The organism is Thiobacillus sp. (genome assembly GCA_024235835.1).
GTDB lineage: Bacteria > Pseudomonadota > Gammaproteobacteria > Burkholderiales > Thiobacillaceae > PFJX01.
In genome coordinates, this window is sequence record JACKLQ010000003.1 from 57,672 (window position 1) to 115,342 (window position 57,671).

The 57,671-nt window shown below is 62.8% G+C and carries 45 protein-coding genes and 3 tRNA genes (2 of these 48 cut by a window edge); 11 read left to right on the plus strand and 37 right to left on the minus strand.

Going from position 1 to position 57,671, the window contains the following annotated elements:
- From H6935_14270 to H6935_14295, 6 genes are all read left to right on the plus strand, one after another.
- On the plus strand, nucleotides 1-1,120 hold the 3' portion of the coding sequence (locus H6935_14270) for a proline--tRNA ligase (GenBank protein MCP5279502.1). It extends 611 nt beyond the left edge of the window; only the last 1,120 of its 1,731 coding nucleotides appear in the window; the start codon falls outside the window, past its left edge; it ends in the stop codon at nucleotides 1,118-1,120.
- Nucleotides 1,102-1,752, plus strand: a complete 651-nt coding sequence (locus tag H6935_14275) for a lytic transglycosylase domain-containing protein (protein MCP5279503.1) — start codon at nucleotides 1,102-1,104, stop codon at nucleotides 1,750-1,752. The genes H6935_14270 and H6935_14275 overlap by 19 nt, the downstream gene beginning before the upstream one ends.
- 270 nt (nucleotides 1,753-2,022) lie before the next feature.
- A complete protein-coding gene (locus tag H6935_14280) occupies nucleotides 2,023-3,159 on the plus strand; it encodes a calcium-binding protein (protein ID MCP5279504.1) in 1,137 nt (378 codons plus the stop codon).
- A gap of 52 nt (nucleotides 3,160-3,211) precedes the next feature.
- On the plus strand, nucleotides 3,212-4,444 hold the full coding sequence (locus tag H6935_14285) for a glycosyltransferase (protein ID MCP5279505.1): 1,233 nt from the start codon (nucleotides 3,212-3,214) through the stop codon (nucleotides 4,442-4,444).
- Nucleotides 4,437-6,134, plus strand: coding sequence for a type I secretion system permease/ATPase (locus H6935_14290; protein MCP5279506.1), 1,698 nt, complete (start codon nucleotides 4,437-4,439; stop codon nucleotides 6,132-6,134). Before H6935_14285 ends, H6935_14290 begins: the two co-directional genes overlap by 8 nt.
- Entirely contained in the window at nucleotides 6,134-7,432 is a 1,299-nt protein-coding gene (locus H6935_14295; GenBank protein MCP5279507.1) for an HlyD family type I secretion periplasmic adaptor subunit, read from the plus strand. The genes H6935_14290 and H6935_14295 overlap by 1 nt, the downstream gene beginning before the upstream one ends.
- A 47-nt stretch (nucleotides 7,433-7,479) precedes the next feature.
- Here H6935_14295 and H6935_14300 read toward each other — a convergent pair whose 3' ends face one another.
- From H6935_14300 to H6935_14320, 5 genes are all read right to left on the minus strand, one after another.
- The gene (locus tag H6935_14300; protein ID MCP5279508.1) at nucleotides 7,480-8,340 is read right to left on the minus strand and encodes a calcium-binding protein; all 861 of its coding nucleotides are present in this window, start codon (nucleotides 8,338-8,340) and stop codon (nucleotides 7,480-7,482) included.
- Between the two features lie 29 nt (nucleotides 8,341-8,369).
- Nucleotides 8,370-9,230 (minus strand): FAD:protein FMN transferase, encoded by an 861-nt coding sequence (locus H6935_14305; GenBank protein MCP5279509.1) that lies wholly within the window; start codon nucleotides 9,228-9,230, stop codon nucleotides 8,370-8,372.
- 38 nt (nucleotides 9,231-9,268) lie between these two features.
- Complete coding sequence (locus H6935_14310) at nucleotides 9,269-10,300, minus strand: DUF3570 domain-containing protein (protein ID MCP5279510.1); 1,032 nt, start codon at nucleotides 10,298-10,300, stop codon at nucleotides 9,269-9,271.
- An 87-nt stretch (nucleotides 10,301-10,387) separates the two neighbouring features.
- A complete protein-coding gene (locus H6935_14315; GenBank protein MCP5279511.1) occupies nucleotides 10,388-10,618 on the minus strand; it encodes a DUF4266 domain-containing protein in 231 nt (76 codons plus the stop codon).
- Between the two features lie 5 nt (nucleotides 10,619-10,623).
- Entirely contained in the window at nucleotides 10,624-11,157 is a 534-nt protein-coding gene (locus H6935_14320) for a TlpA family protein disulfide reductase (protein ID MCP5279512.1), read from the minus strand.
- Between the two features lie 354 nt (nucleotides 11,158-11,511).
- Between H6935_14320 and H6935_14325 the strand changes: the two genes are divergently transcribed.
- The 3 genes from H6935_14325 to H6935_14335 all read left to right on the plus strand — a co-directional run bounded on the left by H6935_14325 (nucleotide 11,512) and on the right by H6935_14335 (nucleotide 14,567).
- Entirely contained in the window at nucleotides 11,512-12,285 is a 774-nt protein-coding gene (locus tag H6935_14325) for an SDR family NAD(P)-dependent oxidoreductase (GenBank protein MCP5279513.1), read from the plus strand.
- Between the two features lie 113 nt (nucleotides 12,286-12,398).
- On the plus strand, nucleotides 12,399-13,661 hold the full coding sequence (locus tag H6935_14330; GenBank protein ID MCP5279514.1) for a capsular biosynthesis protein: 1,263 nt from the start codon (nucleotides 12,399-12,401) through the stop codon (nucleotides 13,659-13,661).
- Between the two features lie 183 nt (nucleotides 13,662-13,844).
- Complete coding sequence (locus H6935_14335) at nucleotides 13,845-14,567, plus strand: hypothetical protein (protein ID MCP5279515.1); 723 nt, start codon at nucleotides 13,845-13,847, stop codon at nucleotides 14,565-14,567.
- Between the two features lie 60 nt (nucleotides 14,568-14,627).
- On the opposite strand, the gene H6935_14340 is transcribed toward H6935_14335, so the two are convergent.
- The 26 genes from H6935_14340 to H6935_14465 all read right to left on the minus strand — a co-directional run bounded on the left by H6935_14340 (nucleotide 14,628) and on the right by H6935_14465 (nucleotide 51,073).
- Nucleotides 14,628-15,674, minus strand: a complete 1,047-nt coding sequence (locus H6935_14340; protein ID MCP5279516.1) for a glycosyltransferase family 29 protein — start codon at nucleotides 15,672-15,674, stop codon at nucleotides 14,628-14,630.
- Between the two features lie 23 nt (nucleotides 15,675-15,697).
- Complete coding sequence (locus tag H6935_14345; protein ID MCP5279517.1) at nucleotides 15,698-16,759, minus strand: hypothetical protein; 1,062 nt, start codon at nucleotides 16,757-16,759, stop codon at nucleotides 15,698-15,700.
- Nucleotides 16,760-16,903: 144 nt separating this feature from the next.
- On the minus strand, nucleotides 16,904-17,599 hold the full coding sequence (locus H6935_14350; protein MCP5279518.1) for an FkbM family methyltransferase: 696 nt from the start codon (nucleotides 17,597-17,599) through the stop codon (nucleotides 16,904-16,906).
- Nucleotides 17,600-17,694: 95 nt separating this feature from the next.
- Complete coding sequence (locus H6935_14355) at nucleotides 17,695-18,354, minus strand: FkbM family methyltransferase (protein MCP5279519.1); 660 nt, start codon at nucleotides 18,352-18,354, stop codon at nucleotides 17,695-17,697.
- A gap of 222 nt (nucleotides 18,355-18,576) precedes the next feature.
- Entirely contained in the window at nucleotides 18,577-20,229 is a 1,653-nt protein-coding gene (locus tag H6935_14360; GenBank protein MCP5279520.1) for a glycosyltransferase, read from the minus strand.
- Nucleotides 20,230-20,270: 41 nt separating this feature from the next.
- Nucleotides 20,271-21,026, minus strand: a complete 756-nt coding sequence (locus tag H6935_14365; protein ID MCP5279521.1) for a glycosyltransferase — start codon at nucleotides 21,024-21,026, stop codon at nucleotides 20,271-20,273.
- A 57-nt stretch (nucleotides 21,027-21,083) separates the two neighbouring features.
- Nucleotides 21,084-21,650, minus strand: a complete 567-nt coding sequence (locus H6935_14370; GenBank protein ID MCP5279522.1) for an NUDIX hydrolase — start codon at nucleotides 21,648-21,650, stop codon at nucleotides 21,084-21,086.
- Complete coding sequence (locus H6935_14375) at nucleotides 21,647-23,503, minus strand: hypothetical protein (GenBank protein ID MCP5279523.1); 1,857 nt, start codon at nucleotides 23,501-23,503, stop codon at nucleotides 21,647-21,649. The genes H6935_14370 and H6935_14375 overlap by 4 nt, the downstream gene beginning before the upstream one ends.
- A 28-nt stretch (nucleotides 23,504-23,531) precedes the next feature.
- Entirely contained in the window at nucleotides 23,532-25,466 is a 1,935-nt protein-coding gene (locus H6935_14380) for a GSCFA domain-containing protein (GenBank protein ID MCP5279524.1), read from the minus strand.
- 34 nt (nucleotides 25,467-25,500) lie between these two features.
- A complete protein-coding gene (locus tag H6935_14385) occupies nucleotides 25,501-26,388 on the minus strand; it encodes a sulfotransferase domain-containing protein (GenBank protein ID MCP5279525.1) in 888 nt (295 codons plus the stop codon).
- Nucleotides 26,389-26,409: 21 nt separating this feature from the next.
- A complete protein-coding gene (locus H6935_14390; GenBank protein ID MCP5279526.1) occupies nucleotides 26,410-27,108 on the minus strand; it encodes a sulfotransferase family 2 domain-containing protein in 699 nt (232 codons plus the stop codon).
- Between the two features lie 72 nt (nucleotides 27,109-27,180).
- A complete protein-coding gene (locus H6935_14395) occupies nucleotides 27,181-31,626 on the minus strand; it encodes a glycosyltransferase (GenBank protein MCP5279527.1) in 4,446 nt (1,481 codons plus the stop codon).
- A gap of 104 nt (nucleotides 31,627-31,730) precedes the next feature.
- Nucleotides 31,731-32,675 (minus strand): NAD-dependent epimerase/dehydratase family protein, encoded by a 945-nt coding sequence (locus H6935_14400; GenBank protein MCP5279528.1) that lies wholly within the window; start codon nucleotides 32,673-32,675, stop codon nucleotides 31,731-31,733.
- A gap of 3 nt (nucleotides 32,676-32,678) precedes the next feature.
- Entirely contained in the window at nucleotides 32,679-33,881 is a 1,203-nt protein-coding gene (locus H6935_14405) for an NAD-dependent epimerase/dehydratase family protein (protein ID MCP5279529.1), read from the minus strand.
- Nucleotides 33,878-35,272 (minus strand): hypothetical protein, encoded by a 1,395-nt coding sequence (locus H6935_14410; protein MCP5279530.1) that lies wholly within the window; start codon nucleotides 35,270-35,272, stop codon nucleotides 33,878-33,880. Before H6935_14410 ends, H6935_14405 begins: the two co-directional genes overlap by 4 nt.
- Nucleotides 35,273-35,392: 120 nt before the next feature.
- Nucleotides 35,393-36,304, minus strand: a complete 912-nt coding sequence (locus tag H6935_14415) for a hypothetical protein (GenBank protein ID MCP5279531.1) — start codon at nucleotides 36,302-36,304, stop codon at nucleotides 35,393-35,395.
- 131 nt (nucleotides 36,305-36,435) lie between these two features.
- Nucleotides 36,436-38,145 carry a polysaccharide biosynthesis/export family protein gene (locus tag H6935_14420; protein ID MCP5279532.1) on the minus strand — a complete coding sequence of 570 codons (1,710 nt, stop codon included), beginning with the start codon at nucleotides 38,143-38,145 and terminating at the stop codon, nucleotides 36,436-36,438.
- A gap of 116 nt (nucleotides 38,146-38,261) precedes the next feature.
- A complete protein-coding gene (locus H6935_14425; protein ID MCP5279533.1) occupies nucleotides 38,262-39,353 on the minus strand; it encodes a capsular biosynthesis protein in 1,092 nt (363 codons plus the stop codon).
- A complete protein-coding gene (locus H6935_14430) occupies nucleotides 39,343-40,209 on the minus strand; it encodes an ABC transporter ATP-binding protein (GenBank protein MCP5279534.1) in 867 nt (288 codons plus the stop codon). Before H6935_14430 ends, H6935_14425 begins: the two co-directional genes overlap by 11 nt.
- Entirely contained in the window at nucleotides 40,206-41,000 is a 795-nt protein-coding gene (locus tag H6935_14435) for an ABC transporter permease (protein ID MCP5279535.1), read from the minus strand. The genes H6935_14430 and H6935_14435 overlap by 4 nt, the downstream gene beginning before the upstream one ends.
- Complete coding sequence (locus H6935_14440) at nucleotides 40,997-41,626, minus strand: GNAT family N-acetyltransferase (GenBank protein ID MCP5279536.1); 630 nt, start codon at nucleotides 41,624-41,626, stop codon at nucleotides 40,997-40,999. Before H6935_14440 ends, H6935_14435 begins: the two co-directional genes overlap by 4 nt.
- 7 nt (nucleotides 41,627-41,633) lie before the next feature.
- Entirely contained in the window at nucleotides 41,634-42,965 is a 1,332-nt protein-coding gene (locus H6935_14445; protein ID MCP5279537.1) for an aminotransferase class I/II-fold pyridoxal phosphate-dependent enzyme, read from the minus strand.
- Nucleotides 42,962-50,632 (minus strand): SDR family NAD(P)-dependent oxidoreductase, encoded by a 7,671-nt coding sequence (locus tag H6935_14450; GenBank protein ID MCP5279538.1) that lies wholly within the window; start codon nucleotides 50,630-50,632, stop codon nucleotides 42,962-42,964. The genes H6935_14445 and H6935_14450 overlap by 4 nt, the downstream gene beginning before the upstream one ends.
- 157 nt (nucleotides 50,633-50,789) lie before the next feature.
- Nucleotides 50,790-50,865, minus strand: a tRNA-His gene (locus tag H6935_14455).
- 11 nt (nucleotides 50,866-50,876) lie between these two features.
- Nucleotides 50,877-50,953: transfer RNA gene (locus H6935_14460), tRNA-Arg, on the minus strand.
- Nucleotides 50,954-50,996: 43 nt separating this feature from the next.
- A tRNA-Pro gene (locus H6935_14465) sits at nucleotides 50,997-51,073 on the minus strand.
- 99 nt (nucleotides 51,074-51,172) lie between these two features.
- On the opposite strand from H6935_14465, the gene folD reads away from it, so the two are divergent.
- A complete protein-coding gene (gene folD, locus H6935_14470; protein MCP5279539.1) occupies nucleotides 51,173-52,024 on the plus strand; it encodes a bifunctional methylenetetrahydrofolate dehydrogenase/methenyltetrahydrofolate cyclohydrolase FolD in 852 nt (283 codons plus the stop codon).
- Between the two features lie 7 nt (nucleotides 52,025-52,031).
- Here the strand turns inward: folD and H6935_14475 are convergent, their stop codons facing one another.
- The gene (locus H6935_14475) at nucleotides 52,032-52,784 is read right to left on the minus strand and encodes an HAD family hydrolase (protein ID MCP5279540.1); all 753 of its coding nucleotides are present in this window, start codon (nucleotides 52,782-52,784) and stop codon (nucleotides 52,032-52,034) included.
- A gap of 72 nt (nucleotides 52,785-52,856) precedes the next feature.
- Here H6935_14475 and H6935_14480 point away from each other — a divergent pair, with 72 nt between their 5' ends.
- Complete coding sequence (locus tag H6935_14480; protein MCP5279541.1) at nucleotides 52,857-53,312, plus strand: hypothetical protein; 456 nt, start codon at nucleotides 52,857-52,859, stop codon at nucleotides 53,310-53,312.
- 77 nt (nucleotides 53,313-53,389) lie between these two features.
- On the opposite strand, the gene pnp is transcribed toward H6935_14480, so the two are convergent.
- From pnp to infB, 5 genes are all read right to left on the minus strand, one after another.
- Nucleotides 53,390-55,516, minus strand: coding sequence for a polyribonucleotide nucleotidyltransferase (pnp, locus tag H6935_14485; protein ID MCP5279542.1), 2,127 nt, complete (start codon nucleotides 55,514-55,516; stop codon nucleotides 53,390-53,392).
- Between the two features lie 38 nt (nucleotides 55,517-55,554).
- A complete protein-coding gene (rpsO, locus tag H6935_14490; protein MCP5279543.1) occupies nucleotides 55,555-55,824 on the minus strand; it encodes a 30S ribosomal protein S15 in 270 nt (89 codons plus the stop codon).
- A gap of 117 nt (nucleotides 55,825-55,941) precedes the next feature.
- Nucleotides 55,942-56,829, minus strand: a complete 888-nt coding sequence (gene truB / locus H6935_14495) for a tRNA pseudouridine(55) synthase TruB (GenBank protein ID MCP5279544.1) — start codon at nucleotides 56,827-56,829, stop codon at nucleotides 55,942-55,944.
- Complete coding sequence (rbfA, locus tag H6935_14500) at nucleotides 56,819-57,193, minus strand: 30S ribosome-binding factor RbfA (GenBank protein ID MCP5279545.1); 375 nt, start codon at nucleotides 57,191-57,193, stop codon at nucleotides 56,819-56,821. Before rbfA ends, truB begins: the two co-directional genes overlap by 11 nt.
- A 50-nt stretch (nucleotides 57,194-57,243) precedes the next feature.
- On the minus strand, nucleotides 57,244-57,671 hold the 3' portion of the coding sequence (gene infB, locus H6935_14505; GenBank protein MCP5279546.1) for a translation initiation factor IF-2. The gene runs 2,215 nt beyond the window's last position; only the last 428 of its 2,643 coding nucleotides appear in the window; its start codon lies off the right edge, out of view — the gene reads right to left on this strand; it ends in the stop codon at nucleotides 57,244-57,246.

A 57,671-nucleotide genomic window follows, 5' to 3' on the forward strand; every position in this document is an offset into this window, starting at 1 on the left:
ATCCGGCTCCCACGAATTCCACGTGCTGGCGGATTCGGGCGAGGACGCCATCGCCTTCTGCCCCGCCTCCGACTACGCCGCCAACGTGGAGATGGCGGAAGGCCTTCCCCCTGCGGGCCAACGGCCCGCCGCCCTGGAGGCCATGCGGGACGTGGACACCCCCAAGCAGACCACGTGCGAGGACGTGGCCAAGCTGCTGGGCATCCCCCTTAACCGGACCGTTAAACTCATCGCCGTCATGGCCGGGGACAAGCTCCATGTCCTGCTGATCCGGGGCGACCACAACCTCAACGAGGTGAAAGCCAGCAAGGTGGAAGGCCTGACCGACTTCCGCTTCGCCACCGAGGAGGAAATCCGCTCCACCTTCAACTGCCCTCCCGGCTTTCTGGGCCCGGTAGGCATCGACCGCACCAGGATCCGTGTCATCGCCGACCGCCAGGTGGCCGTGATGGCCGACTTCGTCTGCGGCGCGAACAAGCCGAAATTTCATACCGCTGGTGTCAACTGGGGCAGGGACCTGCCGGAACCCGACCTGGTGGCGGACATCCGCAACGTCATGGCCGGCGACCCCAGCCCCGACGGCAAGGGCGAACTCGATCTGTGCCGCGGCATCGAGGTGGGCCACATCTTCAAGCTGGGCACCAAGTATTCCCAGGCCCTGCAGGCTTCCTATCTGGACGCGGACGGCAAATCCCAGGTCATGGTGATGGGCTGCTACGGCATCGGCGTCTCCCGCATCGTGGGCGCCGCCATCGAGCAGGGCAACGACGAGCGCGGCATCGTCTTTCCCCAGGCCATCGCCCCCTTCGAACTGGCCGTCGTTCCCCTGGGCCTCAAGCGCAGCGATGCGGTGCGGGAGGCAGCAGAGGCTTTCTATAATCAGATGGTGGCTGCAGGCGTTGATGTGGTCATGGATGATCGTGACGAGCGCCCAGGCGTCATGTTTGCTGACATGGAACTCATCGGCGTGCCCCACCGGGTGGTCATCAGCGACCGGGGCCTGAAGGAAGGGCAGATCGAGTACCAGGGCCGGACGGATACCGCTGGCACGCGGATTGCTCAATCAGAAGCAGTGAAGGTGATTCTGGAGAAGGTCAAGGGATGTCGAAGCGCTGCATGAAATGGTTCATCGCCATACTGGCTTTCACGGCCGGTACCGCCTTTGCGGGCAAGCAGCAGTACGAGCCCCTGTCCGCCAGCGTCAAGGCCCGACTGAGCAAGGCCGTGGCGGATGCCGCTGTCGAGAAAGCGGCATTTGCCGATTCCCCGACAGTCCGACTCTGGCTTGGGGAGATGTCGAACCGGCTGACACGCTACATCCCCGACCCGGAATTCCGCGAGGACTTTCTCAATACCCTGCACTACGAAGCCGTGCGAGCCGGCCTGGATCCGGAACTGATGCTGGGCCTCATCGAGGTGGAAAGCGGCTTCAAGAAATACGCCGTTTCCACCGTCGGGGCCCGGGGATTCACCCAGGTCATGCCCTTCTGGCTGGACGTCATCGGCACCCGGGAACAGAACCTGTTCCACCTGCGCACCAACCTGCGCTACGGCACCACCATCCTGCGCCACTACATCGACATCGAGAACGGCAACCTCTTCCGCGCCCTGGGCCGCTACAACGGCAGCCTGGGCAAGGCCGAGTACCCGGAGATGGTGTACGCGGCGTGGCGGAACCACTGGACCTTTGGGTTGCCCCCCAAGGGCAAGGCCGCCCCCAGGCGCACCACTAAACAGGTCATGACCTACTGAACAGATTTCCCTTGCGACGGGACTGGCTTTCAGTCAACACCCGTATTGGGGGCCGGGTAGCATATTCCCGAGGCAAGCACTCGTGGGATAACTCAATAAGTGCAAACAGACAGATGGAAACAAGATAAACAAATACTAAAATACTTATATCTTGGCTCGGGTTGATTGAGTTAGAAGCGGGGGTACAGTTCACCACACGCCTTCACAGCCAGCCAGCGCGTGCGAGGAAGCCAATTCGCAATTCAAAACAGAAAATGTAAGGGGAAAAAAATGGCAACAGCAACTGCATACAACGCATCCGGCGGCATCGTTATGCCAGATTTCACTGTCTCTGATTTCTATGACCTGACCTTGACGACAAAGACCCCCACTTTGATGGTGGGGGACTATCGCGCGTGGGGAGAACCCAATCTAAAAACCACCTTCACTGGCACCGGATTCACCTATAGCGGGGATAGCGCAACAGGTGGTATAGCAACAGGCTGGCAGGAAACGGAGGCAGGGACGCTGCTCTTCAAGGTCACAGGCGCCTCCGTCCCGGTTGCTTCCGTTAACACATGGATAAATAGCAACAACACCACTGCTTTCTTCTCCGCCCTTTTTGGCGGCAATGACACTTTCAATGGCAGCGGCTATGCGGACAACCTGCTGAGCTACAACGGCAACGACACCCTGAATGGCGGTGGGGGCAACGACACCCTGAGCGGAGGCAGCGGCAACGATCTGCTCAACGGTGGTGCGGGCAATGACGTAATGAAGGGAGGCACCGGCAACGATACCTATATCGTCGCCAGCAGTGGCGACGTGGTGACCGAATCGGCCAACGCAGGTACAGACCTGATCCAATCCAGCGTCACCCGCACCTTGGGCGCCAACCAGGAAAAGCTTACCCTGACCGGCTCAAATGCCATCAATGGAACGGGCAACACCTTGGCCAATGTCCTCAACGGCAATGGTGCGGCCAATGTCCTGAAGGGCAGCAGCGGCAATGACACCATCAATGGCGGCAGCGGCAATGACAAAATCCATGGCGGTACAGGCAAGGATGTATTGACCAGCGGCTCAGGCGCGGACAAGTTCGTGTTCGACACCGCATTGAACCCCACATCCAACCTGGACACCCTCAAGGACTTCATCCACGGCACGGACAAGGTTCTGCTGGACGATGACATATTCAGCATGATGGGCATCGTGGGCACATCGAGCGGGGTTGCCCTGGCTTCATGGAAATTCGCCGCCGGTACCCAGGCCGCTGACGCCGGCGACCGGATCATCTACGACGCCGGCACCGGATCACTGTTCTACGACGCGGATGGGACGGGCGCGGGGGCGCAGGTCAGGTTCGCGGTGCTGGGCACTACCACCCATCCCACCGTGACCGCCAGCGATTTCCTGGTCATCGCCTGAACCTGGATAACTTGAACGAACGCCAGCAGATGCTGGCGTTTTTTTCGCGCTCATGAACTTCCTCTTCGTCCACCAGAACTTCCCCGGTCAATTCCGGCACGTGGCCGCTGCCCTGGCGGGTGATGGCCGACATGGAGTCGTAGCCCTGGGCGAAACGGAAAACCTCCAGGGGCGTACGCCGTTTCATCCGGCTGTCCGCCTGATCGGACACCCCGCTCCTCCCCCGCCCAATCCGGGCACCCACCATTACATCCGTGACTACGAGCGTGCCATCAGGAGAGGCCAACTGACGGCCCGGGCGGCCATGGAACTACACGCCCAGGGCTATCGACCCGACGTGGTGGCCGTGCACCCGGGCTGGGGAGAAGGCCTGTTCCTCAAGGACATCTTCCCCCAGGCCCGCCATATCCACTATTGCGAGTTCTTCTACCACGCCGAGGGCAGCGATGTGGGGTTCGACCCCGAGTATCCCACCAGCCCGGACGATCGCCTCAAGGTGCGCATCAAGAACAGCACCCAACTGATCGGCTTGGAAGCAGCAGATGCCGGTGTCGCCCCTACCCGGTGGCAGAAGGCCCAATACCCGGCCTGCTGGGCCGAAAAGATCCAGGTGCTGCACGAAGGCATCGACACGCGCCACGTGGCGCCCAACCCCCAGGCGGAACTGGAAGTGGACGGCCTGCGCTTCCGGTCCGGCGACCCGGTCATCACCTACGTGGCGCGCAACCTGGAGCCCTACCGGGGGTTCCACGTGTTCATGCGCACCCTGCCCCGGGTGCTGGCCCGACATCCCAGGGCCCATGTGCTCATCGTGGGGGGCGACGAGGTGAGTTACGGGGTCCATCCACCGGATGGCAAGAATTATCAGGGAATGTTGCGCGAGGAACTGGGAGAGCGCCTGGATTGGTCCCGGGTGCATTTCCTCGGCAAAGTGCCCTATGCAAGATTCCTGGCCGTGCTGCAGGTCTCGGCGGTCCATGTCTACCTGACCTATCCCTTCGTGTTGTCCTGGTCCCTGCTGGAGGCCATGGCCGCGGGCTGTGTTCTGGTAGCATCCGACACCGCCCCCGTGCGGGAAGTCATGCAGCACGAAGACACGGGCCTGCTGGCGGATTTCTTCGACATGGACACCTTGGCCCAACACATCCTGGAAGCCCTGAACCACCCGGCGCGCCACGCGGACCTGCGAGCCCGGGCCCGGCGGTTCGTGGTGGACCATTTCGACCTGACGCATCATTGCCTGCCCCTGGCCCTGGCGTTCTACACGGGCGCCTCCCATGGCTGACGGCCTGCGCTTCCTGGGCCACTTCAAGGCCCACTTCCTTTACGCGGGGCTGTTCAGCTTCTTCATCAACCTGACCCTGCTGGTGCCGCCGCTGTACATGATCCAGGTCTTCGACCGGGTGCTTTCCAGCCGCAGCGAGGAAACCCTGCTCATGCTCACCCTGCTGTCCCTGGGCATGCTGCTCCTGATGTGGACCCTGGATTACCTGCGCGCCCTGCTGCTGCTGGGGTCCGGCGCCCTGCTGGACAAACTCTCCGGCGAGCGGGTCATCGCCAGCCTGGTGGCCAACGCCTCCAAAGTCAGCCGGACGGAGACGGCCCACGGCCTGCGGGACGTGGCGGTGCTGCGCGGCTTTCTCACGGGCAACAGCATCATCGCCCTCTTCGACGCCCCCTGGGGGGTGTTCTTCATCGCCCTGATCTTCCTTTTCCACCCCTGGATGGGCTGGATCGCCCTGTTCGGCGCCCTGGTCCTGTTCGGCCTGGCCTGGCTGAACGAGAAGCTCAACCGCCAGCAGCTGGAGAACATCCAGATCAACTCCCGCCGCAGCAGCCAGTTCATCGACCAGGGCCTGCGCAACGCCGACGTGGTCAACGGCATGGGCATGCTGCCGGGCTTCGTGCGTCACTGGCGCGGCCTCAACCAGCCGGTGCTGGAGGCCATGGGCAGCACCGGTCGGCGCATGGGCCTGGTGCAAAGCACCAGCAAGTTCTTCCGCCAGATCATGCAGGTGGCCATGATGGGCACGGGCGCCTACCTGATCATCGACCAGAACCTGAGCCCGGGCATCATGATCGCCGCCACCATCATCCAGGGGCGGGCCATGGCCCCGGTGGAAATGCTGCTGGGCAACTGGGCCAACCTGGTCCAGGCCCGTTCCGCCTTCGCGCGCATGGCCCCCCTGTTGTCCGCCTCCCTGGAGGCCGCCCCCTCCACCCGGCTGCCGGAACCCCAGGGCCGCCTCGGCGTGGAACGGGTGGCCCTGGCGGGCAAGACGCCGGATCGACCCATCCTACGCCACGTGGCCCTGGAACTGGCGCCCGGCGAATCCCTGGCCGTGGTGGGCCCCAGCGCCTCGGGCAAGTCCAGCCTGGCCAAGCTCATCGTCGGCGTATGGCAACCCTCGGCGGGGGCCGTGCGCCTGGACGGCGCCGACGTGAGCCTGGTGGACCGGGCCCAGTTTGGCCGGCACGTTGGCTACCTGCCCCAGGACGTGGAACTTTTTCCCTCCACGGTCAGCGAGAACATCGCCCGGCTGGGCGAGGTCGATTCCGAGGCGGTAGTCGCCGCCGCCCAGCTGGCGGGGGTGCACGACATGGTCCTGCGCCTGCCCCAGGGCTATGACACGCCCCTGGGCGATGGCGGCCATGTCCTGTCCGGCGGCCAGATGCAGCGCATCGGCATCGCCCGGGCCCTCTACCGCATGCCCCGGCTGGTGGTGCTGGACGAGCCCAACGCCAACCTGGACGCCGAGGGCGAGGAAAGGCTGATGCACACCCTGCGATCCCTCAGGCTGGCCCGCGTCACCCTGGTGCTGATCACCCACAAGCCCGGGCTCCTGGCGGATATCGACAAGGTGCTGGTCCTGCGCGACGGCCAGATGGAACAGTTCGGCCCCCGGCAGGAGGTGCTGGCCCGCATCCTGCCGCCTCCTCCGCATCCCACCCCGGCCCCCGTGGCGATCAACTGATGACCGGGTCCACGGAACATCCCCCCGGCATGATCGCCCGCATCGGTCTCGTTCTGGTGCTGGTCGCCTTTGCCGGCATCGGCATATGGGCGGCGACCGCGCCCATCCAGGGCGCGGTGGTCACCGCAGGCCTGGTGCGTGTGGACTCCAAGCGCAAGACCGTGCAGCACAACGAAGGCGGCATCGTGAAAAGCATCCTGGTGCGGGACGGCGATACAGTCGCAAGGGGCCAGCCCCTGATCGTGCTGGAAGACGCCAGCGTGAGCGCCGGGCACCAGTTGCTGCGCGGCAACCTGGACGCGGAACTGGCGCGCCAGACCCGTCTCCAGGCCGAAGCCACCTCCAGCCCCCGCCTCAGCTTCCCGAAGGAACTGGCGGACCGTGCCCGGGACGAGACCGTGCGCCAGCTCATGGCCCAGGAAAATGCCCTGTTCCAGACCCGGCGGGACGCCCTGCGGGAGCAGTCCGGGCTGCTGGAAAGCCAGATTGACGATATCAACCAGGAAAGCCAGGCACTGAAAAGCCAGCAGGCGGCGGCCCGGGAGGCGGAAGACTCCGCCGCCGAGGAGCTTAGGTTGTATGAATCCCTGAGGGAACAGCAGTTCGTCTCCACCGCACGGTTGCTGGCCCAGCAGCGCCTGGTGGCCGAATACCAGGCCCGCCAGGCGCAGAACAAGGCCGAACTGGCCCGGGCGGACCAGCACGCCAAGCAGTTGCGCCTGCAGATCATCGCCCTGCGCAACGAATACGCCCGCGAGGCGGCGGAGGGCCTGAAGGAAAGCGGAGTGCGCGTCAACGAACTGCGGGAACGCATGCTGCCCTCGGAAGACGCCTTGCGCCGCCAGACCATCACCGCCCCCGTGTCGGGGAAGGTGCTGAGCCTGCACGTGCATACCCCTGGTTCCAGCATCGGACCGAGGGAACCCCTGCTGGACATCGTGCCGGAAGATGAAATCCTGGTGATCGAGGCCCAGACCGCCGTGGACAGCATCAAGCAACTGCACGTGGGGCAGACCGTCGACATCCGCTTCACCGCCCTGCCCTATCGCACCACGCCCCTGGTGACGGGCAAGGTCTCCTACATCTCGCCGGACGTGCTCATCGACCAGAAGTCTGGCATCCCCGCTTACCAAGTCCACGTGCAGCCCGACCCGGCGTCCCTGAAGGTTGCCCACATTGCCCGCCTGGAGCCTGGTATGGCCGCCGAGCTCTACATCCAGACCGAATCCCGCACGACCCTGGAGTACCTGCTGCGGCCCATCACCGACACGGTGGCCCGGTCGTTTCGGGAAAGATAACAACCCCGGCCATGCCGGGATTGTTCAGGGAATTGCCGCCAGCTCGGTCAAGCGATGACCTGGAGGTCGCTGGCCGTAAGGGAAGGGTGGGTGGTGCCGCCCAGCACCGCGACCTTGATCTGGGCCTGGGCACCCGTACCGTCAGGATCGTAGAACAGGGAACCCGTGGCCTTGTGGTAGATGATCCGGTCACTGCTGTCATGGGCCGCCGAGCCGGCAAAGAATTTTGCAGCACTCAGTGCCACGCCGGCGGAGGTCCCCGCCCCCAGGGCGGTGAAGATGTCGTCGTCCAGCTGGACCTTGTCCGTGCCGTGGACGAAATCCTTGATGGTGTCCAGGTTGGTCGTGGCGTTGGGCGCGCTGTTGAAGACGAACTTGTCCGCGCCGGTGCCACCAGTCAGCGTGTCCTTTCCGGTACTACCCAGGAGCTTGTCATTGCCCGTTCCTCCATTCAGCTTGTCGTTACCCGTGCCCCCGTTCAGGACATCGTTGCCGCCGTTGCCATTCAGGGTGTCGTTGCCAGCCAGACCGTTGAGGGTATTGGCGGCCGAAGTGCCGTTCAGTGTGTCGTTGCCAGCCGTGGGGCCACCGCCGCCACCGCCGGACAGCGTGATGGTGTGGGCCCCACCGCTCTTGTCCGTGTAAGCGATCTTCTCGAAGTTGACCAGCTTCACGTTCAGGTTGTGGCCATTGCTGGCACCGGAAACGGTTACCGAGCCATCGACATTGTTCGTGATGGTGAAGTTCGCGATATTGACCCAGTAGCCGAAATCAAACGTGTCTGACCCCGCCTTGCCATCGAAGCTTGCCAGGGCGTTCGTGGGATCAATGGGCGCAAGCACGTCGTTGCCTGTTGTCGCCCCTGCAAGAATGTTCCAGTTGATGTCGTGCCACCAATAACCTGCCATTTCACTCTCCAAATACAGACATTAAATTCTCAAGTGCTTTGATAAAGCTCACCGTCGTTCGCCAGGGCAAGATAGGGAAACCCTGACCGCTTCAGCCAATCGATGCCCGCATCTTCCTGGAGCATGGCAATGGTCGAATAACTGCCGGCCACGATGGCCAAGGGAGCCACAATGCTGACTGAACGCCAGTAAGCAACAGGCATGCCATTCCTTGGGTCCAGCACGTGGCAGTAACGCCGACCGTCTTTTTCGAAGAATTTTTCATAGTCGCCGCTGGTTGCCAGACCGCCCGCCTGGACCGGGATGGTGGCGACGATCTTGCCGCGCTGGCGCGGGTCCTGGATGGCGATGAGCCAGGGCTGTCCGTCAGGCTGGGAGCCGATGACCCGGATGTCTCCCCCCAGATTCACATAGCCATGGGCCATTCCCAGCTTGGCAACCAGGCTGGCTGCGCTGTCGGCAGCGTATTCCTTGCCGAATCCGCCAAAGTCGACCTCCATGCCGGGCTCGGGCAAACGAACATTTTTCTCATGGCGTTCGACGCGCTGCCACCCGATCAGGGCAAGCAAGGGGGCGAGTGTTTCTGCATCAGGCACGATGCCCGCATCGAAATTCCAGGCCCTTCGAAGCACGCCCGAGGTGATGTCGAACAAGCCGCCGCTGTTGGTGTAAAGAATTCCGGCATAGTTGAACAGCCAGATTGTTTCCTCATCGCACTCGGTCCATGTCCCGGTGCCGGCAGCCTGGTTGACCTGGCTGACCACGCTGTCCGTCCGGTAGCGGGAATACTTGTGTTCGATGCGCCGAACCTCCCCTACCGCCGTTTCCGCCGCCCTGCGCGCCTCTTCTTCATGGGCCGCGCAAAACAGCAGTTCACACCCGCCTCCCATGGCCTTGAACTCGAAGCGATAGGGCTCCAGCTTCACTTTCAGAACTTGCGCGACAGGCCGAGCTGGAGGATACGGGCGCGGAATGGTGCCAAACCCGAGCTCCCTTCGCCCAACAGGCGCCAGGACCCGCGCTGCTCATACAGCTCGTACTTCATGTCCCACGTCCAATTGGCATCGAGTTCCTTGGCGACCTTGATCCCCAAAGTCAGCGCACCGTACGCGGAAATACGTTGATCAAAGCTGCGGTAGGGCAGGCCGGCGGGGACACCGCCAGGCTCCACGAAGAACTGCGCCGCACTTTGGTCGTGCACACGAAAGGATGGGGTCAGGGTCCAGCCCTGGGGGAACGGCTGCACGTATTCCGCCCCCAGGCTATGGGCGCGGATTTCCCAGGAATCCGTGTAATAGCGGTAATTCAGGCGCAGCGTGCCTTCCAATCCCTCGAAGAAATGGTTCCAGCGCAGCATCACCGTGCTCTGCAACCTCTCATTCGGCCGAAAGTCGGCCAGCTTGTAGGGGTCTGTAAAGAAACCATGACCGTTGGTATGTGTGACGGTGAACTGGCCGATGTCCCTGGGGGTGAAGACCTGGGTCACGCCCACCATGACTCCGACCGTATTCTTTTTCCTGTCCAGCCCTTGCGCGGTGATGTGATCGTCGTTGGCGCCCACGCCATAGTGGAAAGTGGTGTTCCTGTCATCGCTGCCGTGGGTCCCCCCCAGGGAGATGCCCCGGGAGGTGTAGTCGTTCTCGTCCGAGAGGTTGGCCCCCACGGTCAATGTGTCATTGGGGAAATATCGTGTAAGGGAGACATCCTCGGCGTTGCGCCGGTCCCGCATGGAGGCGCTTGACATGGTCCACAAGCGTGGCGAGGCCCCTGACACGGCGTCCACGGTGGCGCTGCCCTGGATCATCCATCTGCCCGCGAAAGGCGCCATCACCATGATGGAATGGGCTTTCACGCCGATGCGGTCCTCGCCCGGCTGGCTGTCCTGGTAGTCCAGGTACTTGTAGCTGACCAGGCCATGTTCCGGAAGGTTGTCCGCATGGGCGGCCTGCAGGCAGGGCATGGAGAGGGCTGCCGTGAGGATGGCATTGCCGATCAGTTGGCCTTGCGCGGGGAAAGCCTTGTTTTCTGCCACTGGAGATACCCCGCCTCAGTTGCAGCCGCAACCACCGCCGCCCACGCCAGCCCCCCCTGAAGCACCTTCCTTGCTGAAAAGGATGTGCTCGGTGTACTTGGCGTCCAGGACGTCCGCTTCGAAGGTCATTTCCGGACGCGACAGGGTTCCCTTTTCCCAGGGCTGCACCGGTTCGATCGTGGAACAGGCGCCCAAGCCGATGACTAGGAACGGCGCCATCACCGTGAAGCGTACAAGGCTGGGCATGGTTTTCATTGGGGGGCATTCATGGCAGCGTGTGTCTTCAGCTTCAAAGCCGCCGCTATCTGCTGTTCCAGTTCCGCCTTGTCACTCCCCTTGAAGCCCGTGTGCCGCCAAAGCACCTTGCCATCGCGGCCGATCAGGAAACTGGAAGGCATGCCCTTCACACCGTACAGGCGCGGGGTCTGTCCCTTGGGATCGAAGGCCACGGCGAACGACGCTGGCTGCATTTCCAGGAAACGCCGGGCATCTTCCGGCTTGGCGTCGAGATTGACCGCGACAACCTGCAAGCCCTGGCTGCCGTATCTGCTTTGCAGTTCGTTCATCCAGGGAAAGGACTGCCTGCAAGGGCCGCACCAGGAAGCCCAGTAGTCCAGATACACAAGCTTTCCACTCGCATCTGAAAGCTTGACCGTAGAGGACAGGCCCTGGAGCTGGAATTCGGGCGCGGGGTCGCCAATCTCGATCGCCTGGGCCGGGTTGCCCAGCATGGCCAACGACAGCAGCCAGCCCGCGGCTTGCATGCCACCAAACATCCGTTTCATGGTTACCCCCATAAAAGACTGATTCGATTTGAGTTTTTCTTGTCCGAGGCCGGTGAACGGGCCTGGAACGAAATACTGGACACCAGCATACATCACCATCAAATACTTGTGTGAAAATTTTACACGTTATATTTAAGTCATACCTGAACCAGGTTTTCAAGGTCCCACCTTGCAACCTTGAACTACAAAAAAATCCGGCCTAAGCCGGGTCGCGAGTATGGGAATTGTCCGCCGCAAGTCAAACAGACCCAATACTTCCTTGCCAACACATAAAGGATACGTTCCAGGCATCGACCGCATCCAACCCTTCGGGAATGCTTTACCTTGTCGACCTTTGAACACATCCTCCAATACATGTCCGGACGACGCGAACCCAGCCACCTCATCATCACCGGCGCCAGCAACGGCATTGGCGCGGCGCTGGCCCTGGCATATGCCCGGCCTGGAGTGACCCTGGGACTCATCGGCCGGGATACCGAGCGGCTGTCAAATGTGGCGGATCGATGCCGCGGCCTGGGCGCCCGGGTGACGACGGGCTTGATCGACGTCACCGACGCCAGGGCCCTGCATGACTGGATCCTGGCCTTCGACGACGCCCAGCCCGTGGACCTCGTCATCGCCAACGCGGGCATCGCCAGCACCCTGGCCAGCCAGAAGGACAGCGAATCCTGGGACACGGTGCGGCAGGTATTCGAGGTCAACACCTGGGGCACCCTGAATACCATCACCCCGCTCATGGATCGGATGCGCTCCCGCAGGCACGGTCAGATCGGCATCGTCAGTTCCCTGTCGGCCTATGTGGGCATGCCCATCTCCCCCGCCTATTGCGGCAGCAAGGCGGCCATCAAGGTCTACGGCGAGGCCCTGCGGGGCTGGCTCGCGCCCCGGGGCGTGGGAGTCACTGTGATCTGCCCCGGCTTCGTAAAGTCGGACATGAGCGACCGTTTTCCCGGACCCACCCCCTTCAGGGTCTCTGCCGACAAGGCTGCCCGCATCATCCAGCGGGGTCTGGGCCGCGACCGGGCACGCATCGCCTTTCCCTTCCCCCTCAACCTGAGCATGTGGTTTCTCTCCATACTGCCGCCAGGTCTCAGCCTCTGGCTACAAAAGCGCTTCGGGTTTTTCTGATCGGGTAGCCCGGATAAGGCTGCGGACCAAGACCGGGGAGGTCTGGTCGATATTCCCGGACCCGCTCCCCAATCCCATGCCGGGATCGGTGGCAGCGCATAAAATGCGCGCCTATGCAAAATCGCAGCTTCCTCTTCCTCCAGGGCCCCATTTCCCCCTTCTTTTCCAGGATCGCCCACGCCTTGGTCCGCAAGGGGCACCGGGCCTGGGGCATCAACCTCAGCATCGGCGACCAACTGTTCTGGCGCGGCCCCAATGCACACAATTACCGGGGCCGACTGAAGGACTGGCCTGCTTACATCGAGGGTTTCATGGACCGGCATGGCATCACCGACCTGGTGCTGCTGGGGGAACAGCGGGAATACCACAAGGCTGCCATCCGGGCCGCCAAGGCGCGGGGCATCCGCGTCACGGTGACGGACTTCGGCTACCTGCGGCCGGACTGGATCACCCTGGAGAAGGACGGCATGTCCGCCCATTCCCTGTTTCCCCGCTCACCAGAAGCCATCCTCGAACTGGCGGCCCGCTGCCCGAAGGCGGATTTTTCCCGGCATTACCAGGACAGTTTCTGGCGCATGGCCCTGTGGGACATGACCTACCACTTCGCCAACTACTTCCTGTGGTGGCTGTTTCCCCATTACGAGACCCACAAGCGGGACAATCCCATCCTGGTCTACCTGGGCACCGGACTGCGCCTGTTCCAGAGCCGCTGGAAGAACCCGGCGGCCATGGCCCGGCTCCAGGCCCTGAACGAGGCCGCCACCCCCTTCTTCGTCTTCCCCCTGCAGATGGAAAACGACTTCCAGATCCGGGCGTACTCACCATATCCGGACATGAGCACGCCCATCGCCGAGGTCCTGCGATCCTTCGCTGCCCATGCCCCGGTGGACACCCACCTGCTGGTTAAAGTCCACCCCTGGGATCCGGGCCTCAAGAACTGGGAAAAGATCGTGAACAGGCTCGCCGGTGAAACCTCAGCGGCTGTCCGCATCCACTACGTGGACGGCGGCAGCCTGGACGCCATGTGCCAGACCGCCCGGGGCATGGTCACCATCAACAGCACCTCGGGCCTGTCCGCCCTGAAGTTCGGCTGCCCGGTCATCACCCTGGGCGAAGCCATCTACGACGTGCCGGGCCTTACCCACCAGGGCGGCCTGGACGAATTCTGGGCCCGACCATCCCCGCCGGATCCCGGCCTGCGGGACGCCTTCCTCAACGCCATGGCCGCCACCATCCAGGTGCGCGGCGTGTTCTACAACCAGCCCGGCCTGGACGCGGGCGTGGCTGCGGCCGCGGAGCGGCTCCACCTCCGGACGGTCAACGAAGCGATGCCCTGTCCTTCCGGAAAGACCGAAGCCCCCAACGCCAACGGATGAGGATGGACGACCACGGAACCCGTCAAGATTCTGTGCGGACAGTCACACTGCGATATCTGGGGGTTGCCTATACTTCGGTTGCCAACCGACCCGGCGCCCGACCCCCAAGCCACCAAAGCCTCGTCGGCACGCAGTTTGTGAACAAAGACTCCTGACTTCCTTTCAACATCAACGGAGGAACGCATGATGAAAACTCGCTCGGTTTTCGCGCTATCGGCCCTGCTGCTCAGTTCGGTCGCCTTGTCCGCCCCCATGGAGGACAGGCAGAAATACGAAGCCTGGCTCTCTGAATTCAAGCAGGCGGACCTCAATTACAGCGGCGGGCTTTCCCAGTCCGAACTGGACAAGACCAAGAATTTCCCGCTCATCAAGAAGCGCTTCAAGGACATGGACGTCAACCGGGACGGGCAGGTCACGCCCCTTGAATACGGTCAGTTCATCGACGCGCGCAGGAAGCGTGTGGAAGCACTGTTCAATCAGGTGGATACCAACAAGAGCGGCGGCTTGTCCAAGGTCGAGCTTGGCAAAACCCCCGCAAAACAGTTCCCGAACGTCAAGAAGAACTTCGACGCCATGGACGCCAACCGGGACGGCCAGATCACCCTGGCGGAGCGTGATAACTTCAAGCCCGCGCCCAAGCCCACGCACAAGGCCGCCCCCGCCCAGGACTGGCAGTCGGCCTTCAAGAAGGCGGACCTGAACGACAGCGGCGGACTCTCTGAAGTAGAACTGAAGGGCGTGCCTGCGGGAACCCTGGACGACCTGAAGAAGGGCTTCAAGGAGGCTGATGCCAACCGGGACGGCCAGGTGGCGTTGGCCGAATACCAGGCCTTCCAGGAGGAGGACGAAGAAGAAGAGGAAGACACCTCCGTCATGTCTTTCCTGCAGAACCTGCTGGGCAAGTAATCTACCCGGAACGCCCCCCCGATGCGGGACCAATGACCCCGGGAGTGAAGGGAATCTCCCTCAGGAGCGCGCCAGCCAGCGCGCTCCGCCCTCTTGTGTCCAATCCTCCAGCAGGGCCCGCTCAAGGGGCCAGTCATGGCGATGCCCCGCCTGCTTGCCGACCACGGCATGGTGATAGGCACCTTCCTTGTCCGAGGCCCGCTGGAAACCGGCGAGGCCCACCCCCCGCAGGCCATGGGGCAGCAAACGCCTCAACCAGGCCAGGAACAGCAGTCCAGCCGAGGGGGGCGCGGCCAGTTCCGCCACCAAATCCCGCCACACGTCCAGCGGCACGGTCAGCATGGGCACGTTGCGTTCCAGCAGATCCCGCGCCGCGTGCCAGTTGGAAAGGCGATAGCGCAGGTCGGGCCCGCTGATCACCACCCATCCGCCGCGAAAATCGATCTGCTCCCGTGCGACCCCGGGCATCCTCACCCAGACATCCGTCCTTTCGCCCAAGTCCGCCAGGTCTGAACCCGGTCCGCGGTACTGGTTGAAGCGAACGACGCAGGCGTGGGCGTCTATTGCGGCGCCCAGGCCCGAGCCGATAAGGCCCGAATGGTTGCCCACCACACAAAGGCTTGGCACCGAACGCAGGTGCGCAGCGAACGCGGCCCGGCGCACTTCCTGCTCCCGGTCCAGGCGGGCCATGGCGCTGAGGAAGGGCGACTTGCGCACGAAGGCGGAATCCGCCAGCAAGGCCGCCAGGGGCGGCGATACCTCGCACAGGCGCCGCTTCAGGGGACCCAGGTGGATGGGCGGAGGATGGCCCCGGCCCATGGCCTCCTCGATGAGATTGAAGGCCTCCAGCCAGGCACGGGGGCCCAGCCTGGGCAACACCGCCAGCAGCAGGGGCAGGTGGTGCCTGTGCAGGGGCAGGCCCAGATCACGGCGAAAGGCGAGGTAGGCCACCAGGTCGCCGGCCTGCCTGCTCTTGCGCCAGGCTTCCCGGAATCCCGCCAGGGTGGCGAAGTCATACTGCCCGTCATGCCTGCGCCGGGCGGCCCATTCCCTGCACTGGCGCAAGGGCCAGCCGGACAGGCCCAATTCCGACGTGCGCCCCGCCATGGAAGCTGGCAACGCCCCGGACCTCACGACCGGCCGCCACCCATGGCGGCGATGATGTCAAGGAGCCGCCCCGCCTGGTCCTCCACCCCCGCAAGGGCCAGGACCTTCCGCCGCAACCCCTCCGTCAGGGCGTTGTAACAGGCCTCGTCCCGCAGGCGCTTCAGCGCGCCGTACCAGTCTCCGTCCTCCACTACCAACGCTCCGGCATCCTTGAACCTGGACATGTCCGGATTGGGCGAGCACAAGGTGGGCACCCCCATGTAGCCTGCCTCCAACGCCTTTAGGGCCGACTTGCAGTCGTTGAAGGGTGTCTGCTCCAGGGGGGCCAGGTTGACCCAGACGCCCTGGAAGCGCTGGGGATATTGGTCGAAGGGCACCAGCCCCTCATGAACCAGTTGCGCCTCGGGCACGTCCAGCTTGAAGTTCAGGTGGCCGGTCACCCGCAGCACGGTATCGGGATGCTCCCGCAGGAAGCGTTGCAGATGGCCCGCGACGAGCGCGAAGTCCTGGTCATGGCTGCGTGTGCCCGGCATGTAGGCGATCACGTAGGGCGGCCTGGGCGCATTCGATGCGACCAGTTCCGGGTCGTTTCGCCAGGACCGGAACACAGAGTTGTACAGCACGGATACCGTGCTCCCTGGCAGCAACGCCCTGGCATGTTCGGCCAAAGTGTCCGTTGAAACCGTTACATGGCGGAACCAGGACAGGGCGCGCCGCTGCAGGTGGAAGATGCGCCACTGGATCGGGAGGGGCACCAGGCCGTTGCGTATTGCCGGGGAATACCGCACCAGGCGCGCGTCGAAGATCAGGTCATCCACGTCGGCGATGGTGGCCACCCCCGCGCGACGGTAGCGCCACAACAGCCAGCGCAGCCGCCAGGAAGCCCGGGGACGGTGGAAGACCACCGCGTCCACCTGGTCCGGCGCCGGCGCGTCCTTCATGTGGCAGCGCACCACGTCCAGGCCCTGGCCGGACAGATAGTCGGCCACGTTGTCGCAACGGTAGAAGTAGGATGGGTTCTGGCGGAAGCGACTGGCCACGCGGTTGCAGGCCAGGAAGGCCACGCGCAAGGGGTGTCCGTTCATTCGGGCCGGCCTCTGCATCCTGAAAACGCCAGACTTGAGCCCCGCCTTGCAACCCAGCCCAGGCGCTGGCGAACCGACGGGACGGCGAGCGGATGGATCAGCCGCACCCTGGCTTGATTGGAATCCTGCCCCATGCCGCGGAAGTCAATGCTTCACGGCCGCCAGGATGCCATCGGGCTGATGCGCGGGCTTCGGGTCGTCCATGATGATCCTGTAGCCCATCCCGGCCAGCATCTTCCTGCAACGTACGTGGATGTCCCGGCTGTGGGTGCCCACCAGGAATTGGGCAATGCCGCCGCCATCTGGCATCGCCCGGGAAAATTCCGCCAGCACACCCACTTCCTCTCCCTGGATGTCCATTTGCAGGAGGCCTATGGGCGCCTCCTGGCTACCCACCAACTCTGACAGCGTGATGGCCCGCACCTTCTCCACGCTGGCGTTTTCCCTGACCTTGCCCGACGTGTTCACGAAGCTGCTGTAGTTCATGTCAACGAAGTCCAGATGGCCCGATACGGAGGATATGGCCTCGGGGATGACCGTGAAATCCCTGGCCTCGAAGCCATTCAGACGGAAGTTCTCGGCCATGTAGGCGCGATGCCGCGCCAGGGCCTCCACGGCCACGACCCTGATTTCCGGTCGGTACTTCTTGGCCAGGATGCAGTAGTAGCCCACCGCGGCTCCCACATCCACGTACACGGAGCCCACGGGCATGTCCGTCACCAACTTCAGGAAGATGGCTTCCTCCTCCATTTCGTGCACGTTGTTTCGGGCATAGCGTTCCCGCTGGGCGGGGATGATGTGGTCGTCGTAGATGCGCACGCCGTTGGAAAACGTGTGCACCCGCCGTGCATCTTCCGGGGCAATGCTTGAGCGCTTTGTGAACGGCAATGCCGCAAGCCATGTGGACATTCTGGCTGCAATGCCTGGGATGGGGTTCATGGCTCCTCCGGGAATCGATCTATCACGTGCTTTCTAGCAAAATCGGAAACGAACAGCGCGTCACCGTAGCGTAACTGGCCATTGCCGGCCCTGTGCAGGTCATAGACATCGAAGAGTGAATAGCCGAACCCCGCGAGATGGGTCCAGATTTCGTGAAACAGGGGAGCCCCCTCATAGTGGGGCACGAACATGATTTCACTGTAGATCAGCGTCACCTTTCCACTGGCCAGCAGTGAACGCGCACCCCGCAGGGCCTTCAGTTCCCCGCCCTGGATGTCCAGCTTCAGCACATCGACGGACGAAAGGCCACGGGTTTCCACGAACTCGTCCAGGCTCGTGGCCTCCACCTGGATGCTTGTACGGGTCTCCGCTGCCCTGGGATAATAACGCCTGTCCGAGGCGGGCCTGGGCAGAAGCGAATTGGTGGCGGCCAGGCCGTTGACATAGAAAGTCTCAAGGCCGGACTCGCTGGACACCGCATTGGGGACGACATGAATGTGGTCATCTCCCGCCACCCGCTCGCGCAATGCCGCAATCGAGTCCGGAAAGGGCTCGAAGGCATAGATTTCCGCCTTGGGAAGCAGCTTGCGGTATCGGCTGGCTGTCTGCCCCATGTTGGCGCCCACATCGAAGACCACCGCCCTGTTCCGTTTCATGGCCCTGAGAATGCGCGCCTGGTCCTTGAACGGATCGGGGGGATTTACACCTCTAGGCGTAGCCATCTTCCCGGCACGCCGGTAACCCAGCCGTGCAAGGCCCTTGTCCAGAAATTTCCACATCAGCGCCAAACAACCTCCCAATTCATCCAACTTGTCCGCCAGGGCCCTTCATGGCCATGGCCCAACCTCCGCCGGAGCGGTTATCCACCCACACCGCCCTTACCTGGCCACGACCCGCCGGGTTCGCCAGCAGGACTGTGCCCAACTCGCCAGAGAGAAGTCTTCCCTGGCCAGGGACAGGCCAGGGTGGTGGCAGGGGTCCTCAAACCGGTCCATACGCCATCTGCGGTTCATGTAGGCCGCCTCCGCCTTGAGCCGTCTTCGCTTCTCGGGCGTAATGTCACGACCCCGGCTGGCCGATTCATGGTGATACAGCAGCGCATGGGGCGTCCACACGTTCCGGTAGCCCGCCGCCCCCAGTCGCAGGCAGAAATCCACGTCATTGTACGCAACCGCCAGCTCCCGCTCGTTCAATCCACCCATCCTGACGTATAGATCGCGCCGGATGACCAGGCAGGCCCCCGTGACGGCGGTGCAGTTCTGGGCCACCTGCAGCCGCCCCATGTAACCCGGCGCGTCCCCCGGGAAACCCTTGTGGCCATGGGCGGCGCTGCGCCGCATGCCCACGACGATGCCGGCATGCTGGACGGTACCGTCCGGGTAAAGCAGCTTGGCACCCACGGCGCCCACCTCCGGCCGCATGGCATGGGAAACCATTTCCCGCAGCCAGTCTTCCGAGATGACTTCCACGTCGTCGTTCAGGAGACAGACCACCTCCGCATCCGTGGCGGCCACGGCCATGTTGTTGATGGCGGAGTAGTTGAAGGGCCTCGGGAAGGGCAGCACCCGGACGTCGGGTTTGCCCGCCATGTTTTCGAGGAAGCGCAGCGTGTCGGCATCGTCGGACCGGTTGTCCACGATGAGGACGGAAAAATTGTCATAGCGGGTTCTGTCCAAAAGACTGCCCACGCATTTCCCCAGCAGGGCACCGCCATTGCGGGTGGGGATGATGATCTCGACCCGGGGCAAGGGAACGGGGATCGGGTAACGCACCCGCACGGTGCCCGCCAAAGCGCCCGGTTCCGCGAACGGCCCGCTTGCGCCACCGAGTTCCACCTCCAGCATCCTCATGCGGGCCCGAGCGTCGTCGGGATTGCCGGCCGGGTTGCCGGCACAGTCACGCCGTTGCACCAGCACCCTGGGGATGTGGCGGCACTCCGCGCCTGCCTCAGCCAGGCGAAACAACACGGCCGTGCGCCATTCGTCCTCCGCCCCAACGACACGCTCCAGCTGGGCAACCAGGGGATCCCGCCGGATGGCCAGGAACCCGCTCACGTAGTCCATGCCGCGGAACAGTTCCGGGTTCCATGCGGGCTTGAGCATGAGCCTGGCCGCTCCATCCGAGGCCATGCACGCGACATCGCCGTAAAGAAGATCCGCGGCGGGGAACTTGTCGATGGCACGGGCCAGGTCATGCAAGGCATTGGCCGGAAGACGATCTGAGAGGGCAAGCTCCACCACGTATTCCCCCCTGGCATTGGCGACGGCCTGCCGCATGGCCGCCATTGCGCCACCTGGCGAAGCCTGGACGATCCGCAACCTGCCCTCCCCAATAGGCGGCGGGGACAACTCCGCCAAGACCCGGTCCACGCAAAGCACCAGATCCCAGGCGGGATAGGTCTGGGCTTCCAGGCCATGGCAGAAAGCCGCCACGTCCCCAGCCCCCTCATGGGCAATGGCGATGAGTGTGATGTGGGGCATCCCGGCCCCCGCCCCCGTGCATGCGCCTGGCATGCGCCGGAGGCGGCTCATCAGCCTCCCCAGGCTCCACCCGCAACATGCGTCGGCCAACTTCAGTTCCGCCCCCGTCCCGCCAGCAGCCCACCCAGCCAGTGAACCCAGCCCGCAGGCCAGGCGCATCGCCGCTTGGCGTCCCGCAGGATGGTGCGCGGCAGTTCCTTGCGGAATACCGGGTCTTCGCCCCGGCTCAATCCCGCCCGGTCGTTGTACTCGGCCACCAGACGGTCCACCCAACGAATGGACAACCCGGGATGCCGGAAGCAGCGGATGTTCAGGTCCCAGTCCGCCCAGATCGGATACCGAAGGCTGAAACCGCCCACCCGCTCGAACAGCGACCGCCGGTAGAACACGGCCTGATGGCAGATGTTGGCCTCGAACAGCAGCCGGTCCAGGCTCCACTCGCCGCCGTAGCGGTTACCCGTGCTCCTGTTGATGACGTCGCCGTAAAGCATGTCCGGCGTAACATCCCGCAGTTGGGCGGCCACGTCGGCGAGCACGTCCGGGTCGTGCAAGCGGTCGTCTGCCCCCATGAAGTAAAGCCATTGTCCCCGTGACAGGGTGATGCCCTTGTTCATGGCCTCATAGGGGCCTCGATCCGCTTCGACGCGCACGTGCAGGGTATGGCCCACCTTGCCGGCGTAGGGCCGCGCCAGGTCCGCCGTGTTGTCCGCGGAACCCCCGTCCAGGATCCAGACATCGAAATCCTCGAAGGACTGGCCCGCAAGAGACCGCAGGCAGTCGTCGATGCTCGCCGCGGCATCGCGTGTCGGGATCACGACGGAGATAAGGGGCGCGGCATGGGTTTCCATGACGGACTGGTTCAATTCGCACCCTGGCCTTGGGAATCGGCTACGTAAAAGGCGGCGTCAAGCGCCATCTGAAGACCGGCCCAGGTGCCACTCCGTCAGGACCGCCCGGCATTGGAGGCAATCCAGTTTCCCCAGCAGGGCCCGCACCCCGTCCGCATCGGCGGAGGCACGAAGGCCGATCAATGTCTCCGGCACGTCGCAAGCGTCATCGATATGGGCCGAGAAAGCCCAGAGCCCCTGATTGGAGAAGGAGCTGTTGATATCCCACTTCGTCGCGTTCAACGCCTGCACTTGCCGAACCGCATGGGCGGGAACGCCCAATTCCCGTTCCAGGAGAAGCGGCACGATGTCCGCCGGGGCTTTTCCTTCAGGCAGGCGCCCCCCCGGAAAATCCAGGGTATGCCGGCACACTCCCGGCCGAAAGGTGGGTTTCGCGGTCAAGAGTTGACCCCTGTGGATGGGCAGAACGATGACCGAGTCCACCTTCTCCACGCGCCAGTATTCGAGTTCCTTGCCCTTGTCGCAGATCCAGCGTTCCCCCACCAGGGTCACCCACCTGGATGAAACGCGCACCAACTCGTTGGTCAGTGTCCAGTCGCCCAAGAACTTCGATACATCTTTCATTGCTGGATCCCCAGGATGTCAGGCTGGCCCAGAGCAGACGACTGCATCCGTGTCACTCCCTCAAGAAGCAGCGGCTTGCCGAGGCTGACACTCTTGACGTCCACGGCCCCGACGAATCTCAAGTGGGACCATCTTCTGAAACGATAGCCCGCCTGGCCAGCCAAACTGGGGCCATCGAGAAGGGTGTTTCCCTGCTGGTCCGCTATATGTCGCACACTGAACCACGGCCATAGTTCCGCCTTCTTGATTTTCCTGGGTGCCCGGAAATCAACGGCCTCCCCTCTATGTGGGCGGCCTGCGCCAACCGCCTCGCTGCCGCTGACTTCGATCACCATCAACTCATGCTCACCTTTCGGATCATCCACCTCAGCCACGGCCAGCATCGAAGAATCGGGATCCTTCAATACGGCCGAGATCTCCAATTTCTGGTACGGCTCCAGCGACCGTTCGTAATCAAGCAGCAGGTCGTGCTCGCCCTCCATCTTCCCGGTAACGGGGGACAGGCGAAGGACGTCCTCGGCCCGATCCGTAAAGAGCGTGGCATCCGGCCAGCCCCAGGTTGAGATGGCCCTGGCCGTGAACACGATCCCGACAGGCATCTCGGGCACTCTAACCTTGTCGTTGAGCAGGATTTCGCCTTCGCCCGGCGCCAGTCTCAGAACGCCCTTTCGAGGCGTTCCCTCCAGGGTGAATTTCGTGCCATCCAGTTTCAGGCGCCCCCCCTTGCCATCGTCCGGCGCCACCACCACCAGCCCATGGGCAAACTCGCGCTTGTACAGGCCACCAGCCACGCTGTATGGCCCTAGGGCCTGACCGAGCTTGATGCCCCAGTCCTTGTAAACGTCGAGGCCACCCGCACGCCCTTTCTGCGTCGGCACCTGGAAAGTGGCGTGGTACTTGAATTGGTCCTTCCCCCGCTTGGCCAGCAAATACGAAGCGAACAGATAGCGTTGCCAACGGTAGTCGTCAAGGTAGTCCGTGTACTTCCATGGCCCCCGCGCGAAGACCATGACTGCCTTGCTCCTGGGTAAACGGGACATGATGGACAGATAGGGCAAGACATCCTTTGAGAAACCATGGCTCGCTTCGTTGGGGTTCATCCCGAAGTATTCCACCGCGACGGCGTCGGTGTTCTCCAGCAACCTCGCCTGGTCTTCCAGCATACCCGGCGCGAAATTCCACAAGCCGTTGTACATCAGGTACGCGTCTTCCCCCACCCTGCTGCGCAATGACCTGAACAGATCGTCCATGCCCTGGGCATAGCGGTCGCAATAGCCGGTTTCCTGCTGACAGATCCGGGCAAGAAATTTCGGCCGCGTACTGGGGTTCCGCATGGACAGATCCACCGCAAAACCATCCACCCCAAGACGGCGTTGGTTGCGCACCAGGTTGTCCACAAGGTTGTAGCGCGCGCCGGCGTTGGTCACATCGACGAACTTGATCACGCCCTGGTTCTCGTCTCGCGTCTGGCCCAGGGGCCTGCCCACCTCAACGCCCTTCAGCAGTGCCGCCTCGATTCGCCCCGACTCGGGGACTCGCGTTGCCCAGGCATAGGACAACACTGGCGCGCCTGTGGTGGAATGGCGCTTCAGCGTTTCCACCACGCTGGTGAATGAACGGCCTTCGTCCGACAGGTTGGGAGAAGCCCTCAGCACGACAACCCCCGCCCGCTTCCCGATCTCGTCCGCCACCCGGCCATCGATCTGCTGGTTGGCGCGCAAAGCGAACCAGTAGGCGACTTCCCCGTCCGCGAGGGAAGTGCAGGCCTGCAGGAGGGACATGGAAGCGACCAGCCCCCATAGCGCCAACCTCATCGCATGGGACAACCTGCCGGGGGCCATGATCGCTTTCAAGACTGCATCCTTTCTGATGAACAGGTCGTCACCCCTTGGCGACGATGAGATTCTCGTCGCAGACGATGTCTGCGTTCTCCCGCATTTCCTCCAGCATCGAATCCTCGTCTGTATTCCTGCTGTCCGGAGGCTTCTCGCCACCCCGGGCTTGCTTTCCGCTGACCAGGTTGCTCATGAACACACCCATGACATGATCGACCCCCTCCTGGCGTACGTTGCGCAGGTCCTGTTCGTAGTAGGCACCCTTGTTGTAGAAGCCAGTAATGATTTCATACGAAGGGAAGTAATAAGTCCTGTCAAACGCTTTTGCCAAGTCCTGGGCCACGGCCCTCAGCACGGACTTGCTGTAGGTAGTCGCGCTGAGCGCATGTTCATTTTCATAGGTGGCGATCAAAGGCACGGGGGATACGGTGAATATCACTTTCGCCTCGGGGTTGACCTTGAAGAGCAGGCCCAGGAAATCGACCATGTCATCCCGGATCTCGTTGTACGTGAAGTTCTTGAAGCGGTAGTTGGCATAGCTTCCATGCAGGCTCACGACACCGGGGGCGACCGGATAGACCGCCCCATCGGCCAGGTTGATCCAGGATTCGGTCAGCCCCAGGGTGAACACGAATACATCCAGGGTCTCGAGCATCTTCCTGACAGCGTCCAGGTGAACCTTCCGGCTTGCCTGGAGGGATGCCACGTCATCGAATTCGTCGCCCACATTGGGGCGGAACGGGTCTAAGAGTTTTCCTGACTTGCCAATCCATTCCGTCTCATTCGGCGTGTACCGGCCATATGCCATCCTGGCGAGTTGCAGCAGCTGCCTTGCGGTATAGATGTTGCCGTAGCGGGCCGAGAACATTCCGTAGCGCTTCGACTGGGCCTCGGCCTCCGACATCCATTCCGGCGCTGGCTCCGCGACGTAGTAGTTAAGCCCGTTGGAGGTCAGTGTCTTGGAAATGTGCTGGGCAAAGCAACTTCCTGCCGTCGCGACTCGGGATCCCGGATCAATGATGGGCGTGGGGCCGTAGACGGAAGTCAGGTCCCGCATTGTTCCAATCTCAGCCACCGAATTCTTCCAGAAATGCTGGGGCGGGAGGTTCGCGTACGGGTTGACGCGGGTCGGTTCCTGCCTGGATATGGCCTGCCTATGTTCCTTCAACGCCCGCTTGAAGGCCTCGAAGCGCGTGTCGCTCGGCACCAGCTGGTCCCCCGCCTGGGAAAAAAGGCGATAGCAGTGCCGGATGAATCGCCTGGCATCATAGGTCTTGAGCTTCATCGCGTAGGAGCACGTCGATGAAATGATTGAATTTCCCAGGTCGTTCTCGTTGTTGTAGGTCGGGAACACGTCCCCGTTCCTGCCCCGGTTGACCACCAGCATCTCGGCGTCGATCTCGCTCCGTTCCAGTTCCATGCGATCACATAGATGCAGGGCGATGTCCACCATCACGAACAGTTTCGGATGCCCCGGGTTCAGCATGAACGGGGCCTTCATGTGCCACCTGTCGAAGTAGTAGTGACCGCACATCCCGTTCTTGTCGAGCACGCTGATAAGCTGCCGCTTGGCTACCGGAAACATGCTCTTGTAGTTGAGGCGCGCAATGAATTCCTCGCAAAAAAGGGCAAGGCATTCTTCCTCCGACAACCCGCTCAAGTACGAGTACAGGGCTATGGCCGACACGCGTACCGGGTTGCCTTCCCCGTTTTTCTTGCGCAGGGGCACCATGTCCGGGTGGTAGCCATTGAAGACCACGTTCGGAAAGGTCATCACACGGGGGTTGGCCTTGTTGCGCTCGATCAGTGCCTCGAGCCGGGAATGGTCCTGGAGCAGCACGAAATCGTAGGGGGCGATATCGACCGGTTCGGCTTCATAGGACGTGATGTCGACGCGGGTGACCTTCGCGTTGCTCAGGACCAGACTCAATATCTGGTTCAATATTTCCGAATGGCAGTTGCCGATCAGCAGGATATCCATATGCCCCATTCACGCGCCCGTCATTGATTGGCCGTCAGCCCGGAACTTTCTCGAACAAGTTGCCATATCCGAGGAGTTTCAGTTCGATCTCGAACTTATCCAGGAATTTCCGGACCACATCCGGCGAGAAGTACTCCGGGAAATAGTACGCGCTCATCTTGTTGAAGAAGATCTTCTTGCCCTGAAGCGCGCGCAGGCCCTGGTCCACCTTTTCCGCGGCGGCGGTGATTTCCTCGGCCGAAAAGATGAACAGGCGCTGCAGCGGAATGAAGCTTTCAGGCCCCATGAGCAGATCCTCGTAGCGGAAGATGACCGAGGGCAGCGTCTCGCTCGCCTTTCTCCACGACATGCAATGTTCCAGCCAGCCGCCCTTGGTCATGTTGCGCATCCCGGGAATGGCCGTCTCCAGTTCGGCAAAACGGCTCAGGGCATGGTCGAGGTTCTTCCTCGGGATGTCCTCCAGTTTGGTCTCCACCCATTTTTCATAGGGAATCGGCCTGTCGAACCCGAGCAACTCGGAAAAGATCGTGCGCTGGAATTCCCTGTCGTCCTGTCTTTTCTCGTATTGCACCCGGGTGAAGTTGATGTAGGACAGGAGCATGTCCAGGGGATTGCGCATCACGTAGACGAACCCCACCGTCTTCAGGCCCAGTTCAGGATGGATTTCCTGGTTTTCCAGGTAACCGCTGTGCGTCTTGAGAACGGTAGTCCTGCCCCTTGAAACCCCCTTCTGGATACCCCTGACGACGCTGGGCTGACGGTTCTCCGCCTTCATTTTGTATACATCGAGGTCGGCGGCGGGAAAACCATAGGAACGGCCCGCTCCGCGCACCACAGCCTGGACCCAGGTATTGCCAGACTTGGGAAACGAAACCACCCAGATGACGGACTTTGCCTTTTCGCTGTTCAAGTTCTCATTCATGTTGAAAGTCCCAACCGGTAGTCAAAACGCATAATTGAACAGTTCGAAGTCCTTCGCGTATCGCTTGTACATCAGTTTCCTGCCCTCCTCCGAATAGCTTTCGCGGTATTCCGGGCTCTTTCCGGAATTCAGCAGGTGCGGCAATGTGACCCCGACCAGGCCGATCTTGTCGAAGATGTAGGCGACTTCATCCGCAAGCCTCTCGAACTTGGCCGCGTAGTCGATCAACAGGCGTCCCTGGGAATCCGAGACGAAGGTGAATTGCGACTTGAAGTGGTTATCCGCCTCCTTGTCGGGTATGGACGCGATCGCCCTCAGGAAATCATCGAAGGGCATGTCGTGCTTGAAGGTGTCGCCGTAGCGCTGGAAGCCCTTGTGGATTCCATTCACGAAACTCGGATTGTTTACCCTATGGTTGGCGACCTTGTTCCGGTAACAGGAGAGGATGCGGGAGAAGGGGTTCCGCACCACCGCGAACTTGAAATAGTCGGCATAGTCGGCTGCAACCCGGTCACGTTCGGCGAATGGGAAGTCCCTCTTATGCGGCTGGCTGGTCGGGTTCTGTGGATCCGGCGGCGTCAAGCCCAGCGCATCGGAAAAGACGACCTTGAGGCTTGAGGAGGCCACCTTGGGCACGGGGAAATAGATTGCCTTGTACCTTTCCAGGAGGATGTTGTTTTCCTTGCGGTATGCGAAATTTTTGGCGTTACCGGGGTTCATCTGGGAGCTCTTGAGGTTGAGTGTCTTGTGGGAAATCGACTGCTTTTAGAGACCTAACAAAGTGATGGTCCATCAGGGTGCTTCACGCATGACGCTGGCGTACACGTCCTGGTGGCGTTCAGCCGCGACACGGGGGTCGTGGAACTCGGCCCCGCGAGACCTGCAACGCATGGATCTGACGATCATCTGTTCAGCGTCCGCGTCCAGGGCCCATTCGATGCCCTCCGCGAAATCGGCGAAATCCAGGTAACTGGCGATGTAGCCGTTGACCTTGTGTTGCAGCAACTCGGGCACGTTGCCGACAGGAAAGCCCACCACGGGCGTACCGCACAGGAGCGATTCCCCCACGGTCAGGGGTGCGTTGTCTTCCAGCGACGGGAACAGGAAGGCATCCACGGCCGAATACACCCGCGCGATGTGCTGGGCGTCTTCGATATTGCCCAAGCGGTGGGCGCGGACCGGCAGGCCTACGGAATTGCTGCCGAATACGACGACTTCCAGGTCGGCGAGGCGGTTCTGCTGGCGCAAGCGCTCGAAGGCGGACTTGAGCAGGCTGCCGCCCTTGCGTTTGTTGCCCAGGTTTTCCGCGCCGAAGAGGACCAGCTTCTTGTTGACCGGGAGCCCCAGCCGCAGGCGCGCAACCAGTTTGTTCGTGGGCCGCAACTGATCGGTGGGAAAGGCGTTGGGGATGTAATGGACCGGCCTGTCACCCAGCAGCGAGCTTTGCGCCACGCGCTCAGCCATCCATTTCGAGGGACAGACGATATGCAGCCGCTTGAGCCTCTGATAGGCGGCCTTCTTGGTCTTCCAGGCTTCGTGGGCCAGATCGCTTCCCACCAGAAGCGGGCAGCCCTTGCATTCCCGCTTGTATTCTTCACACCCTTCGGAGTAGTGGCACACCCCCGTGAAAGCGTTCATGTCCGCAAGGGTCCACACCAGTGGCTTGTCGGCCAGCAACTCCGTGCGGGTGTAGTCGAACATGCCCACGACCCAATGCAGGTGGATCACGTCGAATTTCTCGAGGCGCGGCGCCAACTGGCTGAAATCCACCACCGACTCGGGCAACGAGATCAGTTCGGCTGCGCGGAAGCCGGGGTGCCGCGTCGCGGGAAAGATCGCCCGTTCCCGCACCGTTTTCCAGACCAGGTCCTGCTGGGAGGTGTCCACCCCGGGCAGGTCGGGTATTACCCGCTCCACATAGGGGTGCCTGGTCTTGACGACCAGCGAGAAAATCCTCGCATCCACCCCCCTTCGGCGTAGCGCCGCGACCCGTCTTTGGGTGCCGATGCCCGCGCCGCCGTGGTCCATGGAGCAGAGCGTGGCGACCTTGAGACTGTTGTCAGTGATCGGCTTACCGCCGGCAGCCACCGGGCCAACCGACTGGGATACACCCCTGGTGTCCGCCCCGGCCTTGGTTTTCTCCGCCATGAGGGCAAGCGCCTCCTCATCCTTCCTGGCCAGGATGAGGGGAAACAACCTGCCCAGGAACGGGCTTGCTTTCAGTTGAAGCCGTGTCGTTCCCGCCTCGGCGAAGGCCTGGCGGAACTTGTCGAGGAATTCCTGCTGCTGGCCGCGACTGGTGCCGGCAGCCAGATTCCTGAAGAAGGCATCGCCCCAGTAAACCTGGAGCAGGCGATCGCCGATCTGGCCAAGGTTGGCGTCCCTGAGCACATGCCATGCCCTGCGCCGCCATTCCAGGGCGTCCATGTATTTCCGGAAGCTGAAGGTGTTCATGGCGCTGTCCGGGTTGGCGCGATAGTGGTAGACGATGTCGCTGGTGAGGCTGACCGTCCTTGCCTGCACGAGCGCACCGACGATGAAGATGCTGTCCTGCCCCATCTTCAGGTCGGTGGGATAGAACACGCGCTTGGCGAAGTCGCTCCTGTACAGGTAGGACCAGTGCCCTTCCGTCGTCTTCAGCAGATCCGGCATGGCCGCCAGCGATGTGTTGACGATGGGCTCGCTACCTTCCTTAAGTCCCTTGCGTTCAGGTTTCTTGGCGGACTGCCCGAACACTACCTGCTCATGCAGATAGGCGCCCTTGGTCATGTCGCTGCCGAACTTCACCGCCTGGCGGTAGATGCTCTCCAGGGCCCGGGGGGGAATGGTGTCGTCCGGATCGAGATGGAATATGAATTCTCCGCGGGCCGCCGCCACGCCCCGGTTCCTGGATGCGCCATGGCCGATGTTCGTCTCGTTTACGAGCAGGACGACGCGCGGATCCCGCGCCCTGTATTCATCGACTATGGCTTGCGAGCCGTCCGGGCTGGTGTCGTTGACGCAGATCAGCTCGAAATCGGTGAGGGTCTGGGTCAGCACGCTTTCCATGCTCTGGCGAAGGGTCTGTTCCGCCTTGAAGAACGGCAGGATCACGCTGACCTTGGGACGATCCGCCGCCGATGCCGAGGGGGCAGGGGCTTGAGCAGGCGACAGCCCCCCCATGCTCGCATCGTCCTGTCCGGCCTGCGCATCGGGGGTGCCCATCGCCTCGCGCAACAGGGCTTCCGCCTCCTCAACGCGGCCTTCCAGCATCAACTGGAGGAACCGGCGACGCGGGGCGGGAGCCTTGGCGTCCACTTCGTCCAGGCCCGCTTCCCGACAGGCCTGGCGGAAGGCCGCGCTCAAGGCGACCAGCTCGGAGGTGTCCGGCGCCGCCCTGAAGTGCCCGAAGAACTGGTCATGCCACGGCAAGTGGGCATAGGTCCGCAGGAAACGCACGCCGAATTCATCCAGGCCATGGTCCCGCAGCACATGGAAGGCCCTGCGCCTCCATTCCAGCACGTCCATGTATTTGCGGAAGTTGAACACGTTCATCGCCGAGACCGGGTTCACCAGATAGTGATAGACCACGTCCGGTATGACCGTGATGGATGCGGCGGCAGGCAGGACCATGCACAGGAAGATGGCGTCCTGTCCCATCTTGAGGTCTTCCGGGTAGGGAACTCGCCGGGCCAGCTCGGCACGGTAAAGAAAGGCCCAGTGGCCCTCGGGCATCTTCAGGAGTTCCGGCAGATCCGCGGCGACGGCATTGATCACCGTCTTCCTGTGCCTGAGGGGGTACATGACCTCCGGCTCGTAACGGTTCGTGCCGTGGTGGAATTGCTCGCGCAGGTATGCACCCCGGACCAGGTCGCTGCCGTGCCGGCGGGCATGGTCATGGAGCGTGGCCAAGGCATGGACCGGCAGGGTATCGTCCGGGTCGATATGAAAGACATAGGCGCCCCTGGCGGCCTTCACGCCGCGATTTCGCGTCGCGCCCAGGCCGATGTTGGCTTCGTTGACGAGGGACACGATTCGCGCATCCCGCTGGCGGTACTCGTCGACGATAGCCCGGGAACCATCCGGTGACTGGTCGTTGACGCAGATCAGTTCGAAATCGCCCAGGGTCTGGGCGAGGATGCTGTCAATGCAGCGGCGAAGAGTGTCTTCCGCCTTGTAGACCGCCAGGATGACGCTGATTCGGGGCGATGAGCGGTGCCGATACTCACGCAGGCGTTCCAGCAATCCGGCCCCGCTCTGCCGCCATTGCTGGCGCCCTCGGCCCAGGGTGCCTGCTGTCGCATTGTCTTCAACATAGGCATGGACCGCCCGCCCCAGCTGGGGAGAATGGTTGTACTTGTCCGCCAGTTCCAGCAACTGCTCGCCCCGGTGGACGTCGCGGTCGGCCAGGAGCCGACACTCTTCTTCGCTAAGGAACGGAAACTGCCTGCCCAGGAGGCGAATGCGCTCTTCGAAAGTGCGCTGGACGGCGGTGTTCGACACTCCGGTGTTCCTGAAATGCAGCAGGGGCCGCTTGATCTCGTAATGCGAGTAGCCGGCCTCGAACAACCTGATGGTCAGGTCGGCGTCGGCGATGATGCGGTAGCCCTCGTCGTAGGCACCCACTGCTTCATAAATGGCGGTGGACAGCAGCATGGTTTCGTGGCGCAGGGGCATGCGCAACCGCACGTTGTCGTCGAAATGCATGCTCCGCATCACGACCTGGAACTTGTCATCCTTGTCGACCGCTTGGGCCAGCGCGGAAACAAAATCCATGCCGCTGTAACGCTTGGCCCTGACCAGGGAATCGACGCAATCCGGGGCATACCAGTCGTCGGCGTTCAGCACCAGGATGTATTCCCCCGAGGCCAGCGCCAGGCCCTTGTTCATGGCGTGGTAAAGGCCGCGATCCGGCTCGGACAGGTAGTAGTCGATGGCGTCCTCGTGGCGCCGCAGGATTTCCAGCGTGCCGCCCCCGGAACAGGCGTCGATCACGAGGTATTCGATGTTGGCATAGGTCTGATCCAGCACGGACAGAATGCACTGCTCCAGCGTCCTGGCGGCGTTGAGGCAGACCGTGATGACGGTGACCAGGGGTTGGTCCCGAGAAGACGTCTTGTACAGTCCACGCAGGCGCAGTCCACCCTCGGCGACCCGCTTGCCGGTCTCGTCGGGATAGCGCAGAAACCTGCCCACCACGCTGGATGGCACATTGCGATCCGGCTCGTCCCTCGTGGTGTTTCTATGTGTGGAGTACATCACACGCCCATCGGTTCGTGATTACCGCACCCACCCGTGCCCGGACCGGGACGACGGACTAGCGGGTGCGTCCTTCATGCCTGCTCGAATGAGCCTTCCCGGTGTCAGGCACCGACCGTCTTCCGTTGGCAGTCCTGGAACCAGACCCAGGTGCGCGCCATCGCTTCCTCGATGCTCACCGTGGGACGGAAACCCAGTTCCTTCTCTGCCAGGTCAAAGGTCGCGAAGTTGCGTTCCACCTCGCCCTTGCGCTTGGGGTCGAAGTGGATGGGGTGGCCAGGGGCACCGGCGGCTTTGCAGGCGATCTCGGCCAGTTCCTTGACGGACACTTCACGCCCGCTGGCCAGATGGTAGGCATTGAAGCCCGGCTTGCGGGCATCCAGGGCGGCTATGATGCCGCGGCACAGATCTTCCACGTAAAGGAAGTCCCGGGTGGCGGAGCCATCGCCGAAGATGCGGATGGGCATGCCGTCCATGATGGCCTTGTAGAAGGCGGTGACGGCCCCCTTCTTGTGCCAGCTTATGGGCCCCACCACGTTGGCGAAGCGCAGGGCGGTCACGGACATGTCGTAGGCGTTGGCGAAGGCGCAGCAATACCCCTCACCTGCCAGCTTGCTGGCGCCATAGGGCGAGATGGGCCGCGGCACCGAACGCTCGTCCACGGGCGGCGTGGCGTTGCCGATGAGCGCACCGCCGGTGGAGGAGAAGACCACCTGGCCCACCCCTGCGCGGCGCGCCGCGTTCAACACCCGGAAGGTACCCTCCGCGTTCACCGAGAAATTCTCCTCGGGGGCCGCCACGGACTCCACCACGGAACCGAAGGCCGCCAGGTGGATGATGGCGTCCTTGCCCAGGGCGGCGGCGTGGACCGCATCCTCGTCGCGGATGTCCGCCTGGATGACCTCGTAGGCGCGGGCATCATCCAGATAACGGACATCCCCCTTGGACAGGTTGTCCAGGATGCTGACACGGTGACCCCGGCTCCGCAGCATGGGCATCAGGTTGGCGCCGATGAAGCCGCAGCCCCCCGTAACAAGCAGGTTTGCCATGGCTCAGTCCTTCCCCTGGGTCGCCTGATAACGACCTTCCTCGGCGCTGGTCCAGAAGGACTTGCAGATGATCTTGGAGCGGTCGCAACGGTGGGCGTACTTCTTGGCAATCTGGGCCACTTCCAGCAGCAGGCCGTTTTCAAGCGTGGTGGGCTTCAGGCCCAGGTCCAGGAAGCACTTGTTCTCCACGTGCAACTCGTTTTCGTCGTCCTCCTTGCGTGGATTCGGCAGGTAGGCGATCTCCGCGCCAGTCAGGCGGGATACGAGTTCGGCGAGTTCCCGTACCCGGTGGGTCTCGGTCATCTGATTGAAGATCTTGACCTTTTCCCCATGCCTGGGCGGGTTGCTCAGGGCGATCTCGATGCACTTCACGGTGTCACGGATGTGGATGAAGGCGCGGGTCTGGCCGCCGGTACCGTGCACGGTCAGCGGATGTCCGATGGCGGACTGCATGAGGAAGCGGTTGAGCACCGTGCCGTAGTCGCCGTCGTAGTCGAAGCGGTTGACCAGGCGCTCGTCCATCTCCGTTTCCGCGGTATTGGTGCCCCAGACGATGCCCTGGTGCAGGTCCGTGATACGCAGGCCGTCGTTCTGGTTGTAGAAGGCAAAGCACAGGGCATCCTGGGTCTTGGTCATGTGGTAAATGCTGCCCGGCTTGGCGGGATACAAAATCTCCTGCTCGACGATCTCGCCGGTGTCGGTGACCACCTGCACGTTCAGATAGCCTTCCGGAATCTTCATGCCCACCGTGCCATATCCGTAGACCCCCATGGTACCCAGGTGCACAAGATGGATGTCCCGCTCCGACTCGACGATGGCGCTCAGCACGTTGTTGGTGGCGTTGAGGTTGTTGTCCACCGTGTAGCGCTTGCCCCAGGAACCCTTCATGGAATAGGGAGCCGCCCGCTGCTCGGCGAAATGGATGATGGCATCCACCTTCTCGTTCACGATCAGGTCCAGCAGCGCCCGGTATTGATGGGCCACGTTGAGGTTGGAAAATCCGATCTGCTTGCCAGAGATTTCCTTCCAGGCCCCGATGCGTGCTGAAACCGGCGCGATGGGCGTCAGCGACTCCACTTCCAGTTCGATATCGATCTTCCTGCGGGACAAATTGTCGACGATGATCACGTCATGGCCGATGTTGGACAAATGCAACGCCGTCGGCCACCCGCAGAAGCCATCACCGCCAAGAACCAGGACTTTCATTTACTACCTCCACAAACAGAATACACATCAGGGTAAGAAGACTTGATTGCCTCGTCAGCCATTCTGAACAGCGCGGCGTGTTCGGTGATGAACTGCGTCAACTTCACGGAAGCCACCTTGTACGGGTCCGCCTTGGCATGAAAATCCGCGAGCACGTTTTGAGTATAAGCATCGGCACGGGCCTTGGTTTCATCCGGCAAACGTCCGTGCATCTCAGCCAGCAAGCCGGCGATATAGCTGTTGACCTGCCCGTAATCCACCACAGTCGTAAAGGGCTGGGGGTCGGCCAGGGCCGGACGCACCCATTTCTCCAGGAACCCCTCAACGTAGCGGGTTTTCTCCTCAAGCCAGGCAGCCAAGGCCCCGGGCTCAGGATCCACATAGGACGCGTCCATGGTCCTGTAAGCCGAGTCCAGCACGATCGGCTCGTGGGACATCCATACTTTCTCCATTCGGATGCCGGCCTTGAGCAGTGCCGGCTTGTAATGCGACAACTGGTCCAGGGCAAACCATGATGTAAGCAGGAACAAGGGCTCCCGCACCAGCACAACGCGCCTCAGGCTGTATAGCGACTCATAGACGGGGTCATCCAGCTGGAGGTCGTGGGACTTCACCAGGCGCACCATGGCCGCGTCCCGTTTGCGGCCAGCCGATGCATAGGCCGTCAGAGTGCAAGGCATTTTCTTGCAGCAACCGGGCTCCTGGTACCACTCACAAAAGGAGAAGCCTGCTCCCAGGATCTTCGCCAGCGTATTCTTCAGGTAATGCAGGCCAGATCTGGGAAGGGATTTACTGTCCAGCAGGATGAATGGGGGGCGGTTCTTTTCTTGGCAAGCCTTGGAAACGCGCAGATAGAACTCGTAACCGCTTGGGCTAAACCTGGACTTAGTTTGTGCAATGTCCGTGCCCGGACTGTCGTTGGCCTTGAGCCTTTCTATGACTTGCCGGCGCAATTTCCAGGCATCCGGCCCGTCCCGCACGAGACCGATCCTGTCCAACTGGGCAGCCATTCGGGCCTGACCTGCAGCAAGAACATCTCCCCCCATGTCGATAAAGGCGGTGGCCTTCAGGAAATGCGCCAAGGCCTGGTCATTGGTTCCATCCATGGCAAAGGCCCGTCCCAGCGAGTCATGCAGCCCGGCCAAGGTCAGGCGATGCATCAGGCTCCGGTCACACCCCCAATCCATGGCCCGTCGCAACAGAGCTTCGGCATTGGACCAGTCACCCTGCTGAAGGCATCCCGTCGCGGCCAGCAGCGCCAACCTCTCCCGTTCGGGCCATGCAGACAGATCCATCCTGGCCAAGCCGGCCAGCGCTTTCCAGTCTGCGGCGCGCCATCGGACTCGCGCTTCGTCCAGCGTCATGACCGTCATGCCTTCAGTTGCCGGCATGTACTCCCTCCAGTACAGCCAGGCCAACAGCGAATGTCTTGCCCATCGTCGGTATTGACGGCATGACTCTCAAGGGTCGCGTGGGGTGTTCCGATTCACGGGTGCGTCGCGCCATGACGGTCACAGCCCAGACTCGGGCAGGAGCAGCCTTCTGATAAGGTCCACCTGCCCTTCAGTCTTCAACAATTCCTGTTTCACAAGTGCCTGGCGTGCCGACTGCTCCTCCTGGGACGCCTGCAATTTCTCGACACGGGCACGCAACTCGTCAATGGCGGACTGCCTTTCAATCGCCAGCGATTCAGCTGCCTCCTTGTCCCTTGTCAACACTTCCATTCGAGCAAGCAGCCCTGAGTTCTCCTTCGCCTTCTCTTCCAAGCTAAGTGTGAGTTGCTCAACCTGGCCCAGGCGCACGGCAGCGAGCCGGGATTGCTCTTCCAACTGCTGGGTCACACTCGAACCGGCCGCTGGTGGAGACGGTGGCACTGGACGGGGCCGCCTGCCTTCATGTCGCCCGTGGCGAATATAGTGAACGAGAGGGTTGATCCCTGCCTTTGCCACATCGGGGTAGGTCTTGAGGTACCAGCGGGTATCGAATCCCGGCCCGGGATTCCGGCCTTCCTTTGCGCCGTTTAGGTAATAGTGCTTCGCGGGATCAACCCCCGTCTTGGCCACGTCGGGGTACCTTCGCGAGTACCAAGCCGCATCAAAGAATCCGGACTTGCGGATGGCACTCAGATCCAGACGTCTTGCAAGCCCCCGGAAAAGCCCCAACTTGAACAAAGGGTGCAATCGGCTTGCGAGCAGGCCAGCCCAGCCTTCGCTGGCAGAGGTGTCGGCGTAATCAGGCCGATCAGGCTCGGCCCGTGCGCCCCCCCCAGCCTCCAGTTCCTTGTAAAGCTTGAAATAGCGCCCAAGTTCTTCCTGGACTTGGAGGAGTTGGCTGATCAGCAGCTTGTTCTCTTCTTCGAGCTTTCTGGCCTTCTCACCAGGGTCCGAGGGTACAAAGGCTTGTGCCAACTTTGCTTGTGTCATCAATTGCTCCCCCGCTCAGAGAGGACATGTGCCAGGTACTGCATCAGGCTTCTGATGATGGCCTGCAAGCATGCCAAAGAAGTCCTGCTGAATAAGCAGTGCGTGCGCGGGACACATGCAGCAAAGCGCTGTCATAAGCCGAATACCACCTTTGCCGCCACGGCGATCTGGTAAATGATCTGGCTGATGCCCCGTGCGACCTCCACGTTCTTCGCATCCACCTTGGGCAGCACCATGATCTCGTCACCCGGGCCGATCTTCTCGCCGTCGCTGCCGAAACTGCCGTCCTGATGCAGGACCACCAGGCGGGAGTTGTCGGCGTTCTGCGTATATCCGCCCGCCTGCTTGATGTAATCCTCCACGTCGGAACGGGTGTCATAAACGATGGCGTTGGGGAACAGCACCTCTCCGTGCACCATGACCAGAGAGCTTTTCTCCGGGATGTAGAGGGTGTCGCCATCCTCAAGCAGGGTTTCCTGGGCGCCCTGCTTGCCGGCCAGCAGGATCTGGCCCTTGGGCTCGATGCTGCGTGCGCGCTCCACGAACTGGAGCACCAGTTCCGCTTCCTTGGTGCGCAGGACAGCTTCCTCTGCGGTGGCGGACCGGGCAGTCAGGACATAGGCCTCAAGACCCTTCAACGAGGTTTCCAGCATTTCCTTCTGTCGCGTGGCCACGGACTTCCTGAACAGCTGCAGGGACCGAAGATTGGCCTGGGGTGCAGGCTTCAGAAGCGCGAGGGCATTCGCCAGCTTGGCGCCATAGGGCAACACGAGGGAACGGTCCCCGAGATGGGCTCCGCTGACGCGGACAAGGATGGTGCCCGGATACTTGTCGGAGGTGATGTTGATCTCGTCCCCATCCTCCACCATGATGGGCCCAGCCTCCTTGAGCGGGTAATACTCGCTACGACTGGAAGCGCCCTGCCTGCGGACGATGCTCAGGTGGGTGGCGTTGGCCTTGGGCTTGGCCAGATCAATGATCCTTGCGGCGCTCACCCGTGGTTCGGCGAACTCGAACTGATAGGCGTTGGTGGCCTCTCCGGTCACCAGCACCGTATGCTTGCGCGGACCTACCACGATGGTATCGCCGTCATTGAGCTGGAGTGTTTCGATGCGCCCCGCCAGCAGGAACTGGTAGAGGTTGAAACGCCCCCTAACCTTCCCGTTCCGCAAGACGGACACGTCCAGGAAGCTGCCCCGGTCCAGGTCGATGCCGCCTGCCTTGTCCATGTAATACAACACGGAATCCGAGGACAGGCCGCCATACAGGCCCGGTTGCCTGACGTAGCCGGTGACATACACCTTCACGGGCTGGGCTGCCTCCAGGGTGGCATACACCCCCACGTTGGCGCGATAGACCTGCTTGACCCGGGCTTCAACCTGGACGTTGAGGTCACCATTGCGCACGCCCAGTACGTTTACCGGCCCCACGTTGGGAATGAAGATGTTGCCCTGGGCGTCCACGGTGTGCACGAATTCGTGGTTGAAGGCGCCCCACATGCGCAGGGTGATCCGGTCGCCGATGGCGATCTGATAGTCGGGGTTGAAGCCGCTGAATTGCTGCTGGCTGAATGCCCCCGTGAAGATATTGGCGCCGAACACATTGGAGGCGAGAGGCAGACCGGCCTGGGGTGCCGTCGCGGAGGGCTGGGACGCAGGGGGCGTACCGGCCACGGGCTGGGGAGCCGCAGCGGGCGCAGCAAGGCTCGTGGCGGGGCTGAGCTGGAGGATCTGCGCTTCCTGGGTAAGCGTGGATTGTGCGTGACACATGCCACCCTGCAGGGCCAGCAAGGCCAACCCCCACGTGGCGACTTGAGGGGAAAGTAGTCTAAGTAATTTCATATATGCGGATTCCGGCGTGACGTAACGGCACGATCAACTGATAGGTTCTGCATCCCGGGGATCCAGAGTTTGAATTCGTTCATTCCTGGTCCAGGCAATTTCGTAAATCATGTGGCTCAATCGCGGTGATCCTGGATAGTGGCGATCACCAGGCGTACCACCCCGTAGAGCAACGTCAGCCCCAACAACAACGTGACGAGGTTATAGAAGCGCTGTGGATAGACGGCGATTTCGGGCTTGGCGGGAGACGACACCACCACCAGGCTCTTGAGCTTGCGGCTGGCTTCGATACGGGTGGTTTCCACCGCGGACAGGGCAGCCTTGTAGGCGTCCTCGGCAAAACCCACGTCCAGGGCCAGGTTCTGAAACTCGGATGCCAGGGAGTTCAGGCGCCCGCCTTGACCGGAGGCCACCTTCTGCCGCTCTTGTTCCAGCTGGCTCTTCAGGGCCGCGATCTGCTGGCGCAGGGAAACCACCTGGTAGGCATCCTCCTGCAGGTAGCCCAGCATGGCCTTCAGTTCAGTCTCCTTGTGGGCCAGTTCGCTTTCCAGCTGGGTTGCCAGGGTTGCGGTGGCCTGGGCCTGGGCCAGGGGGTCCAGCATCTTGTGCCGGTTCTGGAAGGCGATAAGCCTGGATTTGGCGGTTTGCAATCGCTCCCGAGCTCTGAGCAACTCGGACTCCGCGAAGGCCATCTGTTCCCTGGCCATGCGGTGGGAGACCTCATTCACGAAACGTTCGCTCTGGGCCAGTATTTCCTGGTTGACCACCTGGGCAAACTCGGGCGTGAAGCCTTCCACGCGGACTTTCAGCAGGCCGCTCAGGTCATCGAACACCAGCTCCACCCGCTGGGTGTAGTACCAGTGCAGCCATTCCTGGCTGGTGCCGGCGTACAGTCGGTAAATCGGGTCCAGGCTTTCCGCCTCGTAAGCCTTGCGCAAGGCCACTTTGGCCTCCAGGTGCCGCAGCATGTCCAGGGAGTGGACGTATTCCTGAAGATAGAGGGTGTCTTCGCGGGAAGGCGGGTTGGCACCGAACATGGTGGCGAGTCCGGTGATTGGACTTGGCACGCTATCGCCGGCCTGCTTGACCGTGATGACGGACTCGCTAACGTACCGGTCGGCGGCTAACAATAGATAGTAGGCAACCGCCAGGACCATGGGCAGGCCCACGATCCAGAAGGAAAGCTTTTTCTTGTATTTATTCAGCATCTTGGGAATTCATGTCGGTTTCTGTGGTTTTCTTGCGTGACCCCTTGCCATTGGGGCCTCGAAGGCCATTCGCGCCATTCTTTCGCTTCGCTTCGCGAGCCGGCGCATCGCCTTCACGCCCCTGCCGTACACCCTTCGCGGCACCCTGAAGCGGGCGGTTGCGACCTGGCCTGTCCTGCCTTCTGGGCACCCGCCCACCCGTTGCCTGGTAGGCCTTGATGCCTTCACGCACGTCCTCGTAGAGGATGGCCTGGCCATCCTGCACCAGCACCACCACATTGCACAGGCGGCTGATGTCTTCCATGCCGTGGGACACCATGATGACATGGGAGCGGTCCAGTCGCTCCTGCATCAGGGCCCGGCTCTTCATCTTGAAGCGGGCATCCCCCACCGCCATGACCTCGTCGATCAGGTAGTAGTCAAAGTCGAATGCCATGCTCATGCCAAAACCCAGTCGGGTGCGCATGCCGGAGGAATAGGAACTGATGGGCTGGTCGAAATACTCGCCGAGCTCTGCGAACTCCTGCACGAAGCGTACCTTCTCCCTCATGTCCTCGCCTTCCGCTCCATAGATGCGGCAGGCGAACTTGACGCTGTCCCGCCCTGAAAGCATGCGATGGAACCCGCCAGACAAGCCCACCGGCCAGGATATACGCTGATCGGTCACCACCCGCCCGCTGTCTGGCACATCGATGCCGCCGATCAACCTGAGGAGGGTGGACTTGCCCGCCCCGTTGCGCCCGATGAGACCGACGTTCACGCCGTCCGGGAAATGGAAACTAAGGTCGCGAAAAATGTAGCGGCGCTCGCCATTCCTGAGCACGTAGGACTTGGTGAGGTTCTGCAGTTCGATCATCGCGACACCATGTCATAGCGACGCAGGCGATACCAGGCCAGACCAAAAAAAAGGCAGACCAATGCCGCCAGGCAGGCGTAAACGAAGCTGACTTCCTGCAAGCCGTGGTACTGCTCGAAAAAGGCCATGCGGTTGAGTTCGATAGCGTGCAGCACGGGGTTCCACAACAGGTATCCCTGGTATTCCACAGGAATCATGTGCACGGGAAAGATAATCCCCGACAGCAGGTACAGGGGCATGAATATCATGCGGAGTATGGTCTTGCTTTCAGGCAGGTAATAGACCACCACGCTGAAGATCATGCCAAGTCCCAGGCCCCCCAATGCCAGGACGAAAAAGACCAGGATGATGGTGAGGGGGTCGCGCATGGGAGTGTCCAGGCCGGCCCAAGCCATGCCCAGGAGGAGGATGGCGTACACCAGCAATCCCAGGAAGCCCTCCATCAGGGCCCGGGTGTAGAAGGTGTCGCTGGGCTTGATCTGACGGAACGTGAACAGGCCCTTGTTGCTTTCCACCGACTCCATCACCTTCAGGGCGATGTTCTTGAAGGTCAGGAAAGGCACGATGCCCGTGACGATGAACACCGGAAAATCGATGGCATACATGGTCCTGCCGCGGATGTAGGTGATGGCCAGGCTCAGCAGCACCACATGGAGAATGGGTTCCAGCAGCAGCCACACATACCCCTGCTTGTAGGCGCCGAATCGGGTCTTGAGTTCACGCAAGAACAAAGCAAATACGACGGCCTTCTGGATCTGCCAGGAAGAACGGGGGGTCAGGGTACTGTTCAAGGGGTATCCGCCTCCGCTGCAACACCCCTGCCGGGATAACAAGGCTCCCGTAGGAGAGACCAGAGCCTGAGACCGCCGGGAAGGCCATAGCTGCCAAGCACCCTGAAGCCCAGCTTCTCGTAGAAACCGAGATTTTCCGGGTTTCCAGTCTCCAGAAAGGCAGGCAGCCCTTGCTCGTCGCAGCGACGCAGAACGGTCTCCATCAAGGCGCGGCCGTGGCCGCGACCACCTTCCAGGACGCCGATGACTTGCAGGTAGTAATGAGGCCGGCGCGGGCGATGGGTTTCCATGACCTGCAGGCCAATCGCTCTGGAAGGAAACGCCCGCCAGCCGCAGATGGGCAGGTAGGCGCCCAGGAAGGCCAGTTGCCGCCACAGGGGCAGGCGGCCGGTGCCCGGGGGATACCAGATGGCCACGCCCTTCCCGTCGCCAGCGACATGCACCTCCCCCTGGCCTTCCACCAGGTCTCCGAGCAGCAACCGGAACAGGCGGAACAGCGCCTCTTCGCGGCGTTCGTCCTGGCGCACCAGCCAGTTGAAATGGGGATCCCGGTCGAAGACCCGGGTCAGCATGCGGGCCAGCCGGTCGCGCTGGCCCGCGTCCGTCATCGGCACCGTACTGGGCATGCTGGCCTCAAGCAGCACGGCCCAGGGCCTCCACGGTATGGCGCACCTGCTCCTCCGTATGGCCGCTGTTGATGAAGAACCGCAGCCGGGCCAGCCCCTCCTCCACCGCCGGGTAGATGATGGGCTGGACGTTTATGCCCTTCTCGAACAAGGCGTTGGAAAGCTTGGCCGCCTTCAGGGAGCCCTTGGTGATGGCCGGAATGACGGAGTAACCGGCACTGAGCCCCGTGTCGACCCCCTTCTCCCGCGCCAGGGAGAGAAAGTACTGGCCCCGTTGGCGCAGGCGCTCCACCCGTTCCGGTTCCGCCAGCATGATGTGCAGGGCCTCCAGGGCGGCGGCGGCCACGGGGGGAGCCATGCCCACGCTGTACAGGAAACCCGGCGCGGCATAACGCAGGTGCTCCACCAGGGCCTTTTCTCCGGCGATGTAGCCGCCGCAGCTGGCCAGGGTCTTGCTCAAGGTGCCCATCCAGATGTCCACATCCCGGCCGTTCACGCCGAAGTGCTCGGCGATGCCCTTGCCGTGCTGGCCCAGCACCCCCAGGGAATGGGCCTCGTCCACCATGAGGAAGGCCTTGTGCCGGCGCTTGAGCTCGATGAACCGGGGCAGGTCGGGAAAGTCTCCGTCCATGCTGTAGATGCCTTCCACGACGATGAGCACGCGCTCGAACTGGCCGCGGATCTCATGCAGCAGTTCGTCCAGCTTCTGCCAGTCGTTGTGGGGGAAGGCGCGGCGATGAGCCCCGGAAAGCAGGGCGCCCTGCAACACGCTGTTGTGGATGAGGGCGTCGTGGACGATCAGGTCCTTGGTTCCGAACAGGTAACCGATGGTGGTGACGTTGGTGGCGTGGCCACTGACGAAGGCCAGGCAGTCTTCCACGCCGTGAAGGTCCGCCAGGGCCAGCTCCAGGTCACGCTGCACCGCACGCTCCCCCGATACCAGCCTGCTGGCGGAGGCGGAGGTGCCCCAGCGCTCGATGGCATCCTTGGCCGCCTTGTTGACGCGGGGATGGCCGCACAGCCCCAGGTAGTTGTAGCTGGAGAAATTGATGTACTGGCGGCCGTTGATCTGGGTGGTGCAACCGGCGACGCCATCATGGACCCGGAAGAAGGGGTTTTCCAGGCCGAAGCGCTGGGCCGCCATTTGCGGCAGCAGGATCTTTTCGTAGCCGGGAATGCTGTCGAACCGGCAGAAACTGTCCGGGATCTCCTTTGCCACGGAGCGGGAACGCGCGGCCCCGTGGGCATCCGCCGGGGCAGACTTGCCCTTGCTCAGGAACTTGCCGATCAGTTCTTCCTTGGCAGAGCCGCTGAGGCCGAAAAGACCCTTGCCTTTCATGGCTTCGCTCCGGCCCCCGTCTGTTCCCGCAGGGCCTCCACGGCATTCGCCACGTCCTCGGCGCTGGCCTCCACGGCATGCTGGGCCGCCACGGCACTGACCATCTCCGTGAGCTGGTCCTGGGGCTTGCCCTGAGCATCCGCCCCTCCATCCTCATGCATCAGGGACGCCACCAGGCGCTCGGAGATGCGCTTGATGGTGGGGCCTTCCGTGAGGGCCATGACGGGCAGCGAGATGCCGAAGCGCTTCTCTATGCCCAGCACCAGTTCCACGCCCATAAGGGAATCCATGCCCAGGTCGTAGAGGGAGCGCTCGGTATCGATGCGGTCCCTGGGCAAGCGCAGGATGGCGGACACCTCTTCCAGCAACAGGTCCCGGATGATGCCCTGGGCCTCTTCCGGCGTGCTGCCGGCCAGCATGGCGCGGATGTCCTCGCTGTCAGCGCTGTCGCCGCTGCCCTGGCCAGCCATGCGGCGCAACTCGTCGAAACGGGGCGACCGGGTTGCAGGCAGGAAGCGGTGCAGGGTGTGCCAGTCGAAGTCGATGACCGCCACCCCGCTCACCCCGGCCTGCACCATTGCCCCAAGACGGTCCAGGGCCTGGGCGGAATCCAGGGCATTGCCGCCCAGGCGGGACTGCAATGCGTCCTTGATGTCCTCGTTGCGGGCCAGGTAGCCCACGTCCGAGATGGCGCCCCAGGCCACGCAGGTGCCCGGCAATCCCCGGGCGCGGCGGTAGGCCGCCAGGGATTCCAGGTACATGTTGGCTGCCACATAGTTGGCCTGGCCCGGGTTGCCGATGAAGGTGGTGGCGGAGGAATAGAGCACGAACAGATCCAGGTCCATTTCCCGGGTGGCGAGGTGCAGGTTCCAGCCCCCCTGGATCTTGGGCGCCATGGCGCGCAGGAAACGCGCCTGGTCCAGGTTGCGGATGAGGCCGTCGTCCAGCACCATGGCCGCGTGGACGACACCCTTCAGGGGCGGCATCAGGCGCTGGATCTCGCTGATGACTTGAGTCACCTGGCTGAGGTCGGTCACGTCGCAGGCCTTGAGGTGAACCTTTGCGCCCAGGGCCTCCAGCTCCGCCTTGGCCTCGGCCGCCCCGGGGGCCGCTGCGCCGCGCCGGCTCAGGAGGACCAGATGCCCGGCGCCCTGCTCGGCCAGCCAACGGGCCGTGCGCTGGCCGAATCCGCCGATGCCGCCCGTGACCAGGTAAGTGGCATCGCCGGAGAGGGCCAGGGGCTCGGGAGCACGCTCGGGCTCGGCCACCGGCAGGGGGGTGCCGTCGAAGGTGACCACCACCTTGCCGATCTGGCGTGAAGCCTGCATGTAGCGGAAGGCGTCGACCACGCGGTTCGCTGGGAACGCCCGGTAGGGCAATGGACGCAGGGCGCCCTCCTCGAACAGGGCCATGACCTCCCGGAACAGGCTGGAGGCCAGGGCGGGACGCTCCACCATGAGCTGGTCGGCATCGATGCCGTAATAGGTGATGTTGTCCTTGAAGGGACGCAGGCCGATCTTGGTGTTCTCGTAGAAGTCCCGCTTGCCCAGTTCCAGGAAGCGCCCGAAGGGGCGCAGGATGCGGAAGTTGCGGTTGATGGCCTCGCCCGCCAGGGAGTTGAGCACCACGTCGATGCCTCGTCCGCCGGTGATCTCCATGACCCGGTCTGCATAGGCCAGGGTGCGGGAGTTCATGATGTGGTCCGCACCCAGCAGGGTGACGAAATCGCGCTTCTCGTCGCTGCCGGCGGTGGCGAAGATTTCCGCGCCCAGGTAGCGGGCCACCTGGATGGCGGCGATGCCCACGCCACCGGCGGCACCGTGAATCAGCACCTTCTCCCCCGGCTGCAGGTGAGCCAGGTAATGCAGGGCGTAATACACGGTGAAGAACACCGTGGGCACCGTGGCGGCCTCTTCGAAGGTCCAGGCCGCGGGCTTCATCGCCGCAGATGCGGCCTTGGTGACCACCCGGCTGGCGAAGCACGCCGGGGCGAAGGCCACCACCGCGTCGCCCACGCGGAATTCATCCACGTCAGCCCCGACACGGGTCACCACGCCCGCCAGTTCCATGCCCAGGGTGGCACCCGCGAAACCGTTTTCCACGGCCTCGTCGGACAGCAGGCCCATGGCGTACATGACATCGCGAAAGTTCAGGCCCACTGCCCGGGGCTGGATCTCGATCTCGTCGCCCCGCAGGGAACGCTCATCGGCAGGCTGCCAATGCAGGTTCTTCAGCTGCCCCGGCATGGTGAAGTCCAGACGGGCCTGGGGCACCAGGGACTTCACCGCCGGCATGGTGAATGGCGCCATGCGCGGAACATGACGCCCCTCCCCGGTCAGAACGATCTCGTCCTCCCCGTCCGGGGTGACCAGTTCATCGCAAAGACGCAGGGCGGCCGCTTCGTCCAGGTCGCACTGCAGGTCGAGCAGGGTACAGGCCAGATCGGGATGCTCGTTCATCAGCACCCGCCCGAAGCCCCACAGGGCTGCCTGGGCGGGATGGCCGACGAAGGAGGAAGCCTCGGCCTCGCCGCTGTCGGTCAGCACGGCGCCGCCACGGGTCACCAGCCAGAGCCGGGTCTTGCCTGCCATCCCCGCGGCCTCCAGGGCATGCACCAGATGCAGGGTGGTGGTGCAGCGCAGGTCCTGCACGGCCATGGGGGCGTCATCTCCGGCCCCCATGCCCAGCATATGCACCACGTGGTCACACTGGCCCAGGGCCTTGGGGGCTTCCGCAACGGCCTGGGCGACGGCTTCGTCGGAGACATCCGCCAATACCGCCGCATCGCCCGGGGGCAGGATGGCTGCCGGGGAGATGCCCCCCAGCACCAGGTGCACGCGCTGGCCCAGGCTGCGCAGCCTCCGGGCCAGGGCCTCTGCCACGACCTTGGACTGGCCTTCGGCGTCCGCCAGCAACATCCAGCCGGCCTGCTCCGGGACCGCCATGGCGTCCGCCTCGGGCGCTGGGGCCTTGGCAAGCACGGCGAATACGCCCATGGCGGAGTCGTCCGAGCCAGGGTCGCGAAGCGGCACGCTGTCCTGGAATCCGCAATCAGACAGCAAATCCATCCACTGGCCGTCGGACATCAGGCTCGAAACGCGACCGCCAGCCTTGCCCGGCCGCCACCAATGCTCATCCAGACCGAAGATGAGGTTTGCCATGGCATCCGGCGCCCGCTCGAGCAGCAGCATCAGGCCGCCCTGGGCCATGCGCTTGCGCAACTGGATGAGGGCCTGGTGCAGGTCCGAGGCCCGATGCAGGACATGCCCCAGCAAGACCACATCGAAAAATCCCGTGCCGGCCTCGGCAGGCAAGGCCAGGGAATCGGCATCCATCTGCACGAAGGACACCCCCGGGAGGGAATTGAATTCCGCTTCCAGTCTGGCCACGGAGGGTTCGTCAAACCCCGCCACCAGATAATCAAACCGATCGTGGGGCAGCAGCGGCAACAACTGTCGCGCCAGGGCGCCATGGCCTTCGCTCACGTCCAGAATCCGCATGCGCCGATGGGATGGCCAGGTGGCCGACAACTGGCCCAGGATGGCCATGGCCGCATGGTTCATGCCGACATAGCTGGGCGAAGCCTCGAAGCACTGCTCGTTGAGGGCGCTTGAACGCAGCGAGCGCCCCAGGGGCTCCGCATCTTGGCCGCCCTCCAGGATTTTCGGCAGGTGGGCTCCGGCTCGCCCGGCGAGCAGCAGTTCCGGCAGGTAGGCGGGGCTTTCCCCCAGCAAGGTGAGCCAGATGTCCTGGGCGGCTGGCAGCGCCTCAGCATCAACGGGTTCCCAGCACCCATCTGCACGCTGGATGACGCCATCCTGTTCCAGCAGTTCCAGCATCCAGTCCAGCACGTTGCGGCGCAGGGTGCCCTGGGGAATGTGGGCATCGACCCAGTCTGTTGCCAGCACCCCGTTCCCGAACTGGGCCACATGCTGGAATGCCTCCCAGGAGAAGGCGCCCACCAGGGCTTCGAAGAGGGGCACGAAGCGCTGGAAATGTTCGCTCCGGCGCAGGCTCGCCTCCTGGCTGATCAAGGCGGACCTGGCGTGGCTTGCCAGGTCGGCGCATGGCGGCGCCGCCAGGGGTTGGTTTCTGTCTGCCCGGGGCATGACCAGGGCGTGGTAACGCCAGGTTGCGGGTTGGTGGGCGCCCCGGTGACCCAACGACGCGCCCCGGAAACGGCAATTCTCCAGGAGGGCTACGGTGGTGCCTGCCTCGTCCAACAGCCAGAAATCCGCCACGGCGGAACGGGGACTGCGTTTCTTGAGGTGGCTCCAGCAATAGGCGACGGGCCCGGCATCGGCATGGAGGCGCAGGCGGCCGACCCCCACTGGCAAGAGGGTGACCTTGCCCCCCGCGGCAATCTCGTCGCGGAAGCCGTCGAACAAGGATTGGAAGCAGGCGTCCAGGATGACCGGGTGCAGCACGTGGGTGGCCAGTTGATCGGCTATGGCGGCGGGCGCCTGGAGGCGGGCAAGCACCCCCTCGTCGTCCAGCCGGGTTGCCGCCACGGCCTGGAAGGCAGGCCCATATTCCAGTCCCAGCCTTTGGGCCAGTTCATAGTGCTCCGCCGCGGAGATGTTCCACTGCGCACCGGCCAAGTCCCGCGGATCGAAACGGGAGACGGGTCGATCCGCCAGGGGTTCGCCCACCAGACGGCCCACCACGTTCAGGCGCCAATCATCCTCGCTGAGCCTTTCCCTGCTCTTGATCTGGAAAGCCCCGTCCGCCGGAGAGAGTTCAAACCTGACCGTGCGCGCGTGCTCACCGTCGAACACGATGGGGGCACGAATCTCCAGGGCCTCGACTTCGTGGTTGTCACCACCAAACCAGAGCCGGGAAGCTGCCAGGGCCATTTCCACATAGCCGCTGGCGGGGAACACCACCGCGCCACCCACCACGTGATCCTGCAGATAGGGCAGCAACTGGGGGTCCAACTGGTTTTCCCAGGCGGCATCCGCGTCCTTGAGGCGATAGCCGAGCAAGGGATGCTCACGATGGCGGTTTACCAGGTCGTAGCCTTCTCCAGTGAGGGTGTACCAGTAGCGTTCACGCTGCCAGGGGTAGGCCGGCAGGGACACCGGATTGGCGGGATGGGGGAACAGGTGCGCCAGGCCAAATCCTTCGTCCAGCAGCAGCAGGGCTCGACAAAGGGCGTCCTGAACCCGCTCCATGCCATCGTCATTGCGCTTGAGGGTGGCGAGGACTCGCCCCTGGACATCCAGGGCCGCGAGGCAGTCGCCCAGGTAGCGCTGCATGATGGCGTGGGGGCTGACTTCAACAAACAGGCGCACGCCATCCTTGATCAATTGGGATGTGGCGGCCTCGAATTGCACCGGCTCCCTGATGTTGCGCCACCAGTAATGGGCATCCAGACGGTCTCCCGGCAGGGCTCCGCCGGTCACCGTGGAAATGAAACGGGTGTGGCCTGGCGATGGCGTCAACCCCTTCAGTTTCGCCATCAGGATGTCCTGGAGGGGATCCATCTTGCGACTGTGGAAGGCGTAATCCAGGTCCAGCAAACGGAAAAATGTGCTGCGCGGCTCCAGGGCCTGCCGAAGCATTTCAAGGCCTTCCAGCTCTCCGGACAGGGTCACCGCCTTGGGACTGTTGATGCCGGCGACCTCGACGCGACCCTCCAGCCCCAGGCGCTCAATTTCCTTGCCGACGTCTGCCGGGGAAAGGCCGACCGCCGCCATCTTGCCCGTACCCCGGGTAGTCTCCTGGGCCGCACTCCGTTCATGGATGACACGGACAGCCTGGGACAGGGACAAGGCGCCCGCTGCCCAGGCCGCTGCCACCTCCCCCACGCTGTGGCCCACGGTCGCATCCGCCTTCAGGCCCTGGCTGTTCAGCATGCGGGTAATGCCCACCTGGATGGCGAACAAGGCGGGCTGGGCCACTTCGGTCAGGTGGAGCCTTGAAACGGACTCCTCGGCCAGCAGTTCCTCCTGGATGGAAAAGCCCGCCAGGGGCTGGAACAAGACGTCCACTTCCTGGACCGCCCGCCTGAACTCGCCGGCTTCGGCCAGCAGGGCCCGCCCCATGCCGAGCCACTGGGCACCATTCCCGGAATAGACGAAGGCCACCTTGCCCGCCTCGGCCAGCGCATCCTCCTGGACCGTGCCGGCACCGGCCTTGCCTTCCGAGAATTCGGCCAGTCGCTGAAGTATCTCCTCCTTGGTCCTGCCGAACACCGCCAGCCTCTGCAACAGGTGCTGGCGTCGGTGGGACGCTGCGTGGGCGACGCTGTAATAGTCACCTTCCTCTTCGATCAAGGTGCGGTAGCGGCCGGCCAGTTCCCGCAGAGCACCAGCGCTGCGTGCCGACAGGACAAGGGGAGGCGTCAACGTGGACTTGACCCGGGCACCAGGCTTGCCCGGAGGAGCTTCCTCCAGCAGCACATTGCCGTTGGCCCCGCCGAACCCGAAGGAATTTACCCCCATGCGCAAAGGCTGCCCCTTGGCCGGCAAGGGGGTGAACGCCTGCACCACCTTGAGGTTCAAGCCTTCGAAATCGATGTGGGGATTCGGCGTTTCTAGGTGCAGGGACGGGGGCAATGCGCGGTGCTTGAGGCACAGCACGGTCTTGATCAGGCCCGCCATGCCCGAGGCCGATTCCAGATGGCCCACGTTCGTCTTGACCGAGCCGATGAATAAGGGCGGGACATCCGGCGAGCGCCGCTGGGCCACCGCCTCGCCGATGGCGGCGGTTTCGATGGGATCCCCCACGGCGGTACCCGTGCCATGGGCTTCTACGTACACGAGGTCATCCGGGCCGATGCCCGCCTGCTGGCAGGTGGCCTGCAGCAGGGTGGACTGCCCTTTGGCGCTGGGGATGGTGATGCCGTTCTTGTAGCCATCGCTGTTCACGCCGCTGGCCAGGATCACGGCGTGGATGGGGTCTCCATCCGCCTGGGCCTGATCCAGGGGCTTGAGGAAGAACACCCCGGCCCCTTCCGAACGCACGTAGCCATCGCCGCTGGCGTCGAAGGCACGGCACCGGCCCCGGGCAGAAAGCATGGACGCCTTGGTGAAGCCGATGAAGGGATAGGGGTGAAGCAGCATGTTCACGCCCCCCACCACCGCCATGCTGGCTTCACCCGTGCGCAGGCTCTTGCAGGCCTGGTGCAGGGCCACCACCGAGGAGGAACAGGCGGTGTCGATGGCCATGCTGGGGCCGCGGAAATCGAAGATGTAGGAAATGCGGTTGGCGGCAATGCTGAGGGTGTTGCCCGTCATGGAATAGGCATCGACGGAACTCAGGTCGTCGATGGATCTCAGGCCATAGTCGGTACCGGAGATGCCCAGGTATACCGCACAGTCGCTGCCAGCCAGTCTTTCAGGGATTTGGCCGCCGTTTTCCAGGGCTTCCCAGGTCAGTTCCAGCAGGAGTCTTTGCTGGGGGTCAAGATTATTGGCCTCACGGGGGGAAATACCGAAGAACGCGGCATCGAACCCTCCGGACTGGTCCAGCACCCCCGCAGACCAGGTAACGCTCTTGCCCGCCTCCTTGCGCTTGGGGTGAGCGTAGAAATTCTTGCCCCAGCGGTTCTCGGGTATTTCCGTTACGACATCCAGACCGTCCTTGAGTACTTGCCAGAAGGACTGCTCGTCATCAATGCCCCCGGGCAGGCGAAACGCCATCCCAACTACGGCAATTTTCATTTATCTGTTACCCCGCCCGGATACCTTGGTTGCTTCCATCCATGAAGCTTCATTGGCTTTTGTCGAGGTTGTTAAATTTGGCAATTCAAGCAGCCCAAAGCCCTTACGCGTTCGGAGCTCATTTTATCGGGTTTGACATTGAACTAACAGTGTAGGGTGGGGCGATGGATGGGAATCGAACCCACGACACCTGGAGCCACAATCCAGTGCTCTACCAACTGAGCTACCACCGCCACCGTAAAACTGGCCTGCCCGACAGGGATCGAACCTGTAACCCCCAGCTTAGAAGGCTGGTGCTCTATCCAATTGAGCTACGGGCAGAATTCCCGCGGGCGTTCGAAGAAATATTACAGCCGGTAACGTCTGGTCGGGGTGAGAGGATTCGAACCTCCGACATCTTGCTCCCAAAGCAAGCGCGCTACCGGGCTGCGCTACACCCCGAAGGCGCGGAAATATACCCGCCCACTGTGGGAAAAGCAATGCCGATACATGCGTCGCTCCGCTAGAATCAGTGTTTTCAGAAGCAAAAATGTTCCTGCCATGACCGCCCGCATCCTCGATGGCAAATCCATTGCCGACGCCCTGATCCAGGATATCAAACGACAGGTGGGCGAGAGGCAGGCGGCAGGGCAGCGCGTTCCCGGCCTGGCGGTAGTCCTGCTGGGCGCGGATCCCGCTTCCAGCATCTACGTGCGCAACAAGCGCCGGGCTTGCGACACGGCGGGCGTGCTGTCCATTTCCCACGACCTGCCCGCCAGCACCACCCAGGAGGAACTGCTGGCCCTGATCAAACTGCTCAACGACGATCCCACCGTGGACGGCATCCTGGTACAGGCGCCCCTGCCGGCCCAGATCGACGACGAGACAGTGGTGGAGGCCATCCGCCCGGACAAGGATGTGGACGGCTTCCACCCCTACAACATCGGTCGCCTGGCGGTGCGCCTGCCCACACTGCGGTCCTGTACGCCCTATGGCGTCATGCGTCTGCTGGAGACCACCGGCGAACCCCTGCGCGGCAAGCATGCGGTGGTGGTCGGCGCATCCAACCACGTGGGCAGGCCCATGGCTCTGGAACTCCTGCTGGCCGGCTGCACGGTGACCGCATGCCATTCCGCCACCCGGGACCTGGCCGGGCATGTTGGCCAGGCGGATATCGTCGTAGCCGCCGTGGGCAAGCCGGAGATGGTAAAGGGCGCCTGGATCAAGGAGGGCGCCATGGTGGTGGACATCGGCATCAACCGCCTCGATGACGGCCGTCTGGCGGGCGACGTGGAATTCGCCGTAGCCAAGGAGCGGGCATCCTGGATCACGCCGGTACCGGGCGGCGTGGGCCCCATGACCGTGGCCACCCTGCTGCAGAACACCCTGGAAGCCGCATTAAAGCACCCTTGAGCTCCCCCTAGCCGAGCCAGGCCTTGATGCGCTCCAGGTCCACCATGCCACTTTCAGGCCTGTCCAAGCGCGTATAAGGCGCATCCATCTCCCCCAGGTCGGTCAACACCGCCAGGGCGCCGGTGAAATCGTGATCCCGGGTGTAGTCGTTCACCGTCACCACGGTGCGCAAACCCGCCCCCATGGAAGCGCGGATGCCGTTTTCCGAGTCCTCGAAGGCCAGGCAATCCTCCGGCTGCAAACCCAGTTGCCCCATGGCCCAGGTGTAGATGTCCGGCGCCGGCTTCTTGGCTGGGACGATGTCCCCGGCGGCGATCACATCGAACCAATCGGGGCCATCCGCCGCCAGGCTGTGGCGCAACAGCGCCGTCACGTTTTCTGGCGTGGTCGTCGTGGCCACTCCCAGGATCAGGCCGGCGGCTCGGGCCTCGGCCAGCAGACGCTTCACGCCGGGTCGCAGGGGAATGCCCCCCTCGGCCAGCATGCGCGTGTAATGACGGGTCTTGGACTTGTGCAGTTCCGCCACCATGTCATCGAAATCGGTGGGTTTGACGTAGTCCGGTCGGAACTTCTCCACGTAGAACTTCATTCTCTCCTTGCCCCCGGTCACCGCCAGCAGCTGCCCATAAAGCGCCACGTCCCAATCCCAGTCCAGGCCATATTCCCGGAAGGCGGCATTGAAGGCGGGACGGTGACCGTCCCGCTCCGTATCCGCCAGGGTACCGTCCACGTCAAACAACAGGGCTTTCAACATAAACATCCTTTCTTTCAAAGGTTTGTGATTCTTCTCAGGGTGAGTACACTTTCAAGTCCATCCCAATGGACGTCTTTCATGCACGCCACCGCCGTACAAAATCCGGACTTTGACCGCCTGTTTGAAGGCACGCTCTATTCCCTGCTCTCTTGGTCCCAACTGGACGCCTTCTGGAAGCGGGTGGACCCCGCTGCTGGCTGGTACCTCTACGCCGTGGGCGAGCCCCGTCCCGAAGCACCTGTCGACGCCGAGCATGTCACCGCCTTCATCCTGCGCATTGACGATCTCCTGCGCAAGGAACATCACGAGGACTACTGCGGCATTGTCTATGCTGACGACCTGGAGACCCCGAGCCTGGTGAAGATCTATGACCCCAACAATCTGGGCACCTCCTGCGGCTCCAGCAAGCACCGTATCCTGCCCGGCTGGGTCATGTCACGCATGCAGCCTTCGGACCTGGATGCCCCCCAGTTCGTGCCCCAGAACCGCAAACGCTGGTGGCAGGGCTTCATGGAGTTCATTGGGGCGAATTAGCCTGGCATCAAACCGGAAAACGCTCCGAGACATTAAAAAAGCCAGCTGGTGAGCTGGCTTTTTTGTGTCCGGCCGGGTTACTCGGCCGTCGGGGCCTCGACCGGTTGGGCCGGCTTGGGCGGCGGTTCCAGGAGAGCCTTGATGGACAGGCGCATGCGGCCTTTCTCGTCCGTCTCGAGGACTTTCACCTTCACGGCCTGACCTTCCTTCAGATGGTCGCCTACCGTAGCCACCCGCTCATGGGCAATCTGGGAGATGTGCAGCAGCCCATCCTTGCCCGGCAGGATATTGACGATGGCGCCGAAGTCCAGAATCTTCAGCACGGTGCCGTCGTAGACCTTGCCCACTTCCACTTCCGCGGTGATGTCTTCGATGCGCTTCTTGGCCAGTTCGCCGGACTCGGTGCTGGTGCAGGCGATCTTGATGGTGCCGGTCTCGTCGATGTCGATCTGGGTGCCGGTCTCTTCCGTCAGGGCACGGATCGTTGCACCACCCTTGCCGATCACGTCGCGGATCTTCTCCGGGTTGATCTTCATGGTGATGATGCGGGGCGCGTACTGGCTCATCTCGTGGGGCTTGGCTTCGGCCTCGTTCATGATGCCGAGGATGTGCATGCGGGCTTCCTGGGCCTGGGTCAGGGCCACCTGCATGATCTCCTTGGTGATGCCCTGGATCTTGATGTCCATCTGCAGGGCGGTGACACCGTCAGTGGTACCGGCCACCTTGAAGTCCATGTCGCCCAGGTGGTCCTCATCGCCCAGGATGTCAGTCAGCACGGCGAAGCGGTTGCCTTCCTTGATGAGGCCCATGGCAATGCCAGCCACATGCTTCTTCATGGGCACGCCGGCGTCCATCAGGGCCAGGGAGCCGCCGCACACGGAGGCCATGGAGGAAGAACCGTTGGATTCGGTGATCTCGGACACCACGCGCAGGGTATAGCCGAAATCTTCCTTGCTGGGCAGCATGGCCAGCAGGCCCCGCTTGGCCAGGCGGCCGTGGCCTATCTCACGACGCTTGGGGCTGCCCACGCGGCCGGTCTCGCCGGTGGCGAAGGGGGGCATGTTGTAGTGGAACAGGAAGCGGTCGTGGTACTCGCCGGTGAGGGCTTCGATGGTCTGTTCGTCACGACCAGTGCCCAGGGTGGCAACCACGAGGGCCTGGGTCTCGCCCCGGGTGAACAGGGCGGAACCGTGGGTACGGGGCAGCACGCCGGTGCGGATGGTGATGGGCCGCACGGTGCGTGTGTCACGACCGTCGATGCGGGGCTCGCCGGCCAGGATGCGGCCGCGCACCACCTTGGCTTCCAGGGCGTGGAACAGGTCCTTCACCACGTTGGCGGCGGTGGTGTCCATGTCCTCGGTGATCATCTCGGAAAACACCCGGTTGCGGATCTCGTCCACGGTGTGCGCGCGAGCCTGCTTCTGGCGGATGGAATAGGCCTGGGAAAGAGCCTCTTCACAAAGCTCGTTCATGCGGTTGATCAAGGCGGAAGGCGTCTCGGGGGCAACCCAATCCATCTCGTCCTTGCCAGCCTCGTCGGCCAGCTCATTGATGGCGTCGATGGCTGCCCGCATCTGCTCGTGACCGAAGACCACGGCGCCCAGCATCACGTCCTCGGGCAGCTCCTGGGCCTCTGACTCCACCATCAGTACGGCGGACTCGGTGCCGGCCACCACCAGGTCCAGCTTGGACTCCTTGAGCTCGGTCTGGGTGGGGTTGAGTACGTACTGGCCATCCACGTAACCCACTCGGGCAGCGCCTATGGGACCGTTGAAGGGCAGACCGGACAGGGTCATGGCGGCGGAGGCGCCGATCAGGGCGGGGATGTCGGAATCCACCTCGGGATTGGCGGACATCACCGTGGCGATGACCTGCACTTCATTGAAGAAGCCGTCGGGGAAGAGGGGGCGGATGGGGCGGTCGATGAGGCGGGAGGTCAGGGTTTCCTTCTCCGTGGGCTTGCCCTCGCGCTTGAAGTACCCCCCGGGGATGCGGCCCGCGGCGTAGGTCTTCTCCATGTAATCGACAGTCAGGGGGAAGAAGTCCTGGCCGGGCTTCACCTCGTTCTTGGCCACCACGGTGACCAGCACCACGGTGTCGTCCATGTTCACCACCACCGCGCCGGTGGCCTGGCGGGCAATCTCGCCCGTCTCCAGGGTCACCGTGTGGCGCCCGTACTGGAATGACTTCTTGACTGGATTCACGCTGTTCTCTTCCTATCCGGTTCTTGGTGTACGGCGACTTACTTGCGCAGGCCCAGGCTCTGGATCAGCTGGGTGTAGCGCTCGGCATTCTTTTCCTTCAGGTAGTCCAGCAGACGACGACGACGGGAAACCATCTTCAGCAGGCCGCGGCGGGAATGGTGGTCCTTGGTGTTGGCCTTGAAGTGGCCGGTCAGGTCGTTGATGCGGGCGGTAAGCAGGGCGACCTGGACTTCGGGCGAACCGGTGTCGGCACCGCCGCGTTGGTAATCCTTAACGATCTGCGCTTTCTGTGCAGTGGTGACAGCCATGGCATTACTCCTATGAAATCGCGTGGCCCGAGGCTTTTCAGGACACGTTCTGGAAAGTCAAACATTGTAAGCTGACCAAAGGGCACCGTTCAAGAAAAAGTCAGCATAAACGGGGCCTTAGATATTGGCCACCAGGCGTTTTGGGGCCAGTTTGCCGTCCATGTTCACCTGGGCCACGCCCAGGAAACACCCATTCGCCCCATAGAGCCGGTACAGTTCGTCCACCGCCAGCCGAGGTTGCCACACGGGCTGGCCATGGGTTAACTGCCACTCTGCCTCCACATCCAGGACCAGGGCGGGCAAGGCATCGATGAGGGCATCCGCCGGCGCCAGACAGGCATCCCTCTGGCCCTCGTCCATGTTGCCCAGGGCCTCCAGAGTCAACGCCTCTTCCACCGAGAAGGCGCCGACCGCGAGGCGCCTCAATCCGGTCAGATGGGCACCGCAGCCCAAGACCTGCCCGAGGTCGTCCGCCAGGGCCCGCACATAGAAACCCTTGCCGCAATGGATTCTCAGGGTGCAGGCATCCCCTTGGAGGCCTTCCAGTTCCAGGTCATGGATCACCACCCGGCGTGCCTTGCGCGGAATCTCCACGCCCTGACGGGCATATTCATACAGAGGGCGCCCCTGATGCTTGAGGGCGGAATGCATGGGAGGGACCTGTTCGATCTCGCCCATGAAGGGCGCCAGGGCTGCCAGCAAGCGGGTTTCGTCCACATCCACCGGCGCCTGGGCGATCACATCACCGTCCAGGTCTCCGCTGGAAGTGCGCACACCCAGTTTCACTTCCGCCCGGTAGACCTTGTCCGCATCCAGCAGGAATTGGGAAAACTTGGTGGCCTCGCCAAAGCACAGGGGCAGGAGGCCCGTCGCAAAGGGGTCCAGTGTACCGGTATGGCCGGCCTTGGCCGCGTTGAACAGTCGCTTGGCCTTCTGCAGGGCGGTGTTCGAGGTGAGGCCGACGGGCTTGTCCAGCAGCAGGACGCCGTCGACCTTACGTTTCATCGTCCTTGTGATGGTGCATGTCTTCCGCCACCGCGTCGTCGATGAGTTTGGACAGATGGGCACCCCGTTCCACGGACTCGTCGTAACGGAAAGTGAGCTTGGGCACGGTGCGCATCTTCATGCGATGGGCCAGCTCGGTGCGCAGAAAGCCCGCCGCCTTGGACAAGCCCTGCAGGGCTCCGGCATGGTCACCTGAAAAGCTGGTAAACCAGACCTTGGCGTGCTCCAGGTCGGACGTAACCTCCACGGCGGTGAAAGTGACCCCGACGACGCGAGGATCCTTCATCTCGCGCATGAGAACGGACGCCAGTTCCTGGCGGATCTGTTCGGCAACGCGGCGGGAACGGGGATTGGTGTTTGCCATGGGAGCAAGAGACGCGTGGCGAAGAAACAGCTACTTCGCCACTTGCCGCCTTACAGGGTGCGGGCCACCTCGACCACCTCGTAGCACTCGAGCTGATCGCCTTCCTCGATCTCGTTGAAGTTCTTCAGGGACAGCCCGCACTCGAAGCCAGCCTTCACTTCCTTCACGTCGTCCTTGAAGCGCTTGAGGGAATCCAGTTCGCCGTCGAACACCACCACGTTGTCCCGCAGCACGCGGACCCGGGCGGCACGCTTGAGCAGTCCATCCAGAACGTAACAACCGGCCACGGCACCCACCTTGGAAATACGGAACACCTGACGGATTTCGGCCAGGCCCAGGGCGTTCTCCTTCTTCTCCGGGGAGAGCAGGCCGCCCATGGCCGCCTTCACATCATCCACGGCCTCGTAGATGATGTTGTAGTAGCGAATGTCGATGCCGGAGGACTCTGCCAGCTTGCGAGCCTGGGCATCGGCGCGCA

Coding starts and splice junctions, on each gene's coding strand:
- H6935_14275 (MCP5279503.1), top strand. CDS start 1,102: ATGTCGAAGCGCTGCATGAAATGGTTCATCGCCATACTGGCTTTCACG.
- H6935_14280 (MCP5279504.1), top strand. CDS start 2,023: ATGGCAACAGCAACTGCATACAACGCATCCGGCGGCATCGTTATGCCA.
- H6935_14285 (MCP5279505.1), top strand. CDS start 3,212: ATGAACTTCCTCTTCGTCCACCAGAACTTCCCCGGTCAATTCCGGCAC.
- H6935_14290 (MCP5279506.1), top strand. CDS start 4,437: ATGGCTGACGGCCTGCGCTTCCTGGGCCACTTCAAGGCCCACTTCCTT.
- H6935_14295 (MCP5279507.1), top strand. CDS start 6,134: ATGACCGGGTCCACGGAACATCCCCCCGGCATGATCGCCCGCATCGGT.
- H6935_14300 (MCP5279508.1), bottom strand. CDS start 8,340: ATGGCAGGTTATTGGTGGCACGACATCAACTGGAACATTCTTGCAGGG.
- H6935_14305 (MCP5279509.1), bottom strand. CDS start 9,230: ATGGGAGGCGGGTGTGAACTGCTGTTTTGCGCGGCCCATGAAGAAGAG.
- H6935_14310 (MCP5279510.1), bottom strand. CDS start 10,300: ATGCCCTGCCTGCAGGCCGCCCATGCGGACAACCTTCCGGAACATGGC.
- H6935_14315 (MCP5279511.1), bottom strand. CDS start 10,618: ATGCCCAGCCTTGTACGCTTCACGGTGATGGCGCCGTTCCTAGTCATC.
- H6935_14320 (MCP5279512.1), bottom strand. CDS start 11,157: ATGAAACGGATGTTTGGTGGCATGCAAGCCGCGGGCTGGCTGCTGTCG.
- H6935_14325 (MCP5279513.1), top strand. CDS start 11,512: ATGTCCGGACGACGCGAACCCAGCCACCTCATCATCACCGGCGCCAGC.
- H6935_14330 (MCP5279514.1), top strand. CDS start 12,399: ATGCAAAATCGCAGCTTCCTCTTCCTCCAGGGCCCCATTTCCCCCTTC.
- H6935_14335 (MCP5279515.1), top strand. CDS start 13,845: ATGATGAAAACTCGCTCGGTTTTCGCGCTATCGGCCCTGCTGCTCAGT.
- H6935_14340 (MCP5279516.1), bottom strand. CDS start 15,674: ATGGCGGGGCGCACGTCGGAATTGGGCCTGTCCGGCTGGCCCTTGCGC.
- H6935_14345 (MCP5279517.1), bottom strand. CDS start 16,759: ATGAACGGACACCCCTTGCGCGTGGCCTTCCTGGCCTGCAACCGCGTG.
- H6935_14355 (MCP5279519.1), bottom strand. CDS start 18,354: ATGAAACGGAACAGGGCGGTGGTCTTCGATGTGGGCGCCAACATGGGG.
- H6935_14360 (MCP5279520.1), bottom strand. CDS start 20,229: ATGAGCCGCCTCCGGCGCATGCCAGGCGCATGCACGGGGGCGGGGGCC.
- H6935_14365 (MCP5279521.1), bottom strand. CDS start 21,026: ATGGAAACCCATGCCGCGCCCCTTATCTCCGTCGTGATCCCGACACGC.
- H6935_14370 (MCP5279522.1), bottom strand. CDS start 21,650: ATGAAAGATGTATCGAAGTTCTTGGGCGACTGGACACTGACCAACGAG.
- H6935_14380 (MCP5279524.1), bottom strand. CDS start 25,466: ATGGATATCCTGCTGATCGGCAACTGCCATTCGGAAATATTGAACCAG.
- H6935_14385 (MCP5279525.1), bottom strand. CDS start 26,388: ATGAATGAGAACTTGAACAGCGAAAAGGCAAAGTCCGTCATCTGGGTG.
- H6935_14390 (MCP5279526.1), bottom strand. CDS start 27,108: ATGAACCCCGGTAACGCCAAAAATTTCGCATACCGCAAGGAAAACAAC.
- H6935_14395 (MCP5279527.1), bottom strand. CDS start 31,626: ATGTACTCCACACATAGAAACACCACGAGGGACGAGCCGGATCGCAAT.
- H6935_14400 (MCP5279528.1), bottom strand. CDS start 32,675: ATGGCAAACCTGCTTGTTACGGGGGGCTGCGGCTTCATCGGCGCCAAC.
- H6935_14405 (MCP5279529.1), bottom strand. CDS start 33,881: ATGAAAGTCCTGGTTCTTGGCGGTGATGGCTTCTGCGGGTGGCCGACG.
- H6935_14410 (MCP5279530.1), bottom strand. CDS start 35,272: ATGCCGGCAACTGAAGGCATGACGGTCATGACGCTGGACGAAGCGCGA.
- H6935_14415 (MCP5279531.1), bottom strand. CDS start 36,304: ATGACACAAGCAAAGTTGGCACAAGCCTTTGTACCCTCGGACCCTGGT.
- H6935_14420 (MCP5279532.1), bottom strand. CDS start 38,145: ATGAAATTACTTAGACTACTTTCCCCTCAAGTCGCCACGTGGGGGTTG.
- H6935_14425 (MCP5279533.1), bottom strand. CDS start 39,353: ATGCTGAATAAATACAAGAAAAAGCTTTCCTTCTGGATCGTGGGCCTG.
- H6935_14430 (MCP5279534.1), bottom strand. CDS start 40,209: ATGATCGAACTGCAGAACCTCACCAAGTCCTACGTGCTCAGGAATGGC.
- H6935_14440 (MCP5279536.1), bottom strand. CDS start 41,626: ATGCCCAGTACGGTGCCGATGACGGACGCGGGCCAGCGCGACCGGCTG.
- H6935_14445 (MCP5279537.1), bottom strand. CDS start 42,965: ATGAAAGGCAAGGGTCTTTTCGGCCTCAGCGGCTCTGCCAAGGAAGAA.
- H6935_14450 (MCP5279538.1), bottom strand. CDS start 50,632: ATGAAAATTGCCGTAGTTGGGATGGCGTTTCGCCTGCCCGGGGGCATT.
- folD (MCP5279539.1), top strand. CDS start 51,173: ATGACCGCCCGCATCCTCGATGGCAAATCCATTGCCGACGCCCTGATC.
- H6935_14475 (MCP5279540.1), bottom strand. CDS start 52,784: ATGTTTATGTTGAAAGCCCTGTTGTTTGACGTGGACGGTACCCTGGCG.
- H6935_14480 (MCP5279541.1), top strand. CDS start 52,857: ATGCACGCCACCGCCGTACAAAATCCGGACTTTGACCGCCTGTTTGAA.
- rpsO (MCP5279543.1), bottom strand. CDS start 55,824: ATGGCTGTCACCACTGCACAGAAAGCGCAGATCGTTAAGGATTACCAA.
- truB (MCP5279544.1), bottom strand. CDS start 56,829: ATGAAACGTAAGGTCGACGGCGTCCTGCTGCTGGACAAGCCCGTCGGC.
- rbfA (MCP5279545.1), bottom strand. CDS start 57,193: ATGGCAAACACCAATCCCCGTTCCCGCCGCGTTGCCGAACAGATCCGC.